Source organism: Streptomyces sp. NPDC087845 (assembly GCF_044742755.1).
Classification (GTDB): domain Bacteria; phylum Actinomycetota; class Actinomycetes; order Streptomycetales; family Streptomycetaceae; genus Streptomyces.
Genome location: NZ_JBIUVC010000007.1, coordinates 57,231 through 113,161, shown reverse-complemented (window position 1 = coordinate 113,161; position 55,931 = coordinate 57,231). Strand labels below are relative to the sequence as shown.

The following is a 55,931-nucleotide window of genomic DNA, read 5'->3' as shown; positions in this document are numbered from 1 at the left end:
CACCCACGCGGGCTGCCTGCTGGACAAGGTCGAGGAGAACGTGGGGAACTGCCCCTGCCACGGCAGCCGCTTCGACACGACGACCGGCAAGGCGATGCACGGCCCGGCGACCGCGCCGCTGCCCTCCGTCCCGGTCAGGGTCGAGGGCGGAAAGCTCGTCGCGGGCCCGGACGCCTGACCGTCCGGCGGCGACGGATCACTCCCAGTCCCAGTCGATGCCGACCAGGCCGGGCCGCACCCCCTGCTCCACCAGGTGAACGGTCCGGTGCCGGCCGGTGAGCGTGAGATCCGTACGGGTGCCGCGCGGCGCGCCCGCCGAAACCTGGGCGAAGCTCTGGCACCGTACCGGCAGCGCGGCCTCGTCGAAGCCCACCTGCAGCACGTACTGTCCGCCGCCGAAACTGAAGCCGCGCACGTACTCGCCGCACGGCCCTCCCGTGGCGTCGTCGAAGCCGTAGCCGAAGAGGTAGGTGTCGCCCGCCCTCAGCCGGGTGTCGAAGAGCAGCTCCGCGACGAGCACCCCCGTCTCCCGGTCGAAGCGGATCCGCCCCGTCCGGCAGTTCTCCCGGGCCGCCACTTCCACCCGCGCCGGATCGCAGCCCGGATCGCCCCGGTAGACGGCGAGATAGCGGTCGACATCGTCCCGGTGCGCGCGCACCACATGCTGCGACTCCCGCTGCCGCAGCTCCCGGCCGGGCCCGATCCGTATCCGCTCGTGATGCCCCACCGTGTGCAGCCCGCCGTCCACCGGCGAGCCCATCGTGGCGAGCAGCCGTTCCACAGCGCCGGACGCCTCCATCAGGGAGCGGTACGAACGCGCGGCCGGACGGTCGGCGTCCGCACGGCCGCTGCCGGCCCCCAGTAACCGGAGCAGTGAGTTCCCGGGCAGTTCCAGCACCTCCTCCAGCGCCTTCACGGCCCGCAGCGACTCGGCGCGCTGCGGACGCCTGGCCCCCTGCTGCCAGTAACTCAGGCTTGTCACCCCGACCTTGACCCCGCGGTGTGCGAGATGGTGCTGCACCCGCTGGAGCGGAAGCCCACGCACCGAGAGCGCGGTGCGCAGTGCCAGATGGAACGGGCCGGTGTGCAGCACCTGCGCCAGTTCGGCCTCCGTGTGCCGCATGAGGTCCTCCAGGTGAACGTTCACGACGCGGGGTGGGGAGACCGCATCGGCGGGAGCGGTGTCGCAGGTGGCCGGGGTAGATCCGTTCACGTATCCGCCACGCCGTTCACACCGCGATGTTCCCCCGCATTGAAGCGTGTTGACCCGTCCCCGACAACGGTCGATGCTCCTGGCACAGCGTCCGGACGCGCTCCTCCGATCACACACCCCCTTGCATTGGGAGGAACGCAATGCGCAACCGAAGAATCCGGCCGGGACGACTTCCGGTCATGGCCGCCCTCGCCGCCCTACTGCTCGCCGTACCCACGGCGACCGCCTCAGCGGCGCAGACCCCCACCGCGACCGCCTCGGCAGCACGGAGCACCACCGCCACCGCCACCGGCATCGCCGCCACCCAGCGCCTGAACATCACCATGCAGGCCCAGCAGAAGACCAACTGGTGCTGGGCGGCATCCGGCAACACCGTCGCCACCTGGTTCGGCCGCTCCTACTCGCAGAACCAGTTCTGCAACGCCGCCTTCGGTCGCGCCCAGGGCTACGAGTGCCCCAACTCGCAGGCCTCGCTCGGCAATGTCCAGAGCGGTCTCCAGTGGGCCGGCATCAACCCCGGCTCGTACGTCACCGGCTGGCTGCGCTACCCCACCGTCCAGGCCGAGATAGCCGCGGGACGCCCCGTCGAGACCCGCATCCAGTGGTCGTCGGGCGGCGGCCACATGCATGTCCTGTACGGGTACGACGACGCGAACAGCTGGGTCTACTGGGGCGATCCCTGGCCCTCCAGCAACCGCTACAACTGGGCCTCGCACGCCTGGTACGTGAACAACAACGAGTTCTCCTGGACCCACTCGCTCTACCGGATCGGGGCGTGACGCAGTGATCTCCAAGACCGCACGCACCGCACGCCCTGCATGGTCCGCAGGCACCGCACGTACCGCATGGTCCGCAGGCACCACACGTACCGCACAGTCCGCAGGCACCGCACGGACCGCACGCACCGCACGGCCCATCCGCACCGCGCGTGCCACGGCTGCCGCCCTGGCCGCCACCGGTGTTCTGGCGGGCGCCGCCCTGCTCACCGTCACGGCCCCGCAGGCGGCCGCCGCCACCGGCCCCGCAGCCGATCCGGCCGCTCTGACAGCGGCCCGTCGAGCGGCCACCGACCCCGCGACCCTGGAGACCCTGTCCCGGTTCTTCGCCCGGGAGGGCGCGATCACGAGGTCGGCGGCCGCGCCGCGGGTCGAGGGCGCCACCGTCCCCGTGCGCAGCCTCGCCCCGGACTTCGTCGCCGGGAAACCGGGGGCACCGGTCGCCAGGCTGGACTACCTCGCCACCACGGCCGTCTCCTCGGACGGCCAGAAGGCATCCCTGTGGACCCTTCCGAAGGAAGGGAAGGACGGGAGCTGGCAGGTGGTGAACATCGCCAGCGGCGACGACGAGACGCGGTACGCCGCCGCGGGCGCCCGCAAGCTCCCCGGCGGGACGGTCTTCCGCGAACCGCAGACGGACGCCTGGTACGTCCAGAAGGGCACCGAGGTGCTCCCACTGGACCGGGACGCCGTCCGCGCGGTCGGTGCCCGCGGCACCACACTGGCCGCCTACCGCGCCCGGGTGCGGAAGGCCTACGGCGACAAGCTCCCCGGCTCCGGTTACGCCCGCTCCGGCAAGGCGGGCGGCTACGGACCGTCCGCACCTTCCGGCACCGCTCCCGGCCCCCGGGAAGGCGCCGGCGGGCCCCGCCCGGTGACCGCCGCGGACGCGGCCTCCGGCACGGCCCCGACCGCCGCGTCCGCCGCCGCCGGAGCGGGCGCCCTCGCCGTGCTCGCCGTCGTCGGCGTCACTGCGGTGCGCAACCGCCGCCGCCACCGGGCGACCCCGTGACCGGCGGCGGCGCCCCCTGACCCGTGCTCCGGGGCGCGCTCCCTCAATCCGCGCCCCGGAGCACGGCACCACGGCCGGGCAGGCCGCGCTGTCACTGCCCGCAAGTAGGGTGGGGCACATGGCAGACCCCTCCAGCTACCGCCCCAAGCCGGGACAGATCCCCGACTCCCCGGGGGTCTACAAATTCCGCGACGAACACCGCCGGGTGATCTACGTCGGAAAGGCCAAGAACCTGCGCCAGCGCCTGGCCAACTACTTCCAGGACCTGGCCGCGCTCCACCCGCGTACGCGCACGATGGTCACCACGGCCGCCTCGGTCGAGTGGACCGTCGTCTCCACGGAGGTCGAGGCGCTCCAGCTGGAGTACTCCTGGATCAAGGAGTTCGACCCCCGGTTCAACGTCAAGTACCGCGACGACAAGAGCTATCCGTATCTCGCGGTCACGCTCAACGAGGAGTTCCCGCGCGTCCAGGTCATGCGCGGAGCCAAGAAGAAGGGTGTGCGCTACTTCGGTCCGTACGGGCACGCCTGGGCGATCCGGGAGACGGTCGACCTGATGCTCCGGGTCTTTCCGGTGCGCACCTGCTCCGCCGGAGTCTTCAAGAACTCCGCCAGGACCGGCCGCCCGTGCCTCCTCGGCTACATCGGCAAGTGCTCGGCCCCCTGTGTCGGCCGGGTCACCCCCGAGGAACACCGCGAACTGGCGGACGACTTCTGCGACTTCATGGCCGGCCGCACCGGCACGTACATCCGCCGCCTGGAGAAGGAGATGATGGCGGCGGCCGAAGAGATGGAGTACGAGCGGGCGGCCCGGCTCCGCGACGACGTGGAGGCCCTCAAGCGGGCCATGGAGAAGAGCGCCGTCGTCCTCGCCGACGCCACCGACGCCGACCTGATCGCGGTCGCCGAGGACGAGCTCGAAGCCGCCGTCCAGATCTTCCACGTGCGCGGCGGCCGGGTGCGCGGCCAGCGCGGCTGGGTCACCGACAAGGTCGAGAACGTCGACACCTCGGGCCTGGTCGAGCACGCCCTGCAACAGCTGTACGGCGAGGAGACGGGCGACTCCGTCCCCAAGGAGGTCCTCGTCCCGGCCCTCCCCGAACACCCCGACGCGGTCTCCCAGTGGCTCGCCGACCGCCGCGGCTCCCAGGTCAGCCTGCGCATCCCCCAGCGCGGCGACAAGAAGGACCTGATGGCGACGGTCCAGCGCAACGCCCAGCAGGCCCTGGGGCTGCACAAGACCAAGCGCGCCTCCGACCTGACGACCCGCTCCCGCGCCCTGGAGGAGATCGCCGAGGCGCTCGGCCTCGACACGGCTCCGCTGCGCATCGAGTGCTTCGACATCTCCCATCTCCAGGGCGACGACGTGGTCGCGTCCATGGTCGTCTTCGAGGACGGCCTGGCCCGCAAGAGCGAGTACCGCCGCTTCCAGATCAAGGGCTTCGAGGGCCAGGACGACGTCCGGTCGATGCACGAGGTGATCGGCCGTCGCTTCAAGCGGTACCTCCAGGAGAAGGAGCGGACGGGGGAGTGGGAGGAGACTCCCGCGCCGACCGGCCCCGTCCCGGCACCGCAGACCGCCCCGCCGGCCCCGACCGGCCCGGCCGTCGGCGAGGACACCCTGCCCGGCGCGGGCACCGCCTCCGACCCGAGCACCGCCTCCGTCCCGAGCACTGCCCCCGTCCCGAGCACTGCCCCCGTCCCGAGCAACGCCTCCGTCCCGAGCGCTGCTTCCCTCCCGAGCACCGCCTCCCTCCCGGAAAGCTCCCCCGATCCGGAGGCCGAGCCCCGTGAGGACGACGGCCGTCCCAAGCGGTTCGCCTATCCGCCGCAGCTCGTCGTGGTCGACGGCGGCCAGCCGCAGGTCGCCGCGGCCAAGCGCGCCCTCGACGAGCTCGGGATCGACGACATCGCCGTCTGCGGCCTCGCCAAGCGCCTCGAAGAGGTCTGGCTGCCCGATGACGACGACCCCGTCGTCCTGCCCCGCTCCAGCGAGGGCCTCTACCTCCTCCAGCGCGTCCGTGACGAGGCCCACCGCTTCGCGATCACCTACCAGCGTGCCAAGCGTGCCAAGCGCATCCGGTCCAGCCCCCTGGATGCCGTCGCCGGTCTCGGCGAGACCCGGAAACAGGCGTTGATCAAGCATTTCGGCTCCGTGAAGAAGCTGAAGCAGGCGACAATCGACGAGATCTGCGAAGTTCCGGGGATAGGCCGCAGAACGGCGGAATCAGTGGTTGTCGCCCTGGCCTCGGCCGCCCCGGCCGCGCCCGCCGTGAACACGGCGACAGGAGAGATCATTGAAGAGGACGACGGGGGCAGCACGACATGACTGAGCACGAACACGAACATGAAGTCGGGCACGGACACGAAGCCGGGCACGACAGCACCGACCGAGCAGACGGAGCGGGACACGTGAGTACGGGCACCACGATCGACACGGGCGACGGGAACGCGGCCATCCCCGAGCTGGTGATCATCTCGGGGATGTCGGGCGCCGGGCGCAGCACCGCGGCCAAGTGCCTGGAGGACCTGGGCTGGTTCGTCGTCGACAACCTGCCGCCCGCGCTGATCCCCACCATGGTCGAGCTCGGTGCCCGCTCGCAGGGCAACGTGGCCCGGATCGCCGTCGTCGTCGACGTACGCGGCCGCCGGTTCTTCGACAACCTCCGCGAGTCCCTCGCCGACCTGGAGGCCAAGCACGTCACCCGGCGGATCGTCTTCCTGGAGTCCTCCGACGACGCCCTGGTCCGCCGCTTCGAGTCGGTCCGCCGTCCGCACCCCCTCCAGGGCGACGGCCGGATCGTCGACGGCATCGCCGCCGAGCGCGACCTGCTGCGCGAACTGCGCGGCGACGCCGACCTGGTGATCGACACCTCCAGCCTCAACGTGCACGAACTGCGCGCCAAGATGGACGCCCAGTTCGCCGGCGACGAGGAGCCGGAGCTGCGCGCCACGGTGATGTCGTTCGGCTTCAAGTACGGCCTGCCGGTCGACGCCGACCTGGTGGTCGACTGCCGCTTCCTGCCCAACCCGCACTGGGTCCCCGAGCTGCGCCCGTTCACCGGGCTCAACGAAGAGGTCTCCGCCTACGTCTTCGACCAACCCGGCGCCAAGGAATTCCTCAACCAGTACACGGAACTGCTCCAGCTCATCGCCGCCGGCTACCGCCGCGAGGGCAAGCGCTACGTGACGATCGCCGTCGGCTGCACGGGCGGCAAGCACCGCTCGGTCGCCATGTCCGAGAAGCTCGCGGCCCGGCTCGCGACCGAAGGCATCGAGACCGTCCTCGTGCACCGGGACATGGGGCGCGAGTGACCAGCCGTAATCTGCGCCTGCGACGACTGCGCAGAGCCACCTCTGCCCTGTCCGCCCGCAAGCGCGGCGCGCAGCCCAAGGTCGTCGCTCTGGGCGGCGGCATGGGCCTGTCCGCGTCGCTGGCGGCGCTCCGCCGGATCACCGGCGACCTCACGGCCGTGGTCACCGTGGCCGACGACGGCGGCTCCAGCGGCCGGCTCCGGGAGGAGCTCGGCGTCCTGCCGCCCGGCGACCTCCGCAAGGCGCTCGCCGCACTGTGCGGTGACGACGACTGGGGCCAGACCTGGGCCCGGGTCATCCAGCACCGTTTCCAGTCCAAGGGCGACCTGCACGAGCACGCGGTCGGCAATCTGCTGATCGTCGCCCTGTGGGAGCAGCTCGGCGACCACGTCCAGGCCCTGGACCTGGTCGGCAGGCTCCTCGGCGCGCACGGCCGGGTGCTGCCCATGTCCGCCGTGCCGCTGGAGCTCCAGGCGCTCGTACGGGGACACGACCCGGCCCGCCCGGACGACGTGGACACGGTGCGCGGCCAGGCCACCGTGGCGCTCACCCCGGGCGAGGTGCAGTCCGTCCACGTCGTCCCGCACGACCCGCCGGCCGTACCCGAGGCCGTCGCCGCCGTCCTCGACGCCGACTGGGTGGTGCTCGGCCCGGGGTCCTGGTTCTCCTCCGTGATCCCGCATCTGCTCGTGCCGGAACTGCTCGACGCGCTCGTCGAGACCAAGGCCCGCAAGGTCCTCTCGCTCAACCTCGCACCGCAACCCGGTGAAACTGATGGCTTCTCTCCGCAGCGTCATTTGGAGGTTTTGGGACGACACGCCCCTAAACTCGCCATGGACGTGGTGCTGGCCGACGAAGCCGCCGTGCCCGATCGTGAGTCCCTCGCCGACGCCGCAAAGCGGCTCGGCGCCGCGGTCGAGCTGGCGCCGGTGGCCTCACCCGACGGCGTTCCGATCCATGATCCGGAGCTGTTGGCCGCCGCGTACGACCGTATTTTTCGGATGCATGGAAGGATCGGCCCATGGCGATGACGCCGGCGGTGAAGGACGAAGTCTCCCGGCTTCCCGTGACCCGGACCTGCTGCAGGAAGGCAGAGGTCTCGGCGATTCTTCGGTTCGCGGGTGGGTTGCACCTGGTGAGCGGTCGGATTGTGATCGAGGCGGAGCTGGACACCGCGATGGCGGCGCGCCGGCTGAAGCGGGACATCCTGGAGATCTTCGGGCACAGCTCGGAGCTGATCGTGATGGCTCCCGGCGGTCTGCGGCGCGGCTCGCGCTATGTCGTGCGGGTGGTGGCGGGCGGCGATCAGCTGGCCCGCCAGACCGGCCTGGTGGACGGCCGCGGCCGGCCCATCCGCGGCCTGCCCCCGCAGGTGGTCTCGGGGGCCACCTGCGATGCCGAGGCCGCCTGGCGCGGAGCCTTCCTGGCCCACGGCTCGCTCACCGAGCCGGGCCGCTCCTCCTCGCTGGAGGTGACCTGCCCGGGGCCTGAGGCGGCGCTCGCGCTGGTCGGGGCGGCCCGCAGGCTCTCCATCGCGGCGAAGGCCCGCGAGGTGCGCGGGGTCGACCGGGTCGTCGTCCGCGACGGCGACGCCATCGGCGCCCTGCTCACCCGGCTCGGCGCCCATGAGTCGGTGCTGGCCTGGGAGGAGCGGCGGATGCGCCGCGAGGTCCGCGCCACCGCCAACCGGCTCGCCAACTTCGACGACGCCAACCTGCGCCGTTCCGCGCGGGCCGCGGTCGCCGCGGGCGCCCGGGTGGGGCGTGCGCTGGAGATCCTGGGCGAGGAGGTGCCCGAGCACCTGGCGGCCGCGGGGCGGCTGCGCATGGAGCACAAGCAGGCGTCGCTGGAGGAGCTGGGCGCGCTCGCCGATCCGCCGCTGACCAAGGACGCGGTCGCCGGCCGGATCCGCCGGCTGCTGGCGATGGCCGACAAGCGGGCCCAGGACCTGGGCATTCCGGGCACGGAATCCACCCTCAGCGAGGAGCTCGCCGACGGTCTGGTGGGGTGACCCGCGAAGGCGATGAAATCGGCCGAATCCAGAACACGCGGCATTCCCGGGACTGTTGACTCTCCGTAGTCGTCGCCGCGTGTACGGCCGAGTGTTCGGAGGCCCGTACTCCTACCGAGGAGTACGGGCCTCGGTGGTTCCTACGGCCCCGCTCGATGTCACTCCGGGGCCCTCGGAGAGGTAGGGTCGGAGGCGGTCGGGGACATCTCATACAACTCGCCGGGGTGGAAACCCCGCGTACCTAACGAGGAGATCGGTTCGTGACGATCCGCGTAGGCATCAACGGCTTTGGCCGCATCGGTCGTAACTACTTCCGCGCGCTGCTGGAGCAGGGTGCGGACATCGAGATCGTGGCTGTCAACGACCTGGGTGACACCGCGACCACGGCACACCTTCTGAAGTACGACACGATCCTGGGCCGTCTCAAGGCCGAGGTCAGTCACACCGCCGACAGCATCACCGTCGACGGCCACACCATCAAGGTGCTCTCCGAGCGCAACCCGGCCGACATCCCCTGGGGTGAGCTGGGCGTCGACATCGTCATCGAGTCGACCGGCATCTTCACCAAGAAGGCCGACGCCGAGAAGCACATCGCGGGTGGCGCCAAGAAGGTCCTCATCTCGGCCCCGGCCAAGAACGAGGACATCACCATCGTGATGGGTGTCAACGAGGACAAGTACGACGCGGCCAACCACCACGTCATCTCCAACGCGTCCTGCACCACCAACTGTGTCGCGCCGATGGCCAAGGTCCTCGACGAGAACTTCGGCATCGTCAAGGGCCTCATGACGACGGTCCACGCGTACACGAACGACCAGCGCATCCTGGACTTCCCCCACTCCGACCTGCGCCGCGCCCGCGCCGCCGCGGAGAACATCATCCCGACCACGACGGGTGCCGCCAAGGCCACCGCCCTGGTGCTCCCGCAGCTCAAGGGCAAGCTCGACGGCATCGCGATGCGCGTCCCGGTCCCGACCGGTTCGGTCACCGACCTGGTCGTCACGCTGGACCGCGAGGTCACCCGCGACGAGGTCAACGCCGCTTTCCAGAAGGCCGCCGAAGAGGGCCCGCTCAAGGGCAAGCTGGCCTTCACCCAGGACCCGATCGTGTCCTCGGACATCGTCTCGGACCCGGCCTCCTGCACCTTCGACTCCCTGCTGACCATGGCAGAGGGCTCGCAGGTCAAGGTCATCGGCTGGTACGACAACGAGTGGGGCTACTCCAACCGCCTCGTCGACCTGACCGTCTTCGTCGGCAGCCAGCTCTGACCGTCGGACCGGCAGGAACTTCGAAGTGAGCACGGGGCTCGAACAGCGCAACGCGGCGCCGTTCGAGCCCCGTTGCATGCTCTCCCGCCCTCCCAAGGAGTCCAGCAAGATGAAGACGATCGACGAACTTCTCGCCGAAGGGGTCACCGGCAAGCGCGTATTCGTCCGCGCCGACCTCAACGTGCCGCTGAGCGGCACCACCATCACCGACGACGGCCGCATCCGCGCCGTCCAGCCGACCGTGGAGAAACTCGCCGCGGCCGGTGCGCGGGTCATCGTCGCCTCGCACCTGGGCCGCCCCAAGGGCGCCCCGGACCCCGCCTTCTCCCTGGCACCCGCCGCGGCCCGTCTGGGTGAACTCCTCGGCACCGACGTGGCCTTCGCGACCGACACCGTCGGCGAGTCCGCACGGGCCACGGTCGCCGCGCTCACCGACGGCAAGGTCGCCGTCATCGAGAACCTCCGCTTCAACCCCGGTGAGACGTCGAAGGACGACGCCGAGCGCGGCGCGTTCGCCGACCGGCTCGCCGAACTCGCCGACGTGTACGTGGGCGACGGCTTCGGAGCCGTACACCGCAAGCACGCCTCGGTCTTCGACCTCCCGGCCCGGCTGCCGCACGCCGCCGGCGACCTGATCGCCACCGAGGTCGGCGTCCTGAAGAAGCTCACCGAGAACGTCGAGCGCCCTTACGCCGTCGTGCTCGGCGGCTCGAAGGTCTCCGACAAGCTCGGCGTCATCGACCACCTGCTGGAGCGCGCCGACCGCATCCTCATCGGCGGCGGCATGGCCTACACCTTCCTCAAGGCCCAGGGCCACGAGGTCGGCAGCTCCCTCCTCCAGGAGGACCAGATCCCGGCGGTGCTGGAGTACCTCAAGCGCGCCGAGGAGAAGGGCGTGGAGTTCGTGCTCCCCGTCGACGTCGTGGTCTCCGAGCGGTTCCCGGACCTCGGGAGGAAGGCTCCGACCGAGCACCGCACCGTGCCCGCGGACGCCATCCCGGCCGGTTTCATGGGCCTGGACAACGGCCCGGAGACCAACAAGCTGTACGCCTCGAAGCTCGCCGACGCCGTCACCGTCTTCTGGAACGGCCCGATGGGCGTCTTCGAGCACCCCGACTACGCCGAGGGCACCCGGGCCGTCGCCCAGGCCCTCGTCGACTCCTCGGGCTTCAGTGTCGTCGGCGGTGGCGACTCCGCCGCGGCCGTCCGCATCCTGGGCTTCGACGAGAACGCATTCGGACACATCTCGACCGGTGGCGGTGCCAGCCTCGAATACCTCGAGGGCAAGACGCTTCCCGGCCTCGCCGCACTGGAGGACTGACCTTTCATGACCACCCGTACCCCGCTGATGGCGGGCAACTGGAAGATGAACCTCAACCACCTCGAGGCCATCGCGCACGTCCAGAAGCTCGCCTTCGCCCTGGCCGACAAGGACTACGACGCCGTAGAGGTCGCCGTCCTGCCGCCCTTCACCGACCTGCGCTCCGTGCAGACGCTGGTCGACGGCGACAAGCTGAAGATCAAGTACGGCGCCCAGGACATCTCGGCGCACGACTCCGGCGCGTACACCGGTGAGATCTCCGGCCCGATGCTCGCCAAGCTGAAGTGCACCTACGTCGCCGTCGGCCACAGCGAGCGCCGCCAGTACCACGGCGAGACCGACGAGATCTGCAACGCCAAGGTGAAGGCCGCCTTCAAGCACGGCCTGACCCCGATCCTCTGCGTCGGCGAGGAGCTGGAGGTCCGTGAGGCGGGCAACCACGTCACGCACACGCTCGCGCAGGTCGACGGCGGTCTCAAGGACGTGCCCGCCGAGCTGGCCGAGTCGATCGTGATCGCGTACGAGCCGGTCTGGGCGATCGGGACCGGCAAGGTCTGCGGCGCCGACGACGCCCAGGAGGTCTGCGGGGCGATCCGCAGCCGCCTCGCCGAGCTGTACTCGCAGGAGCTGGCCGACACGGTCCGCATCCAGTACGGCGGCTCCGTGAAGTCCGGGAACGTCGCCGAGATCATGTCGAAGCCCGATGTGGACGGCGCGCTGATCGGCGGTGCCGCACTGGACGCCGACGAGTTCGTCAAGATCGTCCGCTTCCGCGACCAGTGAGTATGCGGTAGCGCGGATCCGTCGTACCCTTGCGGGGGCCGAGGAGGGGCAGCCTCCCGGCCCCCGCTGTTCGCACATGCAGTCCAGAGAATTCCGGAAAGTAGGGACCAGCCGTGATTTTGGCGTTCGAGATCGCCCTGATCGTCTTCAGCCTGCTGCTGATGCTGCTGGTGCTGATGCACAAGGGAAAGGGCGGCGGCCTCTCCGACATGTTCGGTGGCGGGATGCAGTCGTCCGTGGGCGGCTCCTCGGTCGCCGAGCGGAACCTCGACCGGATCACGGTCTTCGTCGGCCTGGCCTGGTTCGCGTGCATTGTTGTGCTTGGTCTGCTGATCAAGCTGGACAACTGACCCGTCGTACGCGATTCCCGGTGAGGGTGTAACTCCTTTCACTGGACGCGCGTTGGGCCTTACGTAGACTGGGGCATCTTCGAGCACCATCACGCAGGGAGTTACGACCGTGGCAAGTGGCAACGCGATCCGGGGAAGCCGGGTCGGAGCGGGGCCGATGGGAGAGGCCGAGCGGGGCGAGTCCGCACCGCGCCTCCGCATCTCCTTCTGGTGCTCGAACGGGCACGAGACGCAGCCGAGCTTCGCCAGTGACGCGCAGGTACCGGAGACTTGGGACTGCCCGCGCTGTGGTTTCCCGGCCGGCCAGGACCGGGACAGCCCGCCGGACCCGCCGCGCACCGAACCGTACAAGACGCATCTCGCGTATGTGCGTGAGCGGCGCAGCGATGCGGACGGCGAGGCCATTCTCGCCGAGGCCCTGGCGAAACTCCGGGGCGAGATCTAGTCGTTGTTCACCGGCCGGCACCCACAAGGTGTCCGGCCGGACCGCTTTTGCCGTGCCGCAGCCCACCATCGCCTCGTCGGCCCTTCTGATCAATTAGGTTGGAAGGGCAGCGGGGCATCTGCAGGCACGAGAAGAAGTGGGCTGATATCCGGGATGAACACACCAAGCCGAACCAGGCTCAACCAGACGCCCGAGTGGACCGCTCTGGGCAAGCACCGCGAGCAGCTCGGGACGACGCATCTGCGGCAGCTCTTCGCGGACGACCCGGAGCGCGGCACCGGATACACCCTCCGGGTCGGCGATCTGTACGTCGACTACTCCAAGCACCTGGTCACCGACGAGACGCTCCGGCTGCTGCGCGAACTCGCCGCGGCCACCGGAGTGGCGGCGCTGCGGGACGCGATGTTCCGTGGCGAGAAGATCAACACCACCGAGGACCGCGCCGTCCTGCACACCGCGCTGCGTGCCCCGCGCGACGCGGTGATCGAGGTCGACGGCGAGAACGTGGTGCCGGCCGTGCACGCCGTGCTCGACAAGATGGCGGCCTTCTCCGACCGCGTCAGGTCGGGGGAGTGGACCGGTCACACCGGCAAGCGCATCAAGAACATCGTCAACATCGGCATCGGCGGCTCCGACCTCGGCCCCGCCATGGCGTACGAGGTGCTGCGCTCCTTCACGGACCGCTCGCTGACCGTCCGCTTCGTGTCGAACGTCGACGGCGCCGACCTTCACGAGGCCGTGCGCGATCTCGATCCGGCCGAGACGCTCTTCGTCATCGCGTCGAAGACCTTCACCACGATCGAGACGATCACCAACGCCACCTCCGCCCGCAACTGGCTCCTGACCGGCCTGAAGGCCGATCAGGACGCGGTCGCCAAGCACTTCGTGGCGCTGTCCACCAACGCCGAGAAGGTCGCGGACTTCGGCATCGACACCGCCAACATGTTCGAGTTCTGGGACTGGGTCGGCGGCCGCTACTCCTACGACTCCGCCATCGGTCTCTCGCTGATGATCGCCATCGGCCCCGACCGGTTCCGCGAGATGCTCGACGGTTTCCACCTCGTCGACGAACACTTCCGTACCGCCCCCGCCGAGGACAACGTCCCGCTGCTGCTCGGCCTGTTGGGCGTCTGGTACGGCGCGTTCTTCGACGCCCAGTCGCATGCCGTGCTGCCGTACAGCCACTACCTGTCCAAGTTCACCGCGTACTTGCAGCAGCTGGACATGGAGTCCAACGGCAAGTCCGTGGACCGGGACGGCCGTCCGGTCGACTGGCAGACCGGACCGGTCGTCTGGGGCACCCCCGGCACCAACGGGCAGCACGCCTATTACCAGCTGATCCACCAGGGCACCAAGGTCATCCCGGCCGACTTCATCGGCTTCGCCGAGCCGGTCGCCGACCTGCTGCCCGGTCTCGTCGCCCAGCACGATCTGCTGATGGCCAACTTCTTCGCCCAGACCCAGGCGCTGGCCTTCGGCAAGACGCCGGACGAGGTACGTGCCGAGGGCGTCCCCGAGGAGCTGGTGCCGCACAAGACCTTCAAGGGCAACCACCCGACGACGACGATCCTCGCCGACCGGCTGACGCCGTCCGTCCTCGGCCAGCTGATCGCGCTGTACGAGCACAAGGTCTTCGTCCAGGGCGCCATCTGGAACATCGACTCCTTCGACCAGTGGGGCGTCGAGCTCGGCAAGGTCCTCGCCAAGAAGATCGAGCCGGTGCTGACCCGGGGCACCGGTGGCGAGGCGCTGGACAGCTCGACCGCCGCGCTCGTCCGGGCGTACCGCGTCCGCAGGGGGCGCTGAGCCGATGGCCGCGGGGGAGCGGACGGTGCGGCTGAGGCCGCCGAACAACACACTGGACCCGAGGGCCGTCGGCTGGTGGCGGGCCCAGTGGCTGCTGCTGACCGCAGCGCCGGTGCTCGTCCTGGCCGTGCTGGGCGCGCTCATCGAGCCCGCCCGGTTCTGGCTGCTGCTGCCCGCCGCGGTCCTCGCGGTCCTCGGCATCGGCTGCGCCGTCCTCTTCCCCCGCTGGTGGTTCCGTACCCACCGCTGGGAGGTCACCGGCGAAGCGGTGTACGTCAGAACCGGCGTCCTGCGTCAGGAGTGGCGCATCGCCCCGATGTCCCGCATCCAGACCGTGGACACCGTGCGCGGCCCGCTCGAACAGTTCTTCCGGCTCGCCACGGTCACCGTGACCACCGCGTCGTCCAAGGGCGCGGTACGGATCGAGGGGCTGGGCCACGAGCTGGCGGCCGAACTGGCCGAGCGGCTGACCCGGATCACCCAGGACACCCCCGGGGACGCCACATGAGCGCCGGGACGACCGTCTCGCCGGACGCCGGGGGTGCCGACAGTGCCGACGGCCTCGGTCCGGCCACCGACTGGCGGCGGCTGGACCGGCGTACGGTCCTCGTCAGCGCACTCGTCACGGCCGGGGTGGCAGCCGGTGCGGCCGTTCCCACCACGCTCGGGCTCTCCGGCCGGTTCGGCCTCGGGCACGCGGTCGCCTGGGTACTGGCGGGCTCCCTCGCGCTGATCGGCTGCGCCGCGGCCGGCGACCACGTGCGGTGGCGCCGCACCCGGTACCGCATCGGCGCCGAACGGGTCGAGCTCCACACCGGGCTGCTCCTGGTCAAGAAGCGCTCACTGGCCCGTGAACGCATCCGCAGCGTCGACCTCACCGCCCATCTGCTGCAACGGGTCCTCGGCCTGGTCACCGTCCGCATCGGCACCGGCGAGCACGCGGGCGGCGAATCCACGCTGGAACTGGACCCGGTCCCCAAGGCCGAGGGCGAACGGCTCCGCCGCGAACTGCTGGAGCACACGGTCCCCGGCACCCCGGGCACCCATCGCGAGGGCGAGCTCGCGGCCCTCGACCCGCGCTGGATCCGCTACGCACCGGTCTCGTTCGTCGCCCCCACGCTCGGCGGCGCCGCAGCCGGTGCGGTGATGCAGGTCAGCGACTGGTTCGGGGCGCAGGGGCAGGTGATCGACTGGGTCGGCGACCGGTTCCGGGACACCTCACTGACGGCCATGATCGTGATCCTCGCCGTCGCGGCGGTGGCCGCCGGTGCCGTCGGCGCGCTCGGCGTGTGGATCGAGATGTGGTGGAGCTACCGGCTGGAGCGCGAACCCGGCGGCACCCTGCGGATCCGGCGCGGCCTTCTGACCTCCCGGTCCGTCTCCATCGAGGAGCGGCGGCTGCGCGGCGTGGACCTCGTCGAACCGCTCGGCGTCCGGCTGTTCGGCGCCGCCCGCGTCGATGCGATCACCACCGGACTGGCCAAGGACGACGAGGAGCAGCACGGCGACCACAACACCCTGCTGCCCGCCGCGCCCCGGTCCGTCGCCGACACGGTGGCCGCCGACGTCCTGCGCGAGACCACCTCCCCGACGGGTGCCCCGCTGACCGGGCATCCCCGCGCGGCCCGCGGCCGTCGGCTGCGCCGGGCGTTCTGGTCCGTCGCCGTCCCGGTGGCCGTCCTGGTCCCGCTGGGCGTGCTGCTGACACCCGTACTGCTCTGGACCGCGCTCGGCTGCGCGGTCGTCGGGCTGCCCGCCGGGGTGCTCCTCGCCCGGGACGCGTACCGCGGTCTGGGGCACACGATCAGCGGTGACTACCTGGTGGTCCGGTCGGGCACGGTGCGGCGCTCGACCGCCGCGCTGGAGCGGGCCGGTGTCATCGGCTGGACGGTCCGGCAGACGTACTTCCAGCGGCGGTCCGGGGTGCTGAGCCTCACCGCGACGACGGCCGCCGGAGCGGGCGCGTACACGGTGTACGACGCGGGCGTGAGCGAGGGCCTCGACTTCGCCTCGCAGGCCGTCCCCGGCCTGCTGGAGCCCTTCCTGGAGCACATCCCGCCGACCGGGTGACCCGCGGCGGCCGCCCGCCCGCAGTGGCGACGAGGCGGAATCCGGTGCCCCCGGTCTCCGCGGGCGCCACGCCGTCCGGGCCGTCCGGGTGCGGATCCGGCGCGCCCGGCACCATGCCCTTGCACGCCGCGGGCCCGGCCGCTCCGAAGAGCGGACCGGGCCCGGGCACCACGGTACTGACGGCCACTCAGGGAGAGGCCGGCGGATACAGCGCGCGCGGCAGCCGTGAGGCCGCCGCCGCGTCCAGCAGCCACAGGGTGCGGCTGCGGCCGTACGCACCGGCCGCCGGGGCCTGGATCTCCCCGGCGCCCGAGAGCGCGATCTCCGCGGCCTCCGCCTTGTCCTCACCGGCGGCGAGCAGCCACACCTCGCGGGCCGCCCGGATCGCGGGCAGCGTGAGCGAGACGCGGGTGGGCGGCGGCTTGGGAGCGCCGTGCACACCGACGACGGTGCGCTCGGTCTCCCGTACCGCGGGCAGCTCCGGAAAGAGCGACGCCACATGCGTGTCCGGGCCGACGCCCAGCATCAGCACATCGAACGTCGGCACCGGACCGTGGTCCTCCGGACCGGCCGCGGCGGCCAGTTCCTCGGCGTACGCGGCCGCTGCCGCGTCGGCGTCGCTGCCGCAGGGACCGTCCGACGCGGGCATCACGTGCACCCGGGACGGGGTCAGCGGCACCGAGTCCAGCAGGGCCTCGCGGGCCTGCGTGACATTGCGCTCCGGGTCGCCCTCCGGCAGGAACCGCTCGTCGCCCCACCACAGATCGAGCCGCGACCAGTCGATCGCGTCCCGGGCGGGCGCTTCGGCGAGGGCGGTCAGCAGGCCGTTGCCGTTGCGCCCGCCGGTGAGGACCACCGAGGCGTAGCCGCGCGCGGCCTGGGCGTCCACGATCCTGGTGATCAGCCGGGCTGCGGCGGCCTGCGCCATCAGCTCCTTGTCGCGGTGCACGACAAGCTGAGGGGCACTCACTTCGCCGCCGCCTTCTTGGCCGCCGTCTTCTTCGCGGCGGCCGGGGCGGCGGCGGGCTCGGCAGCCTTGGACTCGGCCGGCTTCGCCGGTCCGCCGAGCTTCTCCACGCCGAACTTCACCGTCGCCTCGTAGGTGTTGTCCGGGTCCAGCCGCCGCAGCTCCTCGGCGAGCAGCTCGGCGGTCTCCCGCCGCTTGAGCGCCACCGCGCGGTCCGGCTGGCCCTGCATCGAGAGCGTGGCCAGCGAACCGTCGGGCCGGTCCAGGACGATGACGCCCTTCTTGGTCTCCATCCGCACGGCCGTCAGACCGGGACCGCCGGACAGGGTGCGCTCCACCGGAACCTTGAGCCGGTCCGCGAGCCACATGGCGAGCAGCTCACAGCTCGGGTTCTCCGACTCGCCCTCGACCGTCGCCGAGACGACCTCGACGTGCTGCTGGTCGAGCGCGGCCGCCAGCATCGAGCGCCACGGCGTGATGCGGGTCCAGGCCAGATCCGTGTCGCCCGGGGCGTACGACCGGGCGCGCACCGCGAGTTCGTCACCCGGGTGCTCCGCTGAGTACGCGTCCGTGATCCGGCGCTGGGCGAGCGCGCCCAGCGGGTCCTTCGCCGGATCGTCGGGGGCGTCCTCGGGCCACCAGACCACGACCGGGGCGTCCGGCAGCAGCAGCGGCAGGACCACCGACTGGGCGTGGTTGGCCAGCTCGCCGTGGAGACGCAGGACGACGGTCTCGCCGGTGCCCGCGTCGGAGCCGACCCGCACCTCGGCGTCGAGCCGGGCGTCCCGGCGGCTGCGCGGCGAGCGGCTGACCCGCTTGATCACCGCGATGATCCGCGAGGGGTGCTCGCGCGAGGCGTCGCCGGCCGACTTGAGGGCGTCGTAGGCGTTTTCCTCGTCGGTGACGATGACCAGGGTCAGCACCATGCCGATGGCCGGGGTGCCGATGGCGCGGCGGGCCGACACCAACGCCTGGTTGATCTTGCTGGAAGTGGTCTCCGTGAGATCGATCTTCATGGCCGGCGCCAGCTCCGTCCGTCTCGTGCGAGCATCTCGTCCGCCTCGGCCGGGCCCCAGGTGCCCGCCGGGTACTGCGCGGGCTTGCCGTGCTTGTCCCAGTACTCCTCGATCGGGTCGAGGATGTTCCAGGAGAGTTCGACCTCCTGGTGCCGCGGGAAGAGGTTGGCGTCGCCGAGCAGCACATCGAGGATGAGCCGCTCGTACGCCTCCGGGCTGGACTCCGTGAAGGACTCGCCGTACGCGAAGTCCATCGTGACGTCCCGGACCTCCATCGAGGTGCCGGGCACCTTGGAGCCGAACCGCACCGTCACGCCCTCGTCCGGCTGGACCCGGATGACCAGGGCGTTGCCGCCCAGCTCCTCCGTCGCGCCGGACTCGAAGGGCAGATACGGGGCGCGCTTGAAGACGACCGCGATCTCCGTGACCCGGCGGCCGAGCCGCTTTCCGGTGCGGAGGTAGAACGGCACGCCCGCCCAGCGGCGGTTGTTGATCGTCAGCTTGATCGCGGCGAAGGTGTCGGTCGTCGACTTGGGGTCGATGCCGTCCTCCTCCAGATAGCCGGGGACCTCCTCGCCGCCCTGCCACGCGTGCGCGTACTGGCCGCGCACCGTGTGCTTGCCCAGGTCCTCCGGCAGCTCCACGGCCGTGAGCACCTTGAGCTTCTCGGCGACCAGGGCCTTCGGGTGGAAGGAGCCGGGCTCCTCCATGGCCGTCAGCGCCAGCAGCTGGAGCAGGTGGTTCTGGATGACGTCACGGGCGGCACCGATGCCGTCGTAGTAGCCGGCCCGGCCGCCGATGCCGATGTCCTCGGCCATCGTGATCTGCACGTGGTCGACGTACGACCTGTTCCAGATCGGCTCGAACATCGTGTTGGCGAACCGCAGCGCCAGGATGTTCTGGACCGTCTCCTTGCCCAGGTAGTGGTCGATCCGGAAGACCTCGTTGGGCGGGAACACATCGTGCACGAGCTGGTTGAGCTCCTGCGCGCTCTTCAGGTCGTGGCCGAAGGGCTTCTCGATGACGGCACGCCGCCAGGAGCCCTCCTTCTGGTCGGCGAGCCCGTGCTTCTTGAGCTGCTGGACGACCTTGGGGAAGAACTTCGGCGGCACGGACAGGTAGAAGGCGAAGTTGCCGCCCGTGCCCTGTGCCTTGTCGAGTTCCTGGATCGTGGCCTTCAGATGCTCGAAGGCCTCGTCGTCGTCGAAGTTGCCCTGGACGAAGCGCATCCCCTGGATGAGCTGCTGCCAGACCTCTTCGCGGAACGGGGTACGGGCGTGCTGCTTGACGGCGTCGTGGACCTCCTGTGCGAAGTCCTCGTCCTGCCATTCGCGGCGCGCGAAACCGATGAGGGAGAAGCCCGGCGGCAGCAGGCCGCGGTTGGCCAGGTCGTAGACGGCGGGCATCAGCTTTTTACGGGACAAATCGCCCGTGACGCCAAAGATCACCAGGCCCGACGGTCCCGCGATGCGCGGAAGCCGTCGGTCCTGGGGGTCACGAAGCGGGTTGGCTCCGGGAACACCAGACAAGGTGGTCAGCCCTCCGAAGGGGCGAGGCGCTTGAGTTCCGCCTCGGTCGAGTTGAGCAGGTCGATCCAGGACGCCTCGAACTTCTCGACGCCCTCGTCCTCGAGAAGCTGGACGACGTCGTCGTAGGAGATCCCGAGCTTCGCGACCGCGTCGAGCTCGGCACGGGCCTGCTCGTAGGTGCCGGCGATGGTGTTGCCCGTGACCTGCCCGTGGTCCGCCGTGGCGTCCAGGGTGGCCTCGGGCATGGTGTTCACCGTGCCGGGGGCGACCAGGTCGACGACGTACAGAGTGTCCTTGTACGCGGGGTCCTTGACACCGGTCGAGGCCCACAGCGGACGCTGCTTGTTGGCCTGCGCCTTGTCCAGGGCGGCCCAGCGCTCCGAGCCGAAGACCTCCTCGTACGCCTGGTAGGCGAGCCGGGCGTTGGCGAGAGCCGCCTTGCCCTTGAGCGCCTTGGCCTCGTCGGTGCCGACCGCGTCGAGCCGCTTGTCGATCTCGGTGTCCACACGGGACACGAAGAACGAAGCCACCGAGTGGATCTTGGACAGGTCCAGGCCCGCGGCCTTCGCCTTCTCCAGACCCGCCAGGTAGGCGTCCATGACCTCGCGGTAGCGCTCCAGGGAGAAGATCAGCGTGACGTTGACGCTGATGCCCCTGCCGATGACCTCGGTGATCGCCGGGAGACCGGCCTTCGTCGCCGGGATCTTGATGAGCGTGTTGGGCCGGTCCACCAGCCAGGCCAGCTGCTTGGCCTCGGCGACGGTGGCGTCGGTGTGGTGGGCCAGACGCGGGTCGACCTCGATGGAGACCCGGCCGTCCTGGCCGTCCGTGGCGTCGAAGACCGGACGCAGGATGTCCGCGGCGTCCCGCACATCGGCCGTCGTGATCATGCGGATGGCCTCGTCGACGGTGACCTTGCGGGTGGCGAGGTCGGTGAGCTGCTGCTCGTAACCGTCACCGTGCGAGATCGCCTTCTGGAAGATCGACGGGTTGGTGGTGACGCCCACGACGTGCTGCTGGTCGATCAGCTCGGCGAGGTTGCCCGAGGTGATCCGCTTGCGCGACAGGTCATCGAGCCAGATCGCCACGCCCTCGTCGGAGAGGCGCTTGAGTGCGTCTGTCATGAGAATTGCATCTCCTACTAGTCGTATAACGGCGTCAGCGCGTGGCTGCGGCGAGAGATTCCCGCGCGGCGGCGGCGACGTGCTCGCCGGTGAAGCCGAACTCACGGAAGAGGACCTTGGCGTCGGCCGAGGCACCGAAGTGTTCCAGCGAGACGATCCGGCCGGCGTCTCCGACATACCGGTGCCAGGTCAGACCGATACCGGCCTCGACCGCGACCCGGGCCTTCACGGACGGCGGCAGAACGCTGTCCTTGTATGCCTGGTCCTGCTCCTCGAACCACTCGACCGACGGCATCGAGACCACTCGGGTCGGGATGCCGGCCGCCTGCAGTTCCTCGCGGGCCTCGACGGCGAGGTGCACCTCGGAGCCCGTACCGATCAGGAGGACCTGGGGCGCCGCGTTCTGCCCTTCGGGCCCTTCGGCCTCGAAGAGCACGTAGCCGCCCTTGGCCGCGTCCTCGTTCGCCTCGTAGGTCGGCACGCCCTGGCGGGTCAGGGCCAGACCGTGCGGGGCTCCCTTGCCGAACACCTTGGTGTAGCGGCGCAGGATCTCGCGCCAGGCGATGGCGGTCTCGTTGGCGTCGGCCGGGCGGACGATGTTCAGGCCCGGGATGGCGCGCAGCGAGGCCAGGTGCTCCACCGGCTGGTGGGTCGGGCCGTCCTCGCCGAGACCGATCGAGTCGTGCGTCCACACGTACGTCACCGGGAGGTGCATCAGCGCGGACAGGCGCACGGCGTTGCGCATGTAGTCGGAGAACACCAGGAAGGTGCCGCCGTAGATGCGGGTGTTGCCGTGCAGCGCGATGCCGTTCATGGCCGCGGCCATGGCGTGCTCGCGGATGCCGAAATGGATCGTGCGGCCGTACGGGTCCGCGCCCGGCAGGGGGTTGCCCGTCGGGAGGAACGAGGACGTCTTGTCGATCGTCGTGTTGTTCGAGCCCGCCAGGTCGGCGGAGCCGCCCCACAGCTCGGGGACGGTCTCGCCGAGGGCCTGGAGCACCTTGCCGGAGGCGGCGCGGGTGGCGACGCTCTTGCCCGGCTCGAAGACCGGGAGCTTGTCCTCCCAGCCGGCGGGCAGCTCGCCCGCGGAGATCCGGTCGAACTCGGCGGCGCGCTCCGGGTTGGCGGTGCGCCACGCGGCGAGGGACTTCTCCCACTCGGCCTTGGCCTCGCGGCCGCGGTCCAGCGCCTCACGGGTGTGGGAGATGACCTCGTCGGAGACCTCGAAGGACTTCTCCGGGTCGAAGCCGAGGACCTTCTTCGTCGCGGCGACCTCTTCGTCACCGAGCGCCGAGCCGTGCGAGGCCTCGGTGTTCTGGGCGTGCGGGGCGGGCCAGGCGATGATCGAGCGGGCCGCGATGAACGAGGGGCGCCCGGTCTCGGCCTTGGCGGCCTGCAGCGCCTCGTACAGACCCGCCGGGTCCAGGTCGCCGCTGGGCAGCTGGTCGACGCGCTGGACGTGCCAGCCGTACGCCTCGTACCGCTTCAGGGTGTCCTCGGAGACCGCGGTCTCCGTGTCGCCCTCGATGGAGATGTGGTTGTCGTCCCACAGCAGGACCAGGTTGCCGAGCTTCTGGTGTCCGGCCAGCGAGGACGCCTCCGCGGAGATGCCCTCCTGGAGGCAGCCGTCGCCCGCGACGACCCAGACCATGTGGTCGAACGGGGAGGTGCCGGGGGCCGCCTCCGGGTCGAAGAGGCCGCGCTCGTAGCGGGCGGCCATCGCCATGCCCACCGCGTTCGCGACGCCCTGGCCCAGCGGGCCCGTGGTCGTCTCGACGCCGGTGGTGTGGCCGTACTCCGGGTGGCCCGGGGTCTTCGAGCCCCAGGTACGGAAAGCCTTGAGGTCATCGAGCTCCAGGCCGTACCCGGCCAGGTAGAGCTGGATGTAGAGGGTCAGGCTGCTGTGCCCCGCAGAGAGCACGAACCGGTCGCGACCGGTCCAGTCCGCGTCGGCGGGGTCGTGCCGCATCACCTTCTGGAAGAGGGTGTACGCGGCGGGAGCCAGGCTCATCGCCGTGCCCGGGTGGCCGTTTCCGACCTTCTGTACGGCGTCGGCGGCAAGGACGCGGACAGTGTCCACGGCCCGCTGGTCCAATTCGGTCCACTGGAGATCTGTGGTGGTCGGCTTGGTGCTCACCCTGAGTCAGGGCTCCTCTCCACTGTTGTAAACCGGTGACTGTGACCGCACCGGGCGTTGTCGAGCCTACCCTCGTCGGAACAAGCATTTTCCGGCTGCTTTCCAGGGTGCGGGCGGCTCGCGGAGTTCGCCTCCCGTATGAGCGCGACGGCTCACTTCTGGGCCCTCCGATGAGCGCGTCCCCTTACTTATGCGCCCTCCGATGAGCCTGTCTCCTTACTTATGCGCCGCTTCCGCGAACGCGCCACTCCGGGGGCGCGTTCACCTGTTCCCGGGTCACTCCGATGAGCCGGGCGCCGTGCTTCGGCGCCACTTCAACACGACCCCACCCCCGCGAAGGGCGGCCTGTCCCCCAACGTCTACAGTGGTCTGGTTCGCGCAAGTCTTTACTGGGCCTTCACGCCCGGAGCTTGCTGGGATTTCTCTGTCAGGGGTGTGCGTGACGGCCGTCGAGTCCCGACCCGCAGGGGTCGCCTTGACTCCCAGCCCAGGGGGCCATCGCCCGTTCGGGGCCCGTGTCAAGGCATTCGTGGCGCTGACCAAGCCTCGGATCATCGAGCTGTTGCTGATCACCACGGTTCCGGTGATGTTCCTGGCCGCTCAGGGTGTACCCGATCTGTGGCTCGTTCTCACTACCACCATCGGGGGATATCTCTCCGCGGGTGGTGCCAACGCGCTGAACATGTACATCGACCGCGACATCGACGCGCTGATGGACCGCACGTCGCAGCGTCCGCTGGTCACCGGCATGGTGAGCCCGCGTGAGTGCCTGGCCTTCGGCTTCGCCCTCACGGTGATCTCCACGGTGTGGTTCGGACTGCTCGTCAACTGGCTGTCGGCCGCGCTCGCGCTCGGCGCGCTGCTGTTCTACGTGGTCGGCTACACGATGCTGCTGAAGCGCCGCACCTCGCAGAACATCGTCTGGGGCGGCATCGCCGGCTGCATGCCGGTCCTCATCGGCTGGTCCGCCGTGACCAACTCGATGTCCTGGGCCGCGGTCGTCCTCTTCGCCGTGATGTTCTTCTGGACGCCGCCGCACTACTGGCCGCTGTCCATGAAGGTGAAGGACGACTACGCACGGGTCGGCGTCCCGATGCTGCCGGTCATCGCCTCCAACCGGGTGGTGGCCCGCCAGATCGTCATCTACAGCTGGGTGATGGTCGCCGTCTCGCTGCTGCTGACCCCGCTCGGCTACACGGGCTGGTTCTACACGGCGGTGGCCCTGCTGACCGGCGGGTTCTGGCTCTGGGAGGCACACGCCCTGCTCAACCGGGCCAAGGCCGGGGTGACCGGCGGGAAGCTCAAGGAGATGCGGCTGTTCCACTGGTCGATCACCTATGTCTCGCTGCTCTTCGTCGCGGTGGCGGTCGACCCCTTCCTGAGGTAGTCCCGCTCCATCGACTCCCGCCGACGGGCGGGGTACGTGGCCCACGCCACGTGCCCCGCCCGTCGCACGTTGATCTACCCGTCGGTAGCATCCTGGGCATGGCAGAGACGGCAGAGACCCAGGTGGAGAGCGGCAAGCAGGCGGCCCGCGCGGAGCGCAGGGCGGCGAAGCTCGCCAAGCAGATCGGTGCCTTCGCCAAGGCGCACGGCGGTGCGGAGGGACAGCTCGCCTACATCGGGCAGACGGGCACGCGCATCGTTCTCGTGGGCGAGGACGGCGGCTGGGGCGATCTGGTGGCCCCGTCGTACGCGGTCGCCGAGAACGCCACCCGGAAGGCCGGGATCACGATGCACGAGTCCTTCGACGGGGACTTCGCCGCGAAGGTCCGCACCGGCCCGTACGAATGGACGCGGATGGCCGGCATCCAGGTGGGCGGCCCGTCCGACAAGGCCTGACCAGAGGCTTCCTCGTACCGCGCATACGCCGATCGCCGGTCGGCCCCGAACTCGGGGCCGACCGGCGATCGGCGTATGCGCGGGAGCGGCCAGGGCGCCCGGGGTCCTTCCCGAGCCCGGCTCAGCTCGCCACGGCCGGCTCCGGCTGCTCGGCTGCGGGACCGGGCACCGCGGCGGCGGACACCGGGCGCTCCCGCAGCGACAGCAGCACCCGCACGACCGCGATCCACACCAGGCACGAGCCGAGCATGTGCAGGCCGACGAGGATCTCGGGGGTGTCCGTGAAGTACTGGACGTAACCGATCACGCCCTGCCCCATCAGCACCAGGAAGAGATCACGGGCCCGGTGGAGCGGGCCGATCGGCGCGTCCACGGCCTTCAGCACGAACCACAGAGCCACGGTCAGGGCCACGACGACCCACGCCAGATCGGCGTGCAGCTGCGTGATCATCTTCCAGTCGAGCGGAATACGGTGCACGTCGCTGGAGTCACCCGCGTGCCGTCCGGCGCCCGTGACCACCGTGCCGACCGCGATCAGCAGCCCCGCCGCCACCACGAGCAGCCAGGTCAGCTGGGACACCGCCTTGCCCACCAGCGGACGGGGAGCGCCGTCGCCCTCGCGGACCCGCTGCCAGGTCACCAGCGCGACGCTGAGCAGCGCCGTGGTGAGCAGGAAGTGCGCCGCGACGGTGTACGGGTTGAGGCCGACGAGCACCACGATGCCGCCGAGCACCGCATTGCCCATCACGACCCAGAACTGCACCCAGCCGAGCCGGGTGAGGCTGCGCCGCCAGGGCTTCGCGGACCGGGCGGCGATGATCGCCCATCCGACGGCCGCGCACAGGACGTACGTCAGCATCCGGTTGCCGAACTCTATGACGCCGTGGAAGCCCATCTCACTCGTCGTGGTGAGACTCTCGTCGGTGCACTTGGGCCAGGTCGGGCAGCCGAGGCCGGAACCGGTCAGGCGTACCGCCCCGCCGGTCATGACGATCACCACGGCCATCACGATGGCCGACATGGCGGCACGGCGCACCGTGCGAGGGGACGGAGTCCACCGCTCGGCGATGTAGGGAAGCGGGTTCCGCACGGCTTGAGCGACTTCGGCTCGGGTCAGCTTGGGCACGCGCACCATCGTAGGCCGCGGCTTGTGCAAGCTTTCACGAGGGGGACGGGTTGCCCGAAACGGCGACGGAGCGCGTCCTCGGGGTCACTCGCGGCGGAGGGAGCCTCACTCCCAGCGGAAGAACTTCGCCGCCGCGCCCAGCCCGAGCACCGCCCACACCGCGAGGATGCCGAGGTCGCCCCACGGCATCGACGCGCCGTGCTGGAGCACGTCCCGCAGCCCGTCCGAGAGCGCCGCGATCGGGAGCAGCCCCAGCACCGACTGCACCGCATCCGGGAACTTCTCCAGCGGCACGATGACCCCGCCGCCGACCAGCAGGAGCAGAAAGACCAGATTGGCCGCGGCGAGCGTCGCCTCCGCCTTCAGCGTGCCGGCCATCAGCAGCCCGAGGCCGGAGAAGGCCGCCGTGCCGAGCACGAGCAGCAGCAGGACGGCGAAGGGGTTGCCGTGCGGCGACCAGCCCAGCGCGAACGCGATCACCGTGAGGAGCACCACTTGCAGCACCTCGGTGACGAGCACGGCGAGGGTCTTGGCGGTCATCAGCGCCCAGCGGGGCAGCGGCGAGGCACCGAGCCGCTTGAGCACCCCGTACCGCCGCTCGAAGCCGGTGGCGATGGCCTGGCCCGTGAAGGCCGTGGACATCACGGCGAGCGCGAGGATGCCGGGCGTCAGGAAGTCCACGGACTCGCCGGCGCCGGTGTCCACGATGTCGACCGCACTGAAGAGCACCAGCAGCAGCGTCGGGATGATCACCGTCAGCAGCAGCTGCTCGCCGTTGCGCAGCAGCATCCGCGTCTCCAGCGCGGTCTGCGTGGTGATCATGCGGGACAGCGGGGCGGCGCCCGGCCGCGGGGTGTACGTACCGGCGTTCATGCGCGCAGCTCCTTGCCGGTCAGTTCCAGGAAGACGTCCTCCAGGGTGTGGCGCTCCACGGAGATGCCGGACGGCATCACTCCGTGCTGCGCGCACCAGGAGGTGACGGTGGCCAGCAGCTGTGGGTCGACGTCGCCGCTGATGCGGTACGTGCCCGGGGTGAGCTCGGCCGCCTCCGTGCCGTCGGGCAGCGCCTTCAGCAGGGAGCCCAGGTCGAGACCGGGGCGGCCGGTGAAGCGCAGGGTGTTCTCGGCGCCGCCGCGGCAGAGCGTCTCGGGGCTGCCCTGGGCGATCACCTTGCCCGCGTCGATGACGGCGACGTCGTCGGCGAGTTCCTCCGCCTCGTCCATGAAGTGCGTGGTGAGGACGATCGAAACGCCGTCGGCGCGCAGCTCCCGTACGAGATCCCAGGTGGAGCGGCGGGCCTGCGGGTCGAGGCCGGCGGTCGGCTCGTCCAGGAAGATCAGTTCGGGGCGGCCGACGACGGCCATCGCCAGGGCGAGCCGCTGCTGCTGGCCGCCGGAGAGCCGCCGGTAGGCCGTACGCCCGCAGCCGCCGAGGCCGAGGCGCTCGATCAGGGCGTCGACGTCGAGCGGGTGGGCGTGGAGCTTCGCCATGTGGCGGAGCATCTCGTCGGCGCGTGCCCCGGAGTAGACGCCACCCGACTGGAGCATCACGCCGATCCGGGGGCGGAGCTGCGCGGCGTCGGCGACCGGGTCGAGGCCGAGGACCCGTACCGTCCCGTCGTCCGGGCGGCGGTAGCCCTCGCAGGTTTCCACGGTGGTGGTCTTGCCGGCGCCGTTGGGACCGAGGACGGCGGTGACCGTGCCGGTGCGTACACACAGGTCGAGGCCGTCCACAGCGGTCTTGGGGCCGTACCGCTTCACCAGGTTCCTGACCTGTACGACGGACTCGCTCTTCATGGCCGGTAAGTCTAGGCAGGGGCGGGACGGGGCCGTGTCGCGGGGCCGAATTAGGTGACCCTAAGTGATGAAGGGCACCGTAGATCGTTTCGGACCGTGGTTGTCAGGGGGCGATGAATTACGCAACAATGGCGTTGTGAAATACGGCGAGGCCAAGCGGGAGTCACCCCAGGAGGAACTCGCGACCGGCGAGCGTTCGACACGCAACCGGGTCGCGCGCTCCATCCTGGACCACGGCCCGTCCACGGTCGCCGAGCTGGCCAAGCGCCTCGGCCTGACCCAGGCCGCGGTCCGCCGCCACCTCGACGCCCTCGCCTCCGACGGCGTCGTCGAGGCCCGCGAACAGCGGGTGTACGGGGCGCGTACCCGGGGCCGCCCGGCCAAGGCGTTCGCGCTCACCGACTACGGACGGGACGCCTTCGACCAGTCCTACGACAAGCTGGCCGCGGACGCGTTGCGCTGGATCGCCGAGACCTCGGGCGACGAGGCGGTCGTCGCTTTCGCACGGGCCAGGATCGCGGCCCAGTCCGAGGCGTACCGCGCGGCGGTCGAGGCCGCGGACCCGGAGGCGCGGACCGAGGCGTTGGCCAAGGCCTTGTCGGCCGACGGGTACGCTGCTACGGCGCGTAGCGCGCCCGGCCCGCAGCAGGGCGAGCAGTTGTGCCAGCACCACTGCCCGGTCGCCCATGTCGCCGAGCAGTACCCGCAGCTGTGCGAGGCGGAGACGGAATTCTTCTCCACCCTCCTCGGGACGCATGTGCAGCGTCTGGCCACCATCGCCCACGGCGACGGTGTGTGTACGACGTACATTCCGCGCAGCGGCCACGCACCACCACAGACCAACCATTCAGCATCTGCAAGCACGGCCGGGAGGAACCCCGCATGACGCTCCCCACGGAGACTGCCCACCCTGAGCTCGAGGGTCTGGGCACGTACGAATTCGGCTGGGCCGACTCCGACGCGGCAGGCGCCGCGGCCAAGCGCGGGCTCTCCGAGAATGTCGTCCGCGACATCTCGGCGAAGAAGAACGAGCCCGAATGGATGCTGAAGCTGCGGCTCAAGGGCCTCAGGCTCTTCGACAAGAAGCCCATGCCGAACTGGGGCTCCGACCTGTCGGGCATCGACTTCGACAACATCAAGTACTTCGTGCGGTCCACGGAGAAGCAGGCGGAGTCCTGGGAGGACCTGCCCGAGGACATCAAGAACACCTACGACAAGCTCGGCATCCCGGAGGCGGAGAAGCAGCGCCTGGTCGCCGGTGTCGCCGCGCAGTACGAGTCCGAGGTCGTCTACCACCAGATCCGCGAGGACCTGGAGGAGCAGGGCGTCATCTTCCTCGACACCGACACCGCGCTGAAGGAGCACCCGGAGCTCTTCAAGGAGTACTTCGGCACCGTCATCCCGGTCGGCGACAACAAGTTCGCCTCGCTGAACACGGCCGTGTGGTCCGGTGGCTCGTTCATCTACGTGCCCAAGGGCGTCCATGTCGACATCCCGCTGCAGGCCTACTTCCGTATCAACACGGAGAACATGGGCCAGTTCGAGCGGACGCTGATCATCGTCGACGAGGACGCCTACGTCCACTACGTCGAGGGCTGCACCGCGCCGATCTACTCCTCCGACTCGCTGCACTCCGCGGTCGTCGAGATCATCGTGAAGAAGGGCGGCCGCTGCCGCTACACGACGATCCAGAACTGGTCGAACAACGTCTACAACCTGGTCACCAAGCGCGCCGTGGCCTACGAGGGCGCGACCATGGAGTGGGTCGACGGCAACATCGGCTCCAAGGTCACCATGAAGTACCCGGCCGTCTACCTGATGGGCGAGCACGCCAAGGGCGAGACCCTGTCCATCGCCTTCGCGGGCGAGGGCCAGCACCAGGACGCCGGCGCCAAGATGGTCCACATGGCGCCGAACACCTCCTCGAACATCGTCTCCAAGTCGGTGGCGCGCGGCGGCGGCCGCACCTCCTACCGCGGTCTCATCGAGATCGGCGAGGGCGCGCCGGGCGCGAAGTCCAACGTGCTCTGTGACGCGCTGCTGGTCGACACGATCTCGCGCTCCGACACCTACCCGTACGTCGACGTCCGCGAGGACGACGTGTCGATGGGGCACGAGGCGACCGTCTCCAAGGTCTCCGAGGACCAGCTCTTCTACCTGATGAGCCGCGGTCTGACGGAGTTCGAGGCGATGGCGATGATCGTGCGCGGCTTCGTCGAGCCGATCGCGAAGGAGCTGCCGATGGAGTACGCCCTCGAGCTCAACCGGCTGATCGAGCTGCAGATGGAGGGTTCGGTCGGCTAGCGCAGCCTGACGACCGGATTCCCCGACCACTGACAGAGAAAGCGAGCACTACGACAGCCATGGCTGAGGCTCAGAACTCCCCCACTCTCGGCTCCGTTCGAGCGGGGGGACCCCCTCCGGCTGGTTCCACCACCACCGGGTCCATCGCGGTGGCCGCCGAGTCGACCGTCGCCACGCGCATGAGCGCGCCCCCGTCCTTCGACGTTGCGGACTTCCCGGTTCCGCACGGCCGCGAGGAGGAGTGGCGGTTCACGCCGCTGGAGCGGCTGCGCGGGCTGCACGACGGCACGGCCGTCGCCACCGGCGGCGCCGTGAAGGTCGCGATCGACGCGCCCGAGGGCGTCACGGTCGAGACCGTCGGTCGCGACGACTCCCGGCTCGGGAAGGCCGGCATCCCGGTGGACCGCGTCGCCGCCCAGGCGTACACGTCCTTCGAGCAGGCGTCCGTCGTCACGGTCGCCAAGGAGGCCGTGCTCACCGAGCCGATCCGCATCGCGGTGCACGGTGAGGGCGGTGTGGCCTACGGCCACCAGGTCGTCGAGCTGGGCGCCTTCGCCGAGGCCGTCGTCGTGATCGACCACACGGGCGACGCGGTGCTCGCCGCCAACGTCGACTACGTCCTCGGTGACGGCGCGAAGCTGACCGTCGTCTCCGTGCAGGACTGGGACGAGACCGCGGTCCACGTCGGACAGCACAACGCGCTGGTCGGCCGGGACGCCTCGTTCAAGTCGATCGTCGTCACCTTCGGCGGCGACCTCGTCCGCCTCCACCCGCGCGTCAGCTACGCGGGCACCGGCGGCGAGGCCGAGCTCTTCGGTCTGTACTTCACCGACAAGGGCCAGCACCAGGAGCACCGCCTCCTGGTCGACCACAACACCCCGCACTGCAAGTCCAACGCCGCCTACAAGGGCGCGCTCCAGGGCGACGGCGCACACGCGGTGTGGATCGGTGACGTCCTCATCCGGGCCCTGGCCGAGGGCACCGACACCTACGAGATGAACCGCAACCTCGTCCTCACGGACGGCGCGCGGGTCGACTCGGTGCCGAACCTGGAGATCGAGACCGGCGAGATCGTCGGCGCCGGCCACGCCTCCGCGACCGGCCGATTCGACGACGAGCAGCTCTTCTACCTGATGTCCCGCGGCATCCCGGCCGAGGAGGCCCGCCGGCTCGTCGTGCGCGGCTTCTTCGCCGAGCTCGTCCAGCAGATCGGTCTGCCGGACGTCGAGGCGCGGCTGCTCGACAAGATCGAGACCGAGCTGAAGGCTTCCGTCTGATGGCCTTCGTCAAAGCCTGCGCGCTGAGTGAGCTGGAGGACGACACCCCGAAGCGGGTGGAGCTCGACGGCGTCCCGGTGTCCGTCGTCCGTACCGAGGGCGAGGTGTTCGCGATCAACGACATCTGCTCGCACGCGAACGTCTCGCTGTCCGAAGGAGAGGTCGAGGACTGCATGATCGAGTGCTGGCTGCACGGCTCCAGCTTCGACCTCCGCACCGGCAAGCCGTCCGGCCTCCCCGCGACGCGCCCCGTCCCCGTATACCCCGTCAAGATCGAAGGGGACGATGTGCTCGTCTCCGTCACCCAGGAGTCCTGAGTCACCCATGGCAACGCTTGAAATCCGCGACCTGCACGTCTCCGTCGAGGCCGACAACGCCACGAAGGAGATCCTCAAGGGCGTCGACCTGACCGTGAAGCAGGGCGAGACCCACGCCATCATGGGCCCCAACGGGTCCGGCAAGTCCACCCTCGCGTACTCCCTCGCGGGTCACCCCAAGTACACGATCACCAGCGGTTCGGTGACCCTGGACGGCGAGGACGTCCTGGAGATGACCGTCGACGAGCGCGCCCGCGCCGGACTGTTCCTCGCGATGCAGTACCCGGTCGAGATCCCCGGTGTCTCGGTCTCCAACTTCCTGCGCACCTCCGCCACCGCCGTCCGCGGCGAGGCGCCCAAGCTGCGTACCTGGGTGAAGGAGGTCAAGGAGACGATGGGCCGGCTCCAGATGGACCCGGCGTTCGCCGAGCGCAACGTCAACGAGGGCTTCTCCGGCGGTGAGAAGAAGCGTCACGAGATCCTTCAGCTGGAGCTCCTCAAGCCGAAGGTCGCGATCCTCGACGAGACCGACTCCGGCCTGGACGTCGACGCCCTGCGCATCGTCTCCGAGGGCGTCAACCGGGTCCGCGAGACCGGCGAGGTCGGCACCCTGCTGATCACGCACTACACGCGGATCCTCCGTTACATCAAGCCCGACTTCGTGCACGTCTTCGCCAACGGCCGCATTGCCGAGTCCGGCGGCGCCGAGCTCGCCGACAAGCTGGAGAACGAGGGCTACGAGGCATACGTGAAGGGTGGCGCTTCCGCGTGACACAGCTGCCGGGCCTCCTCGACACCGAGGCGATCCGCAAGGACTTCCCCCTGCTGGATCGGACGGTCCACGACGGGAAGAAGATCGTCTACCTGGACAGTGCGGCGACCTCGCAGAAGCCGCGCCAGGTGCTCGACGCACTCAACGAGTACTACGAGCGGCACAACGCCAATGTGCACCGTGGCGTGTACACGATCGCGGAGGAGGCCACGGCGCTGTACGAAGGCGCCCGTGACAAGGTCGCCGCGTTCATCAACGCGCCCAGCCGCAACGAGGTGATCTTCACCAAGAACGCCTCCGAGTCGCTCAACCTCGTGGCCAACATGCTCGGCTGGGCCGATGAGCCCTACCGGGTGGACCACGACACCGAGATCGTCACCACGGAGATGGAGCACCACTCCAACATCGTGCCGTGGCAGCTGCTCTCGCAGCGCACGGGCGCGAAGCTGAAGTGGTTCGGCATCACCGACGACGGCCGGCTCGACCTGTCCAACATCGACGAGATCATCACGGAGAAGACGAAGATCGTCTCCTTCACCCTGGTCTCCAACATCATGGGCACGATCAACCCGGTCGAGAAGATCGTCCGCCGTGCCCAGCAGGTCGGCGCGCTGGTCTGCATCGACGCCTCGCAGGCCGCCCCGCACATGGTGCTCGACGTCCAGGCGCTGCAGGCCGACTTCGTGGCCTTCACCGGCCACAAGATGGTCGGCCCGACCGGCATCGGCGTGCTCTGGGGACGGCAGGAGCTCCTGGAGGACCTGCCGCCGTTCCTCGGTGGCGGCGAGATGATCGAGACCGTGTCGATGCACTCGTCGACGTACGCCCCCGCGCCCCACAAGTTCGAGGCCGGTACGCCCCCGATCGCCCAGGCCGTCGGCCTCGGCGCGGCCGTGGACTACCTCTCGGCGATCGGCATGGAGAAGATCTACCAGCACGAGCACGCGATCACCCAGTACGCGGTGAAGCGGCTCCTGGAGGTCCCGGACCTCAGGATCATCGGTCCCGCGACCGCCGAGGACCGCGGTGCCACGATCTCCTTCACACTCGGTGACATCCACCCGCACGACGTGGGCCAGGTGCTCGACGAGCAGGGCATCGCGGTCCGGGTCGGACACCACTGCGCACGGCCGGTCTGCCTGCGGTACGGAATTCCTGCGACGACGCGAGCGTCGTTCTATCTGTACTCCACGCCCGCCGAGGTCGACGCCCTGGTGGACGGACTGGAACACGTACGGAACTTTTTCGGTTAATACGTAGAGCGGCTGAGGGTTGACTGGTGAAGCTTGATTCCATGTACCAGGAAGTGATCCTGGACCACTACAAGCACCCCCACGGGCGCGGCCTGCGGGACGGCGACGCCGAGGTGCACCACGTCAACCCGACGTGCGGCGACGAGATCACTCTCCGGGTGAAGTACGACGGCGAGACCATCGCCGATGTGTCGTACGAGGGTCAGGGCTGTTCCATCAGCCAGGCCAGCGCATCCGTGCTGAACGATCTGCTGGTCGGCAAGGAGCTGGGCCAGGCGCAGAAGATCCAGGAGGCATTCCTGGAGCTGATGCAGTCGAAGGGCCAGCTGGAGCCGGACGACGCGATGGAGGAGGTACTGGAGGACGCGGTGGCGTTCGCCGGTGTCTCGAAGTACCCGGCCCGGGTCAAGTGCGCGCTGTTGAGCTGGATGGCGTGGAAGGACGCGACGGCGAAAGCGCTGTCCGAAGGGAAGACGGCATGAGCGACAACACGGTGGCATCCAACGAGGAGCTCACGACCAAGCCGGCCTCCGAGGAGGAGGTCCGCGAGGCCCTGTACGACGTCGTCGACCCCGAGCTGGGCATCGACGTCGTCAACCTGGGCCTGATCTACGGCATCCACATCGATGACGCGAACATCGCCACCCTCGACATGACCCTGACGTCCGCGGCCTGCCCGCTGACCGATGTCATCGAGGACCAGGCGAAGTCCGCGACCGACGGCATCGTCAACGAGCTGCGGATCAACTGGGTCTGGATGCCGCCGTGGGGCCCGGACAAGATCACGGACGACGGTCGCGAGCAGCTGCGCGCGCTGGGCTTCAACGTCTGAGCCGTCCGCACCGACGAACGGCCCCCGGCTTCTGCCGGGGGCCGTTTCGTGTTGCCGGCCGCGGCCGAGGCGTGTTGCCGGTCATGGCCGAGGCGTGGTGTCGGCCACGGGCGAGGCGTGTTGCCGGCCACGGCGGCCGCGGCTGAGGCCCCGGTGAAGAGCCGGATGTTCTTCCTGGGGACGCACGGGGTATGCGGGCAGTTGGTCCGGGAGGCGGACCGTGCTCCTCGACATCGCGCCGACGAGAGGTCCCCCTGTGTCCCGTCATCCTTCGCCGTACCGCCGCCGCACCGCCATCGCCGCGAGCGCCGTTCTCGGACTGACCGCCGTCGGGCTGAACGCCCCCGCGCACGCCGTGAGTTACGGAACGCCGACGATCGGGCTCTCGGTCTCCTACCTCTCCGGTGCCGTCGGCGCGAGCGGTGACCCCGTGGTGACCGTCACCGTGGCGCAGAGCGGCGCCGACGCCGGAGCGCTCGGTGTGGCGGCCTCCGCCAGTTCCAAGCCCTCGGTCGCCGGGACCGGGGACGTGACCGTGACCGGGAGCGGCGCCACCCGGCAGCTCGCGGTGGCCGCGCACGGGCGCGGCTACACGGACCTCACGATCAAGGTCACCGGGCTGGGCGGCAAGACCGCCACGAAGAAGCTGCACTACGCGGCGTCGGCCGCCGTGCAGAACGCGGCCGACACGCGGTACTTCACCGGATCCTCGGACGCCTCGGCAGCCGTCGACGCGGGTGACGGATACGTGGTCGTGGCCGACGACGAGTCCAACACGCTGCGCCTGTACGACCGTTCCGCATCCGGTGCGCCCGTGAAGAGCTGGGACATCGGTGCGGAGCTCGGGGTGTCGAAGGAGATCGACATCGAGGCCGCGGCCCGGGTGGGGAACACCGTCTACTGGACCGGATCGCTCGGCAACAACAAGGACGGCGAGTACAAGGCCGACCGCAACACCGTCTTCACCACGACGGTGACCGGGTCGGGTGCCGCCACCCGGCTGACGGTGGGCGGCTCGTACAAGAAGCTCCGTGACGACCTCGTGGCCTGGGACAAGGCGAACGGCAACCGGTTCGGCTTCGCCGCGGGAACGGCGGACGGTGAGGCGCCCAAGCAGATCGACGGGTTCAACATCGAGGGCCTGGAGTTCGCGCCCGGCTCGACGAGCACCGCGTACCTCGGCTTCCGCGCGCCCCTCGTGCCGCCGAAGGCCGGGGGCAAGGCCCTGATCGTGCCCGTCACCAACTTCGACAAGGTGGCCGGCAGCGGCGCCAAGGCGGTCGTCGGTGCGCCGATCGAGCTGGACCTCGGCGGGCTCAGCATCCGGGACATCCGCAAGAACGCCGCCGACCAGTATCTGATCGTCGCCGGTTCCTGGGCGGCCGACGGCAACTCCGATCCGTACGCCCTCTACACGTGGGACGGTGTCGCCGCGCACGCCCCCGTCAAGCGGGCCGATCTGCCGACCGCCGACCCGGGCGGCTGGGAGGCCGTCGTCGAGGTTCCGGACCTGGCGGTTCCGGGCGCCCGGGCGCAGCTGATCACCGACGCCGGATCGGCCGACCTGTACGGGGACGGCACGGAGGCGAAGGACCTCGACCACGCCGAATGGAAGAAGGCCAGGGCCGTCTGGTTCACCGTCGGCAGCTGACGGCGCGGGCGGGAGGGGCATCGAGCACGATGCCCCTCCGTTGTCGCGGGTCCGGTGACCCCTGCGGGGGCCCGGCCATGAGGTATCGTCAAACTCCTTGTCCACACCGCTACTTGGGGGAGTACGTCGATGGATCTGGGGAATCTGGGCCCCATCGCCATAGTGGTTGCCCTGTTGCTGGTCGTCGCCTATTTCGTACCGGCAGTGGTGGCGTTCAGCCGGGGCATGTCCAACCGGGGCACGGTGCTTGTGATCAACCTGTTTCTGGGGTGGACCGTGATCGGCTGGATCGTCGCACTCGCGATGGCCGCCGGGAGCAATCGGCCCGCCGCTCATTACTGAGGGCTGTTCTTCTTCTGCGTGCTCGCTCCGAAGAACCCGCTCGTCGACCGGGGCCGGGGCAGGCGCTACGGGCCGTACCGCGGCGGTACGGCCGCCGCCTCGGCGAGGACCGGGCCGAGGTTCTCCGTGCGCATGCGCCGGTCGACGTAGACGAGTCCGGTCACCAGTTGCGGGAACGTCGCCGAGATGAGCTGACCGATCAGCTGGCCCAGCGCCATGATCACCATGTAGCCGCTCATGGCGAAGACGATCGAGGCGGGGTTCGGGTCGTCGTTCAGGGTCGAGCCGCCGATGACACCGGAGAACATGCCGAGGAACGAGAACGGGATCTGGATGATGTAGTTCGCCACGGCGGCGATCAGGGAGGCCAGCAGGGTGATCCCGAAGACCCGCCACCAGTCGCCGCGCACCAGCTGCGAGGAGCGGCGCAGGCCCGCCACCGGGCGCTGCACCTCGAAGACCACGGCCGAGGGGGCCAGGCAGAACTTCACCCAGAGCCAGGCTGCGAGGGGCGCGGTGGCCAGGGCGCCCAGGAAGCCGAGCGAGGTCCACAGCGCGATGCCGGACCCGTGCGACATGCTGATGGCGCCGATCATCAACGCGAAGAAGCCGATCACCGCGAGTACCATCGGGATCATCGCGATCAGGACGGACAGGATCACCGTTCCGATCACCGCCGGCACGCGGGCCCAGGCCCGGCGCCAGATCACGGCGAAGGTGGTCGGCCTGCCCAGTACCGCCTCCTGGAGGATCGCCGGAACCGTGGCGTACATCATGGCCGTACTGACCATGAACGCGACCATCGCGACCAGCCAGACGGCGCCGAAGCCGGTCAGCAGCGGCACCAGGTCCGCCGACGTCGGATCCTCCTCGGCGCTGAGCGAGACGACGTGGCGCAGATGGTCGCCGGTCGCGGAGTACGCGATCAGGGCCGCCACTCCCACGAGCACCAGCGCGCCGCCGTACACGGCCGCGCCTATGCCGAACAGCTGCTTCCAGTAGCGCCCCATCGTGCTGAAGGCGCCGCCGAGTATCTCCCCGAGCTTCAGGGGCGCCAGCGGTATCACTCCCGGCTTCGGCGGTGGCATCCAGCCGCCCCATCCCGGTGGCCCTCCGTACGGTGCTCCACCGTACGGCGCACCGCCACCGCCCCACCCTGCGTCCTGCGTCACTGCTGCTCCGTTGTGTGGTCGTCCTGTGTGCTGGCCGGGACACCGTAGCGTCCCGGCCGGCACCGAGCGCCCCTGCCGTGGTGCGAGCGGCGATGCGTACACTCGTACACATGGGTTATGGACTGCTTGCCGCGGCGATCGCGGCCGAGGTGGCCGGTACGACGGCCATGAAATACAGCGAGGGATTCACCCGGCTCTGGCCCTCGCTGATCACCGTCGCGGGCTATCTCATCGCCTTCACCCTGCTCGCCCAGACGCTGAAGACGCTGTCGATGGGCACCGCCTATGCCATCTGGGCCGGGATCGGCACCGCCGCGGTCGCCGCCATCGGCATCCTCTTCATGGGGGAGTCCGGCAACCTGGTCAAGCTGGCGGGCATAGCGCTGGTCATCGCCGGAGTGGTGGTGCTGAACCTGGGAGGGGCCCACTGATGGCGCGCCGCTACGACCCCGAGCGGCGCGGACGCATCGTCGACGCCGCGATCAGGGTGGTGGGCGCCAAGGGCATCGCGGGGCTCAGCCATCGTTCCGTCGCGGCCGAGGCCGATGTGCCGCTCGGCTCGACGACGTATCACTTCGCCTCGCTGGACGAGCTGTTGATCGCGGCGCTGCGCCGGTCGAACGAGAACTTCGCCGAGGTCATCCGGGAGAGCGAGGCCCTGGCCGATCCGGCCGTCGACCTCGCCGGGGAACTGGCCGGGCTGCTGGGGGAGTACTTCCGTGGCGGGCGCGGACGGGCCGAGCTGGAGTACGAGCTGTATCTCGCCGCGCTCCGCAGGCCCGCGCTGCGGCCGGTCGCCGCCGAGTGGACCGACGGCACGGCCGAACTGCTGTCCCGGCGCACCGATCCGGCCACGGCGCGGGCGCTGATCGCGCTCATGGACGGGATCTGCCTGCAGGTGCTGCTCACCGGCGGGGAATACGACGAGGCGTACGCGAAGGAGATGCTGGGACGCCTCGTGCCCTGACGCCTCCGGCTCCTGACGCCTCCGGCTCCGGACGGCTCCGGCTCCCAACAGCTCCGGGTCCGGACGATTCCGGCTCCCGGCGATTTCGGCTCCGTGCGGCCTCGCCCCCGGCTCCGGACGGCTCCGGCTCCGGCTCCGGTCCCGGGCGTCCGGCGGGCTGCGTTTTCGGGCCGCCCCGGCCTCACTCGTCGGGCAGGTCCGCCCCTCGGACCGCCGTCAGGGCCGCCCGTACGCTCGCCTCGATGTCCGTGATCGGGTACAGCGCCTCGCGGACCGTCCGGTCCCGGTCCACCACCAGCGTCAGCCGCTTCAGCCGGCTCGTTCCCGCCGCGCGGAACGTCGGCAGCCGCAGGGCCGCCGCCAGCTCCAGCTCCGCGTCGGACAGCAGCGGGAAGCGCAGCCCCTCCGCGTCCGCGAACGCCCTCTGCTCGTCGGGGCGCTGGGTGGACACCCCGTGCACGGTCGCGCCCGCGGCCGTGAATTCGGCCAACTGGTCGCGGTACGTGCAGGATTCGAGGGTGCAGCCAGTCGCGCCCGGGATCTGCGCCCAGCCCGGCGGATAGGCGTCCCGGCGGGCGTAGGCGCCGGGGAAGCAGTACAGGACGGTGTACGGGGTGCCGGCGACCGGGTCGCGCGGGGCGCCGTCGTGGTCCAGCAGCCGCAGCTCGGGCAGGCGCGTGCCCACCAGGGCGTGCACCCGGGCCGCCTCCTTCGACGCCTCGGTCGCCGTCGCCGTCATCTCTCCGTCTCCCATCACCCAGGTGTCGCCCCAGTCCTGGAGCGCGATCAGTACGGGCAGCAGCGCGCGGCCACGCCCGGTGAGCCGGTACTCGTACCGGGGCGGCCGGTCCTGGTACGGCTCCCGGGACAGCACTCCCGCGTCGACCAGCAGGCGCAGCCGCTCGGTCAGCACCTTGCGGGACACGCCCAGTTCTTCCTGGAGGGCGTCGAAGCGGTGCACCCCGCGCGCCGTGTCCCGCACGATCAGCAGGGTCCACCAGTCGCCGACGACATCGAGCGCCTGGGCGATCGCGCAGGCGGCGTCGGCCAGGCTGGTGCGCTGGGGCATGGGCTTCTCCGTCGGTCGGCCGCGGCCGTCTCCATCTGATTGACCTCTGGCCAACCATGATGCCATAGTCCGTTCCCAAGAGGAACTTACCGGGGAGGGTGTTGCCGATGGGGTTCTTCGGGATCGTGCGGGACGTACCGCGCACAGTACGGCTGCTGGCCTTCGGCTCCTTCCTCAACGGGGTCGTCAGCTTCACCTTCGTCTACCTCTTCGTCTATCTGACCGGCCCGCGCGGGCTGACCGTCCCGCAGGCCGGAGTGATCGCGGGCGTCGGCGGCATCGGTCTCGTCGCGGGGAACTTCACCGGCGGCTGGTTCGGGGACCGCTACGGCCACCGCCGGATGCTCCTGACCGGCGCGCTGGTCAGCGGGACCGCACTCGCCGCCCTGCCGGTCCTGCCGGTCGTCGCGATGTACGGGGTGCTGCCGCTCGCGCAGTACGCGGCAGGCGTCGTGCGCGCCGCCAACTCGGCACTCGTCGCCGTCTCCGTTCCCGAGGGAGGGCGACGCCAGAGCTTCGCCCTCGTGCGGGCCGGGGGCAACGCCGCGTTCGCCGTCGGCCCGCCGCTCGGCGCGCTGATCGCCGCCCGCTTCTCGTACGACTGGCTGTTCGTCGCCGACGGCCTCGGGACGCTGCTCTTCGCCGGATACGCGGCGACGGTGCTCCCGGGGCACGGCAGCGCGCACGGCCGCCCGGTGCGCGATCCCGGCGCCCCCGGGCTCTGGCGGGAGCTGCGGGCCGGGCCCGCGGTGCTGGTCCTGCTCGCCGCGATCCTCTGCGTCGACCTCGTCTACCGGCAGCAGTACTCGACCCTGCCCGTCTTCCTGTCCGAGCACGGTCACAGCGCCCAGTTCTACGGCTGGCTGCTCTCCATCAACGGCGGCCTCATCCTCCTGCTGGAACTCCCCGCGGCGCACGCGCTGCGCCGACGCGCGCCGCTGGGCATCGTGGGCACCGGGCTGCTGCTCGTGGGGCTGGGCTACGCGGTGCTGATCCCGGGGGCCGGGGCGCTGTTCGCCGTCACGATGATGGCGTCGCTGACCGCGGGCGAGATCCTCTACAAGACCACTGCGACGGCGTACGTCGCCGACCGGGCCCCCGCCCATGCCCAGGGCCGCTTCCAGAGCCTGTACGCGGGCGCCTCCATCAGCGGTCAGGTACTCGCGCCACCGCTCGGCGGCGCCCTCTACGCCGCCGCGCCCGGACTGCTCTGGCCGGCCTGCGCCGTGCTGGCCGGCGGTGCGGGGGCGGCGGTGCTGGCGGCCCGGCGGCTGCCGGGAGCGGCAGCGGGGCGTGGGCCTGGGCCGCGTCCGGGGGCGGCGCGGGTGCCGGTGTGCGAGGAGGCCTCCGCACCGGCACCCGAACGGCAGACGCAGCCCGGCTGACCGGGTGGTCGCGGGCCGCCGGGGGCCGTGCCGCGACCACCCGGCGAGACCGGTTGGCTCCGACGGCGCCCCGCCGGTTAGGTTTCGTGTCATGACCGACACGACTCCTGCTCGCACCACCGGCGCCGTCGCCGCCGGCCTCGCCACCATCGCCGGCGACGGTTCCGTTCTCGACACCTGGTTCCCCGCCCCCGAGCTCACCGCCGAGCCGGGCCCGGCCGGAACCGAACGGCTCACCCCCGACCAGGCCGTGAACCTCCTCGGCGAGGGCGCCGCCAAGGCCGTCGGCGTGGACGCCCGCCGCGGTGTCGAGGTCGTCGCCGTGCGTACGGTCATCGCCTCGCTCGACGACAAGCCGCTCGACGCCCACGACGCGTACCTGCGCCTGCACCTCCTGTCGCACCGCCTCGTCCAGCCGCACGGACAGAACCTCGACGGCCTCTTCGGCCTCCTCGCCAACGTCGCCTGGACCTCGCTCGGCCCGGTCGCCGTGGACGACGTGGAGCGGGTGCGGCTGAACGCCCGCGCCGAGGGCCTGCACCTCCAGGTCACCTCGGTCGACAAGTTCCCCCGGATGACGGACTACGTCGCGCCGAAGGGCGTCCGGATCGCCGACGCCGACCGGGTCAGGCTCGGCGCGCACCTCGCCTCCGGTACCACGGTCATGCACGAGGGCTTCGTCAACTTCAACGCGGGCACCCTCGGCACGTCGATGGTCGAGGGCCGGATCTCCGCGGGTGTCGTCGTCGGCAACGGCTCCGACATCGGCGGCGGCGCCTCCACCATGGGCACCCTCTCCGGCGGCGGCAAGGAGCGCATCGTCATCGGCGAGCGCTGCCTGATCGGCGCCGAGGCCGGTGTCGGGATCGCGCTCGGCGACGAGTGCGTCGTCGAGGCGGGGCTGTACGTCACGGCCGGCACCCGCATCTCGCTGCCGGACGGCCAGATCGTCAAGGCCCGCGAGCTCTCCGGCGCCTCGAACATCCTCTTCCGCCGCAACTCGGTCACCGGCGCCGTCGAGGCCCGCCCGAACAACGCGGTCTGGGGCGGCCTCAACGACGTCCTGCACAGCCACAACTAGCGCGTGGCGGCGAGGAGTTCCTCGTACACCCTCCGCAGCCCGTCGGCCGCCTCGCGTCCGGCGGGCTGCAGCGGTTCACGGACCGGACCGGCGTCGAGCAGGGCCTTCGCCGTGACCGTGCCGGGCAGCCCGGACGCCATCATCGCCTCGGTGAGCGGGACGGTCAGCCGGTTGAGCCGGGCGGCCCCGGCGGTGTCCCCGGCGTCGAAGGCGTCCAGGACCGCCCGCAGCTGCCTGGGTGCCACATTGGCGACCGTGCTGACATAGCCCGCCGCGCCCACCGCGTACAGCGGCAGATTCAGCTCCTCGCAGCCCGAGTAGTACGCCAGCGGCGTCGCGCCCATCACCTTCGTCGAGCCGAGGAGGTCGTAGGCGCAGTCCTTCACGGCCACGATGCGCGGGTGCTCCGCGAGCCGCAGCAGGGTATCGGGCTCGATCCGGGTGCCGGTGCGGCCGGGGATGTCGTACAGCATCAGCGGAAGGCCGGTGGCGTCGGCGACGCGCCGGAAGTGTGCCTCGACGGCGGCCTGCGGCGGTCTGCTGTAGTACGGAGTCACCACCAGCAGGCCGTCCGCGCCCGCCTGTTCGGCCTGCCGGGCGAGGGTGGCGGTGTGCCGGGTGTCCGGGCTGCCGACCCCGGCGACGATCGGCACGCCGTCGCCGACCGCCGCCCGGACGGCCCGCAGCAGTGCGGTCTTCTCGGTGTCGGTGGTGGTCGGGGACTCGCCTGTGGTGCCGCTGAGCACCAGACCGTCGCAGCCGTCGGCGACCAGGGAGGCGGCAAGCTTCCCGGCGGCGTCCGGGTCCAGCGCTCCGGAGGCGGTGAACGGCGTGATCATGGCGCAGAGTGCGCGGCCGAAAGGGGCTACGGAAGCTGTCATTCCAGAAGTGTCGGTCGACCGGACCGTGAAGGTCCACTTAGTTCTGCTTCGGGTGAAGGCGAAGAAGAACTCAACAGTCGGGGAAGCGGGTCCGCGCTCTGGCATGATCGAACACCTATGCGGCAGGCCGACACGGGGGACGGGTGCATGACCGTACGGGAACGGGCAGCGGCGGGGAGCGGAACCGGGGCCGGGAGGCCGAGGCCGGTGGCGGCCGTGCTCATGGCCGGGGCGCTGGGACTGTCGCTCTCGGGTTGCGCCGGGTTCCTCGTGCCGGCGGGTGAGGGCGAGCCGGAGCCGGCACCGAGCGCGCCGTACCGGGTGCACGCCGACCCGCTGCCGTCATCGTTCCCGAGCGTCCCCGCGGCGCTCCCCGACCGGCCGCCGCCGTCGGCGCAGGGGCCGGGTCCCACGCCCACCGCGGTCGCCGACCGGACCGGCTGTCCGCCCTCCGGGGTCGTCGTCGACATGGGAGAGGTGCAGGCCGCACTGGGCCACCGGGCCGTCGGCCTCACCCTCACCAACTGCGGCCCAAAGCCGTACCGCGTCCACGGCTACCCGTCCGTCCGCGCCCTGGACGACGCCGGCCGTCCGCTGCCGGTCCCGGTGAATCCGGGCTCCTCGTACATGGGGACCGACCGGGGCCCCGAAGAGGTCGTGCTGAAGCCGGGGGAGACGGTGCGCTCGCTCCTGGCCTGGGTGTCCACCCCGACCGGCGGGGATCTCATCGAGGGCGACGCGCTGGAGATCGCACCGGCTCCCGGCCTGGAGGCGCGCACCTTCCCGCTGGAGGGCAGCGACGTACGGCTGCTCGACGAGCTGAACATGACCGCCTGGCGAACCGGACCGGCGTAGGGGCGCCGGTGGTGAGACGCGGATCGCCGGGGCCCGCCACGGAGAGCGGCCCCCGCCGTTCCCGCTGTCGCCCGGACGCGGCAAGCGGCTGTCCGGGGGCGGACGGCACGGGCGCTTCACGCTCCCGGGAGCCGGCGGACCGCTTCAGCGGCGCGCCATGTAGAGGGCGAAGGCCTTGTGGAGCACCTTGTTGATCGGGCGGTCCCACTCCCCGATGTACTCGGCGGCCCGGCCGCCCGTGCCGACCTTGAAGCGCAGCAGGCCCAGCAGATGGTTGCCCTCGTCCAGGGTGTCGGTGATGCCGCGCAGGTCGTAGACCGCCGCGCCCCTCTCGTGCGCGTCGCTCATCATGCGCCACTGGATGGCGTTGTTGGGCTGGACCTCGCGCTTGCGGCCGGTCGAGGCGCCGTAGGAGTACCAGACGTGGTTCCCCACGGTCAGCATCGTCGCCGCGGAGAGCGTCTCGCCGTCGTGGTGGGCGAGGTAGAGCCGCATCCGGTCGGGGTCCTCGGTCCGCAGCGCGGTCCACATGCGCTGGAAGTAGACGAGCGGGCGAGGGATGAAGCGGTCGCGCTCGGCCGTCTCGCGGTACAGCTCGTAGAAGGCCGGGAGGTCCTCGTAGCCGCCCTCGACGACCTTGACGCCCGCCTTCTCGGCCTTCTTGATGTTGCGCCGCCACTGCTGGTTCAGATCGCGCTGGATCTCCTCCAGCGACTGCCCGGCGAACGGCACCTGGAAGACGTAACGGGGCTGTCCGGCACTGAAGCCGTCCTCGCCGCCCTCCTCGCCCTGCCGCCAGCCCAGTCCGCGCAGCTGCTCCACCACGGCGGCGGCCTGCGGCTCGTCCGTGTCCGCCGGGACGTCGCGCAGCCGTCCGGCGGCCGGGTCGGCGATGGCGTCCTTGACCGTCCGGGCGTCCCAGCGGCGGGCGACCACCGGCGGGCCCATGCGCACCGAGAACGCGCCCCGCTCCTTCAGATGCGCCAGCATCGGATCCAGCCACCGGCTCAGAGAGGCGTCGTGCCAGTCGATGACGGGGCCCTCCGGCAGATAGGCCAGATAGCGCCTCACCCGGGGGATCGGCCGGTAGAGGACGAGCCCGGCCCCGACGATCCGTTCCGGACCGGTGCCGTCCCGGTCGAACCAGCCGATGCTCTCCGCACGCCAGTCGGGCTTCACATCGCCCCACGACGGAACCTGCATATGGCTCACGGCGGGCCGGCTCGCGACGAATGCCAGATGCTCCTCGCGGGTGATCGCCCTGAGACGCAGTTCCATGCGGTACTCCGTTCGTTGTCCCGTCGGTGGGCCTGACGACGCCGACGGGGGAGTCCCGTTGACCTCAAGCGCACTTGACGTACCAGTGTGGTCGGCAGCGGCGTACCACGCGGGTGCGCCGGTCAGGAGGACCCGTCATGAGCGTGCATTTCGAATCCCGCCCCGATCTTGCCCGCAACGACGCCGGACTGGTCAAGGCGAGCACCTGGGATGTCGGTACCCCCGAGCGGCAGCGGCGGACGATCGAGGCCGTCCGCACGGCGTGGAGCAGCCGGGAGTGGCCGCACCCGGGACTGCTCTCGTACACCGTCCATGCCGGTGAGGACGGGAAGACCTTGTTCCACTACAGCCAGTGGAGTGATGAGCAGGCGTACCAGGAGTTCTTCCGGAGCGGCCGGGACGAGCGGAACGCGGACATCGACGCCGCCGTTCCGGACATCCGGCGGCTCGGGCTGCACACCTTCGAGCTGTACCGCTCCGTGCCGCTGCGGGAGGGCGACGGGCGGGAGCCGGGGTGCGTCGTGATCGTCGACGTCGAGTTCGAGGGGCCGGACAAGGCGCGGCAGCGGGACTGGGTGGACACCGTGTTCGAGGCGCTGGGGACCGATCCGGCACCCGCCCCCGGAGGCATCTCCGGACACTTCCACGTGAGCACCGACGGCACCCGAGTGCTCAATTACGCCGAATGGGAGAGCGCGCGGGCCCATGCCGACGCGCTGGCCGCGCCCGGAGACGGGGTCGGGTCGAGGACTCCGCAGTGGGAGCGGGTGCAGGCGTACGCGGGCGTGACCGGCGGCGGCGTGCACCGGTACACGCCCGCGCTCAGCATCGGGCCGGGGACGGGCGTGTAACGGCGGCGGACGGCCGGGGCCTTTCGTCCGGTCCGGGTCCGGACCGGTCCGAGCCCGGCACGGCCCGGCCGAGAGGCGCTACGGGCGGAAGCGGAGCACCTGCGGGTCGTGGTCGCTGTTCTGCGCGGCGAACTCGGCGTTGATGTGGACGCTGTCGTAGTCGAAGTCGCCGATCGACGGGCTGGTCAGGATCTGATCGAGCACCTGGGTGTTGCCCTGGTAGACGTACGAGTAACGCTCCTGGCGCGGCAGGGACTTCACCGCCGGGTACAGGACACCGCCGGACGACAGCGCCTCGGCCGTGCCGGAGAACTCGAAGTCGTTGATGTCACCGACGACCAGGACGTCCGCGTTCTTCTGGACGCTCAGCAGCTTCTTCACGAAGGTGTTGACCACTCCGGCCTGCGCGTGCCGCTGCACCTCCGACGAGCGGGTCGGCGGCTGGTGCTGCGAGACGATGGACTCGTCGCCGCCCTTGGACGCGAAGTGGTTGGCGACGACGAAGACCGTACGGCCGCGGAAGCCGAACTCTCCGGCGAGCGGCTTGCGGCTGTCCTTCCAGGCCGCGTTCGCCGGGTCGATCCGGCCGGGGGAAAGAGTCAGGGCCGCCCGGCCCCGCTCCCGTACGACATCGGTCGCCGTCGTCGCGTCGCCGCCCGCGCGGTCGGTGAACGACACCCGCTCCGGGTTGAACAGGAACACCTGGCGGATGTTGCCGCCGGGCTCGCCGCCGTCCTTCTTGTCCTCCGGGTCGATGGAACGCCACTCGTACGCCGGGCCGCCCGCGGCCGCGATCGCGGCGGTGAACTTCTCGACCGTCCGGCCGGCGGCGACCGTGCCGTCGTCCGTCGCGCCGTTGTCGTCCTGGATCTCCTCCAGCGCCACGATGTCGGGCGAGGCGAGGTTGTCGACCACGGCGGCGGCGAGCGCGTCGAACTTCTCCTGCGGGTCGCCCGGGTCGAGGTTCTCGACGTTGTACGTCGCCACCGCCAGCTCGCCGCCGCGCTGCTTGCGGGTCGTCTCCCGGCGCAGGCCCTTGCCGGTGACCGTGCCCATCGTGCGGGCGGTCAGCGTGTAGCCGCCGTACTGGTTGAAGTCGAGCGGGCCCTCGGTCGCACCGGACAGCACATCGCCGACATCGGCGGTGGGGAAAGGCTGCTCGGCGAGCGGTACCAGCGACTGGATCTGGAGCCGGCCGGTGTTCTGCGCGGTGTACGAGCCGTAGACCGTGCCGCCGCGGCGGTTGGCGTGCTCGTGCGGCTTGACCGTCACCCACAGCTCGGCGTGCGGGTCGGTGGCGCCGACCACCCGCGAGGTGCCGATGCGGATGTTCATGCCCTCCAGGGACTCGTAGTAGTCCAGGGCGTAGCGGGACGGAGCGAGGGGCAGCGCGTCGATCGAGCCGCCCGCCGCGAGGTCGCCCGACGGGGTGTACCGGGAGGGGACCGAGCGCGCCGAGACCGTCACCGGTGCGGGCAGCGCGTTGCCGGAGGACACCACCGCGACCGTCGGCTTGGTGATCTGGGTGAGCGACTGGTTGCCGGAGGAGGCACCGCCCGGAACGTACTCGGCGACCGTGCCGGAGACCGTGACCGCGTCACCGACGGCGACGGCCGGCGCGGAGCCGGTGTAGACGAAGACGCCCTCGCTGGTGGCGGGGTCGGCGTCGGGGTTCGGGTCCTGGAACCAGAAGCCCTTCGAGCCGTACGTCCGCACACCCGTGACGATGCCCGCGACACCGCTGACCTGCCGGCCCGTGAGCGGGGATATCCGGGTGGCGCCCTGGATGTCGTGGATCCGGACCTGCCCGTCCGCGGACGGCTCGGCGGACGCGGAGGTGGTGGCCGCGCCGGTGAGCAGGCCCGCGGCGAGCGCGGCGGTGACTACGGCGGAGACGGCGGTCGTTCTGGACGATGCGGCGGGCATCACGGGCTCCGGGGGTATCGAGGGGGGCATGGAGGTCTACGCGCGTCAATCTGTTGTGTGGGCACGGTAGTTGTCAAGGACCTCCGGGAGGACCGACGCTGTCCGTTGCATGAACCGGGTGGCATGGGGCGAAATGCGTCTACGCTTGGGCCGCCCGGTCCCGTACGCCCCGAGGAGAACCATCTGATGTCCGCAGAGCGCCCCACCCTGCCGCCCGTAAGGCTGCGCACCGAGGCCGAGCTGGCACGGGACGCGCTCGCCGCGCCGCTGCTCGCCCGTGCCGTCCGGCTCGCCCGCTGGGCGGGCCCGGAGACCCGGGTGGGCGCCGGCGGCGAGCTCGTCGAAGCGCAGTTGCCGGCGGCGGCCGAGCACCTCGGCCTCACGGCGGACGAGGAGGGCGCGGCGGAGGCGAGCGAGGCATGGCGGCTCGCGGTCGACGCGGGGCTGGTGGACGTCGAGGACCCGGCGGAGGCCGAGGGGGCGGACGGGACCGCCGCCGCGGGTGAGAACCTGGCGCTGATCACCGGGGGATCGCCGCAGGACGTCCTGTCGATCTGGCTCGACGGCCTGGAGGCCGTCCACGCCGACGCCACCGCACCCGTCTTCGAGGACTTCGCCGGCCTCGTCGGTGAGGACGGTTCGGTGGACTTCGATTCCCTGGACTGGGATCCGGAGGTCGAGGCGGAATTCCTCGACGGGGTCCTCGGCAATCTGTACCTGCTCACCGTCGGCGACGGCGGCGCGGACGCGGCCCCCGTACCGCTGCCCGCGCTCGCCGCGTCGATGATCGTGCCGGACGACATGGGCGAGCCCACCGACGACATCCTTGAGCAGGTGTCCGAGGCGATGATGCGCCTCGACGACCAGTTCCGGGTTCTCGAACCCATCGGGATCGTCGAATACCGCCCGGTGGACGAGGCGTTGCTGGTCGAGGAGGGCGAGGACGCCGCCGCGGCCGACGACGAGGACGTCACCCGGTACGGGATGGTGAAGCTGACCCCCCTCGGCCTGTACGGCATCCGGGCCCGGATGCTGGAGGCGGGGGTGGACGCCCCGGCGCTCGGCGACCTCGCGGACAAGGGCGCCGACGTGCTCCTCGGCGGCATCGCGTACTACCCCGAGACGGCGGCCCGCGGCGAGATCGAGCTGTGGCTCACCCGGCGCGGCGCGGACGGTGCCGCGGCCGAACTCCTGGCGGCGGCCCGCGGAACGGACCGGCAGGCGCCGCTGCGCCGGCTCCACTGCCAGGAGGCGCTCGCCCTGGTCGGCGCGGAGGCGGAGCCCGCGGTGCGTGCGGTGCTGGACGACGCCGAGCTGGGCGGCCTCGCCCGGGTCTGGCTCGCGGAAACGGGCGCGGCGGACGTACCCGCGCCGCCCGAATCGATGATCTTCTGGCTCGCCATCGACACGATCGCGGCCCAGCTGGAGGCCGAGGGCGACCTGGAGGAGCTCCAGGACCTGGTCGAGGGCCTGGCGGGTCAGCACAGCGGCTTCTTCGGCGAGGCGTGGCGGGTGGAGCACCCGGCGACCGCGGAGGTCCTCGAAGCGATGGGGCGGCTGCACAGCGACAAGAAGAAGGCCAAGGAGGCCCGGAAGGCGGCGTTCAAGGCGCGGTCGCGTACGGGGGCCTGATGCGCGCAACCGGGCGCGACGACCGCTCGGGGCGACTGCAACCGGCCAACTGAGTCGCATCCGGCCAACTGCACAGGAAGGATGCCCTTCGGCGTCGCCCGCAGTTCAACTGGTGTTCGGACAGGGGCGCGACTGTGGGCGCGCCAACAACCCGCCCAGTCGCCCCAGGAGTACGTGATGCCCTTCACGCGCAGGGAATTCACCAGACAGTCCGCCCTCACCGGCGCCGGCATCGCCCTGACCGGTACCGTCGCAGCGCTGGCCACCGCACCCGGCGCCCTGGCCGCGTCGGAATCGAAGCACGGCCACGACCATGGCCATGACCACGGCCACGACCATGGCCACGGACACCACGGCGAGCCGGGCTACGGGCCGCTGATCGCCGACCCCAAGGGCCTCCTCGCGCTGCCCGCCGGATTCTCGTACAAGATCATCACCCACAGTGGTGTGACCAGGCTGGAGACCGGCGAGTACACCCCGTCCAACCACGACGGCACGGCCACCTTCGAGGGCCCCCGCGGCGTCACCCTGCTCGTCAACAACCACGAGCTGAGCGGCACCCGGGCCGACTGGGAGCACCCGGTGCCGCTCACCGAGGGCCTCGTCTACGACCGGGTCGCGGCCGGCGGCTGCACCGTCGTGGAGACCCGCCGCGACGGCCGCACCGCCGAGTGGGTCGGCATCGCCGGCACGTCCACCAACTGCGCCGGCGGCGCCTCCCCGTGGGGCACCTGGCTCACCTGCGAGGAGACCGAGGACAAGGCCGGCAAGAACGGCCTGCTCAAGGACCACGGCTACGTCTTCGAGGTCGACCCGTACGACAAGCGCGCCAACCGCGACCCGCGCCCCATCAAGGCGTTCGGCCGCTACGCCCACGAGGCCGTCGTCATCGACCCCAAGCAGGGCCACGCCTACCTGACCGAGGACGCCTCGGGCCCCAATGGCCTCCTCTACCGCTGGGTTCCGCCGCACGGCTTCCGGCACGGCCGCGGCAAGCTGCGCACGCTGGCCGACGACGCCGGTGTCCTCCAGGCCACCAAGTGCTTCGACCGCAACGGCAAGTTCGTCGACGACCTGTCCCGCGCCACGAAGATCGGCACGGTGTACGGCGTGGACTGGGTCGACGTACCCGACCGTGACGCGAAGACCGTCTCGGTGCGCAAGCAGTTCGCGGACGGCGAGGTCACCCGTGCCCGCAAGCTCGAAGGCATGTGGTGGGGCGACGGCGGTGCGTACATCGTCTCCTCGTTCGCCCGCGGTGAGAGCCCCGTCCAGCACGACGGCCAGGTCTGGTTCTACGACCCGAAGCGCCGCACGCTGACGCTGAAGGTGCTGCTCGGGGTGAACGCCGACCCGTCGAAGGACGGCGCCTTCGACGGCCCGGACAACATCACCGTCTCGCCGTACGGCGGTCTGGTCATCGCCGAGGACGGCGACGGCATCCAGCACCTCTTCGGGGCGACCGAGAGCGGCCGCACCTACCCGATCGCCCGCAACGAGCTGAACGCGGGCACCGAAGAGGATCCGGAGTACAGCGAGTTCACCGGTGTCACGTTCTCGCCCGACGGCAGGACGCTGTACGCCAACATCCAGACGCCGGGCATCATGCTCGCCATCACCGGTCCGTGGAAGCGTCAGCCGAACCGCCACTGACGGCCGGTACCACCGGCACGCGGGGGAGTCGCTCACGTGGGTGATTCCCCCGCGCCCCGTGGAGCCCGGGTGCCGCTCCCGTACGCCGCGGACGCCGCCGCGGCCGTGCCGTGCGGAGTGCCCGTCCGCACCGGGAACCCGGCCGGATTCCGGGTCGGGCACGCTCCACCGGGGGGCCGGAACCGTCATACCTTCGGGGGTCTTTCGGACGCGGCCTTCCGCACGGTGCCGCTGCTGGAGGCGGGCCCGGACGCGGACCGGCCCCGGAATCGCTGATTACGAATCCGGCATCAGTACGCCCCCAGGAGCGGACGGGCATGGCGTCGGGCCTTCCCAGGGCGCATACTCAAGGTAATGAAACAGTCAGCCGGATCCCGGCGCCACCTGCCCTCCAGTCCCTTCAACCGCCCGGCCCAGGCGGCCCCACCGGTCGAATTGTTCGATGTGGGCGACAGGGTGTCGCACGACCAGTTCGGACTCGGTCGCATCCTTGCCATCGAGGGCGACAACGACGCGGTGCTCATCGACTTCTCGGGGCGGCAGGGGAGGATCCTGAGCCCGTACTCCAAGCTGACCAAGCTCTGAGAGAGCCGGCGAGCACGCGCAGCGTCCGCGTCCGTCGCGCTCTACGGCTTCAGGGGCACCTGGCACTCGCAGGTGCCCCTGAAGCCGTACCGGAGAGTCTCGCCGGAGACTGTCGCGGCGTTACAGGGCCTGGGCGGCGGGCTTCACCATGCCGCGGACGGTGCGCGACTTCACGAAGTTGCCCATGGCCGTCATCTCCCACTCGCCGGAGAACTGCTTGATCAGCTTGGCCATCATCACGCCGGTCTGCGGCTCGGCGCCGGTCAGGTCGAAGCGGACCAGCTCCTCGCCGGTGGCGGCGTCGATCAGCCGGCAGTAGGCCTTGGCGACCTCGGTGAACTTCTGGCCGGTGAAGGAGTTGACCGTGAAGACCAGGCCGGTCGCCTCCGCCGGGATCCGGCCCAGGTCGACGACGATCACCTCGTCGTCGCCCGCGCCCTCGCCGGTGAGGTTGTCGCCGGAGTGCTTGATCGCGCCGTTCAGGATGGAGAGCTTGCCGAAGTAGCAGCTGTCCAGGTGGTTCCGGTTGGGGCCGTAGGCGATCACCGAGGCGTCGAGGTCGATGTCCTTGCCGCGGAACGCGGGCTCCCAGCCGAGGCCCATCTTGACCTGGGAGAGCAGCGGCCGGCCGCCCTTGACCAGGGAGACCGTCTGATTCTTCTGGAGGCTGACCCGGCCCTTGTCGAGGTTGACCTTGCCGGAGGCGGCGGGCGCGGCGGGCGCGGCGGGCGCGGCGGCCGGCGGGGCCGCGGGGGCCGGCGGCGCGGCGATCCGCGGGTCCACGGGCGGGGCGGCGGGCATCGGGGGTGCGACGGGGGCGGGCGCGGGTGCGGCGGCAGGAGCGGCGGCGGGCTCCTCCTCGACCGAGACGCCGAAGTCCGTGGCGATTCCGGCCAGTCCGTTCGCATAGCCCTGGCCGACCGCGCGGGCCTTCCAGGCGCCGTTGCGGAGGTAGACCTCGATGACCACGAGCGCCGTCTCGGCGCCCAGGCGGGGCGGCGTGAACGTGGCGAGCACGCTGCTGTCGTCGGCGTTGCGCACGGTCGCGGTGGGCTCGATGCCCTGGAAGGTCTGGCCCGCCGCGTCCGGGCTCGCCGTGACGACGATCTTCTCGATGCCCGGCGGGACCGCGCTGGTGTCCACCACGATCGCGTCCGGTGCGGTGCCGCCGCCGGAGCGGTAGGTCACCCCGGGGCCCGCGGGCTGGTTGTAGAAGATGAAGTCGTCGTCGGAGCGCACCTTGCCGTCGGCGGTGAGCAGCAGGCCCGAAACGTCGAGCCGCACCGGGGCGGAGACGTCCACTGCCACGCGGGCGGCGGAGAGAGGGATGTTCGAGCCGGGGGTCATAGCGGTCATGCACGGGGTAACGAACGACCGGGCTTTGCCGTTCCCTTACCTTCGCCCGCTTCGGCCGCTTTGGCGCACTCTTGACGCGGCGGGACGGGAGGGGCCGGGAGGAACGGCGGACCGGGGGAACGGCGGACCGGGGGCCGGCGGGTGTGGCGGGTGCGGCGACGGGGTGGGTGCGGCAGGACCGGGGTACCGGCGGGAGCCCGATGAGTCCTGGCTAGCGCGGCCAGATCGGCGGGTTGGTGCAGAAGTGGCCGCCGAGGTGGGCGTGGTCGGGGTTGTCCGGGTCCAGTTCGCCCTGGTCGGCGATGAGCCCGGCCGCGTAACGCTCCGAGTCGTCCCTGGGCTCGTATCCGAGCGAACGAGCCGTCGTGAGGTCCCACCACAGCCGGGTGTTGGCGGACGAGCCGTGGACGACGGTGTGCCGCACGTCCTCGGCGGTGAGCGCGGCGTGGAAGAGCCGGGCGCCGTCCTCGGGGCTCATCCAGACCGAGAGCATCCGTACGGATACCGGCTCCGGGAAGCAGGAGCCGATGCGCACGGAGACGGTCTCCATGCCGTGCCGGTCCCAGTACAGCTGGGCGAGGTCCTCGCCGAAGGACTTGGACAGGCCGTAGAAGGTGTCGGGACGGCGCGGGGCGCCGATGGGGATCAGCGGATCGCCGGGGAGCGGGCGGGGGGTGTAGCCGACGACGTGGTTGGAGGAGGCGAACACGACGCGCCGCACGCCCTCTTGGCGCGCGGCCTCGTAGAGGTTGTACGTCCCCTCGATGTTCGCCTTCAGGATTTTGTCGAAGGAGGCTTCCAGGGAGATGCCCGCGAGGTGGATGATCGCGTCGACACCCCGCACGGCCTCGCGCAGCGCCTCCTTGTCACCGAGGTCGGCCGTGATCGCGTCCGGCTCGCCCGCCACGGGGGCGATGTCGAAGAGGCGGAGCTCGTAGCCGTACGCGGGCAGAAGTCCGCGCATCAGGGTGCCGAGGCCGCCGGCGGCGCCGGTCAGCAGGACGGTGCGGGGAGCGGGCATACGCGGATCTCCTCGGTACATAGGCGCCGGCGCGCGAGCTGCGCGCCGGGCACGGGCCCTGCGGCACCCGTGGCGCGTGCACACGGGGCGTCAACTCCATGGACGGCATTCATATGCATGGACAAGCTAAGAAGTTCGGTCGCATCGCGTCAAGTGTCGGGGCCCTCTCTTGCGGAGCTGTCGATTCCTGCCTCCGGCATCTGTACGGCGTCGGAGGCTCCGCCGTCGGGCCCGGACGGGTTGCGGGCCACCGCCTTGACCTGCGCCGGGCGGCTGCTTTAGCGTGAAGGCGTTCATGAATATGGACACCGATCAGAATTGTGCACGCCTGAATCTGCTCAGGGAGCGCTCGTGACCTCAGCCCCTCTTGCCGCCCGACTCGGCCGTGTCGCCGGGCCGCTCTTCTTCCCCGTCACCGCGTACGGACCGGACGGCGCCGTCGACCTCGACGCCTTCCGCACGCATGTGCGGACCGGCATCGACGCAGGTGCGGCGGCCGTCTTCGCCTGCTGCGGCACCGGCGAGTTCCACGCGCTGACACCGGAGGAATTCCGCCTCGTCGTCGCCGCGGCCGTCGAGGAGACCGCCGGAGAGGTGCCCGTGGTCGCGGGCGCCGGATACGGCACGGCGCTCGCGATCCAGTACGCGAGGCTCGCGGAGGAGGCGGGCGCGGACGGGCTCCTGGCGATGCCCCCGTATCTCGTCGTCGCCGACCAGGCGGGACTGCTGGGCCACTACACGGCGCTCGCCGCGGCCACCGGCCTGGAGACGATCGTCTACCAGCGGGACAACGCCGTCTTCACCCCGGAGACCGTCGTCGCGCTGGCCGGGACGCCCGGTGTCATCGGCCTCAAGGACGGCTACGGCGACCTCGATCTGATGCAGCGCATCGTCAGCGCCGTCCGCACCGAACGGCCCGGCCGGGACTTCCTGTACTTCAACGGGCTGCCCACCGCCGAACTCACCGGCCTCGCCTACCGGGGCATCGGTGTCAGGCTCTACTCCTCCGCCGTCTTCGCCTTCGCACCCGACATCGCGCTCGCCTTCTACCGGGCGCTGGACTCCGGCGACGACGAACTGGTGGCCGGGCTCCTGGACCACTTCTACCGGCCGCTCGTCGAGCTGCGCGACCAGGGCCGCGGTTACGCGGTCTCGCTCGTCAAGGCGGCGGTCCGGCTGGGCGGTCTGGACGTGGGCGAGGTGCGGACCCCCCTCAGCGAGCCTCCCGCCGCCCACATCGAGGAGCTCACCGGGATCATCGCGCGCGGCCGCGCCCTGCTGGAGAAGTACGGGCAGGAGCGGCACGGATGAAGACCTCCGCCTTCCTCTACCCGTGGGACGTGGTCGGCGACCCGGACGCGGCCGCCCGCGTCGCGGACCTGGGCGTCCAGCAGGTGACGCTTGCCGCCGCCTACCACTCCACCCGGGCGCTGACCCCGCGCCACCCCGGCAGCCGCATCGTCACCGCCGAGCATGCCGCGGTGCTCTACCCGCCGGACGCCGCACGGTGGGCGGGGCGCGAGCTGCGTCCGTACGAACAGTCCTGGGTGGCCTCGGACGATCC

The 55,931-nt window shown here is 70.7% G+C and carries 54 protein-coding genes and 1 pseudogene (2 of these 55 cut by a window edge); 39 read left to right on the top strand and 16 right to left on the bottom strand.

Annotation, left to right across the window (positions count from 1 at the left end):
- Positions 1–178, top strand: partial view of a Rieske (2Fe-2S) protein gene (locus tag ACIOMQ_RS19515; RefSeq protein WP_362212060.1) — the 3' end only. The gene continues 251 nt to the left of window position 1, outside the view; the window shows 178 of its 429 coding nt (coding positions 252–429); its start codon lies off the left edge, out of view; its stop codon occupies positions 176–178.
- Positions 179–196: 18 nt separating this feature from the next.
- On the opposite strand, the gene ACIOMQ_RS19510 is transcribed toward ACIOMQ_RS19515, so the two are convergent.
- A complete protein-coding gene (locus tag ACIOMQ_RS19510; RefSeq protein WP_402189664.1) occupies positions 197–1,123 on the bottom strand; it encodes a hypothetical protein in 927 nt (308 codons plus the stop codon).
- Between the two features lie 230 nt (positions 1,124–1,353).
- Here ACIOMQ_RS19510 and ACIOMQ_RS19505 point away from each other — a divergent pair, with 230 nt between their 5' ends.
- From ACIOMQ_RS19505 to ACIOMQ_RS19440, 14 genes are all read left to right on the top strand, one after another.
- A complete protein-coding gene (locus ACIOMQ_RS19505; RefSeq protein ID WP_402189661.1) occupies positions 1,354–1,992 on the top strand; it encodes a papain-like cysteine protease family protein in 639 nt (212 codons plus the stop codon).
- A gap of 136 nt (positions 1,993–2,128) precedes the next feature.
- Positions 2,129–3,001 carry a hypothetical protein gene (locus ACIOMQ_RS19500; protein ID WP_401264873.1) on the top strand — a complete coding sequence of 291 codons (873 nt, stop codon included), beginning with the start codon at positions 2,129–2,131 and terminating at the stop codon, positions 2,999–3,001.
- 118 nt (positions 3,002–3,119) lie between these two features.
- Positions 3,120–5,330 carry an excinuclease ABC subunit UvrC gene (gene uvrC / locus ACIOMQ_RS19495; RefSeq protein WP_402189658.1) on the top strand — a complete coding sequence of 737 codons (2,211 nt, stop codon included), beginning with the start codon at positions 3,120–3,122 and terminating at the stop codon, positions 5,328–5,330.
- Entirely contained in the window at positions 5,327–6,316 is a 990-nt protein-coding gene (rapZ, locus tag ACIOMQ_RS19490; protein ID WP_362212047.1) for an RNase adapter RapZ, read from the top strand. Before uvrC ends, rapZ begins: the two co-directional genes overlap by 4 nt.
- The gene (yvcK, locus tag ACIOMQ_RS19485; RefSeq protein ID WP_362212044.1) at positions 6,313–7,347 is read left to right on the top strand and encodes a uridine diphosphate-N-acetylglucosamine-binding protein YvcK; all 1,035 of its coding nucleotides are present in this window, start codon (positions 6,313–6,315) and stop codon (positions 7,345–7,347) included. Before rapZ ends, yvcK begins: the two co-directional genes overlap by 4 nt.
- Positions 7,338–8,327, top strand: a complete 990-nt coding sequence (gene whiA, locus ACIOMQ_RS19480) for a DNA-binding protein WhiA (RefSeq protein ID WP_018104603.1) — start codon at positions 7,338–7,340, stop codon at positions 8,325–8,327. Before yvcK ends, whiA begins: the two co-directional genes overlap by 10 nt.
- A gap of 260 nt (positions 8,328–8,587) precedes the next feature.
- Entirely contained in the window at positions 8,588–9,595 is a 1,008-nt protein-coding gene (gene gap, locus ACIOMQ_RS19475; RefSeq protein WP_362212039.1) for a type I glyceraldehyde-3-phosphate dehydrogenase, read from the top strand.
- A gap of 109 nt (positions 9,596–9,704) precedes the next feature.
- The gene (locus ACIOMQ_RS19470) at positions 9,705–10,916 is read left to right on the top strand and encodes a phosphoglycerate kinase (RefSeq protein WP_402189791.1); all 1,212 of its coding nucleotides are present in this window, start codon (positions 9,705–9,707) and stop codon (positions 10,914–10,916) included.
- Positions 10,917–10,922: 6 nt separating this feature from the next.
- Positions 10,923–11,699 carry a triose-phosphate isomerase gene (gene tpiA, locus ACIOMQ_RS19465; protein ID WP_362212036.1) on the top strand — a complete coding sequence of 259 codons (777 nt, stop codon included), beginning with the start codon at positions 10,923–10,925 and terminating at the stop codon, positions 11,697–11,699.
- A 113-nt stretch (positions 11,700–11,812) separates the two neighbouring features.
- Entirely contained in the window at positions 11,813–12,049 is a 237-nt protein-coding gene (gene secG / locus ACIOMQ_RS19460) for a preprotein translocase subunit SecG (protein WP_266736497.1), read from the top strand.
- Positions 12,050–12,158: 109 nt separating this feature from the next.
- Positions 12,159–12,494: an RNA polymerase-binding protein RbpA gene (locus tag ACIOMQ_RS19455; RefSeq protein ID WP_072483070.1), complete on the top strand. Its 336-nt coding sequence runs from the start codon at positions 12,159–12,161 to the stop codon at positions 12,492–12,494.
- A 153-nt stretch (positions 12,495–12,647) separates the two neighbouring features.
- A complete protein-coding gene (pgi, locus tag ACIOMQ_RS19450; RefSeq protein ID WP_362212032.1) occupies positions 12,648–14,300 on the top strand; it encodes a glucose-6-phosphate isomerase in 1,653 nt (550 codons plus the stop codon).
- A gap of 4 nt (positions 14,301–14,304) precedes the next feature.
- A complete protein-coding gene (locus ACIOMQ_RS19445; RefSeq protein WP_362212030.1) occupies positions 14,305–14,808 on the top strand; it encodes a PH domain-containing protein in 504 nt (167 codons plus the stop codon).
- Positions 14,805–16,370, top strand: coding sequence for a PH domain-containing protein (locus tag ACIOMQ_RS19440; RefSeq protein WP_401756759.1), 1,566 nt, complete (start codon positions 14,805–14,807; stop codon positions 16,368–16,370). The genes ACIOMQ_RS19445 and ACIOMQ_RS19440 overlap by 4 nt, the downstream gene beginning before the upstream one ends.
- Before the next feature lie 187 nt (positions 16,371–16,557).
- Here the strand turns inward: ACIOMQ_RS19440 and pgl are convergent, their stop codons facing one another.
- The 5 genes from pgl to tkt are packed head-to-tail and all read right to left on the bottom strand — an operon-like array spanning position 16,558 to position 23,143.
- A complete protein-coding gene (gene pgl, locus ACIOMQ_RS19435) occupies positions 16,558–17,340 on the bottom strand; it encodes a 6-phosphogluconolactonase (protein ID WP_402127769.1) in 783 nt (260 codons plus the stop codon).
- The gene (gene opcA / locus ACIOMQ_RS19430; protein ID WP_362212021.1) at positions 17,337–18,353 is read right to left on the bottom strand and encodes a glucose-6-phosphate dehydrogenase assembly protein OpcA; all 1,017 of its coding nucleotides are present in this window, start codon (positions 18,351–18,353) and stop codon (positions 17,337–17,339) included. The genes pgl and opcA overlap by 4 nt, the downstream gene beginning before the upstream one ends.
- Positions 18,350–19,882 (bottom strand): glucose-6-phosphate dehydrogenase, encoded by a 1,533-nt coding sequence (zwf, locus tag ACIOMQ_RS19425; protein WP_362212018.1) that lies wholly within the window; start codon positions 19,880–19,882, stop codon positions 18,350–18,352. The genes opcA and zwf overlap by 4 nt, the downstream gene beginning before the upstream one ends.
- A gap of 5 nt (positions 19,883–19,887) precedes the next feature.
- A complete protein-coding gene (gene tal, locus ACIOMQ_RS19420) occupies positions 19,888–21,006 on the bottom strand; it encodes a transaldolase (RefSeq protein WP_362212015.1) in 1,119 nt (372 codons plus the stop codon).
- A 34-nt stretch (positions 21,007–21,040) separates the two neighbouring features.
- The gene (tkt, locus tag ACIOMQ_RS19415; protein WP_401264502.1) at positions 21,041–23,143 is read right to left on the bottom strand and encodes a transketolase; all 2,103 of its coding nucleotides are present in this window, start codon (positions 23,141–23,143) and stop codon (positions 21,041–21,043) included.
- A gap of 433 nt (positions 23,144–23,576) precedes the next feature.
- Between tkt and ACIOMQ_RS19410 the strand changes: the two genes are divergently transcribed.
- Both ACIOMQ_RS19410 and ACIOMQ_RS19405 read left to right on the top strand, forming a co-directional pair.
- Complete coding sequence (locus ACIOMQ_RS19410; RefSeq protein ID WP_362212010.1) at positions 23,577–24,530, top strand: heme o synthase; 954 nt, start codon at positions 23,577–23,579, stop codon at positions 24,528–24,530.
- A gap of 98 nt (positions 24,531–24,628) precedes the next feature.
- Complete coding sequence (locus tag ACIOMQ_RS19405; RefSeq protein ID WP_362212007.1) at positions 24,629–24,985, top strand: hypothetical protein; 357 nt, start codon at positions 24,629–24,631, stop codon at positions 24,983–24,985.
- Positions 24,986–25,106: 121 nt separating this feature from the next.
- Here ACIOMQ_RS19405 and ACIOMQ_RS19400 read toward each other — a convergent pair whose 3' ends face one another.
- The 3 genes from ACIOMQ_RS19400 to ACIOMQ_RS19390 form a co-directional block, all read right to left on the bottom strand.
- A complete protein-coding gene (locus ACIOMQ_RS19400; RefSeq protein ID WP_362206135.1) occupies positions 25,107–26,120 on the bottom strand; it encodes a COX15/CtaA family protein in 1,014 nt (337 codons plus the stop codon).
- Positions 26,121–26,216: 96 nt separating this feature from the next.
- On the bottom strand, positions 26,217–26,984 hold the full coding sequence (locus ACIOMQ_RS19395) for an ABC transporter permease (RefSeq protein WP_362206134.1): 768 nt from the start codon (positions 26,982–26,984) through the stop codon (positions 26,217–26,219).
- Positions 26,981–27,907, bottom strand: a complete 927-nt coding sequence (locus ACIOMQ_RS19390; RefSeq protein ID WP_362206133.1) for an ABC transporter ATP-binding protein — start codon at positions 27,905–27,907, stop codon at positions 26,981–26,983. Before ACIOMQ_RS19390 ends, ACIOMQ_RS19395 begins: the two co-directional genes overlap by 4 nt.
- Before the next feature lie 100 nt (positions 27,908–28,007).
- On the opposite strand from ACIOMQ_RS19390, the gene ACIOMQ_RS19385 reads away from it, so the two are divergent.
- The 10 genes from ACIOMQ_RS19385 to ACIOMQ_RS19340 all read left to right on the top strand — a co-directional run bounded on the left by ACIOMQ_RS19385 (position 28,008) and on the right by ACIOMQ_RS19340 (position 36,655).
- Positions 28,008–28,793 carry a helix-turn-helix transcriptional regulator gene (locus ACIOMQ_RS19385; RefSeq protein ID WP_401943178.1) on the top strand — a complete coding sequence of 262 codons (786 nt, stop codon included), beginning with the start codon at positions 28,008–28,010 and terminating at the stop codon, positions 28,791–28,793.
- Positions 28,790–30,211, top strand: coding sequence for a Fe-S cluster assembly protein SufB (gene sufB / locus ACIOMQ_RS19380; protein ID WP_362206132.1), 1,422 nt, complete (start codon positions 28,790–28,792; stop codon positions 30,209–30,211). Before ACIOMQ_RS19385 ends, sufB begins: the two co-directional genes overlap by 4 nt.
- 59 nt (positions 30,212–30,270) lie before the next feature.
- The gene (gene sufD, locus ACIOMQ_RS19375; RefSeq protein WP_362206131.1) at positions 30,271–31,488 is read left to right on the top strand and encodes a Fe-S cluster assembly protein SufD; all 1,218 of its coding nucleotides are present in this window, start codon (positions 30,271–30,273) and stop codon (positions 31,486–31,488) included.
- Positions 31,488–31,805: a bifunctional 3-phenylpropionate/cinnamic acid dioxygenase ferredoxin subunit gene (locus ACIOMQ_RS19370; protein ID WP_093539686.1), complete on the top strand. Its 318-nt coding sequence runs from the start codon at positions 31,488–31,490 to the stop codon at positions 31,803–31,805. The genes sufD and ACIOMQ_RS19370 overlap by 1 nt, the downstream gene beginning before the upstream one ends.
- Positions 31,806–31,812: 7 nt before the next feature.
- Complete coding sequence (sufC, locus tag ACIOMQ_RS19365) at positions 31,813–32,577, top strand: Fe-S cluster assembly ATPase SufC (protein ID WP_266736468.1); 765 nt, start codon at positions 31,813–31,815, stop codon at positions 32,575–32,577.
- Positions 32,574–33,830 (top strand): cysteine desulfurase, encoded by a 1,257-nt coding sequence (locus ACIOMQ_RS19360; RefSeq protein ID WP_362206128.1) that lies wholly within the window; start codon positions 32,574–32,576, stop codon positions 33,828–33,830. The genes sufC and ACIOMQ_RS19360 overlap by 4 nt, the downstream gene beginning before the upstream one ends.
- 26 nt (positions 33,831–33,856) lie before the next feature.
- The gene (gene sufU / locus ACIOMQ_RS19355) at positions 33,857–34,312 is read left to right on the top strand and encodes a Fe-S cluster assembly sulfur transfer protein SufU (protein WP_335935977.1); all 456 of its coding nucleotides are present in this window, start codon (positions 33,857–33,859) and stop codon (positions 34,310–34,312) included.
- A complete protein-coding gene (locus tag ACIOMQ_RS19350) occupies positions 34,309–34,662 on the top strand; it encodes a metal-sulfur cluster assembly factor (protein WP_401264493.1) in 354 nt (117 codons plus the stop codon). Before sufU ends, ACIOMQ_RS19350 begins: the two co-directional genes overlap by 4 nt.
- A gap of 256 nt (positions 34,663–34,918) precedes the next feature.
- Positions 34,919–36,313: a hypothetical protein gene (locus tag ACIOMQ_RS19345; protein WP_401943103.1), complete on the top strand. Its 1,395-nt coding sequence runs from the start codon at positions 34,919–34,921 to the stop codon at positions 36,311–36,313.
- A 129-nt stretch (positions 36,314–36,442) separates the two neighbouring features.
- Entirely contained in the window at positions 36,443–36,655 is a 213-nt protein-coding gene (locus ACIOMQ_RS19340) for a superinfection immunity protein (protein ID WP_362206124.1), read from the top strand.
- Positions 36,656–36,720: 65 nt separating this feature from the next.
- On the opposite strand, the gene ACIOMQ_RS19335 is transcribed toward ACIOMQ_RS19340, so the two are convergent.
- Positions 36,721–37,743: a hypothetical protein gene (locus tag ACIOMQ_RS19335; protein WP_362206122.1), complete on the bottom strand. Its 1,023-nt coding sequence runs from the start codon at positions 37,741–37,743 to the stop codon at positions 36,721–36,723.
- A gap of 194 nt (positions 37,744–37,937) precedes the next feature.
- Here ACIOMQ_RS19335 and ACIOMQ_RS19330 point away from each other — a divergent pair, with 194 nt between their 5' ends.
- Both ACIOMQ_RS19330 and ACIOMQ_RS19325 read left to right on the top strand, forming a co-directional pair.
- Positions 37,938–38,258, top strand: coding sequence for a multidrug efflux SMR transporter (locus ACIOMQ_RS19330; protein ID WP_351078852.1), 321 nt, complete (start codon positions 37,938–37,940; stop codon positions 38,256–38,258).
- Positions 38,258–38,794, top strand: coding sequence for a TetR/AcrR family transcriptional regulator (locus ACIOMQ_RS19325; protein WP_401756767.1), 537 nt, complete (start codon positions 38,258–38,260; stop codon positions 38,792–38,794). Before ACIOMQ_RS19330 ends, ACIOMQ_RS19325 begins: the two co-directional genes overlap by 1 nt.
- A gap of 181 nt (positions 38,795–38,975) precedes the next feature.
- On the opposite strand, the gene ACIOMQ_RS19320 is transcribed toward ACIOMQ_RS19325, so the two are convergent.
- Positions 38,976–39,863, bottom strand: a complete 888-nt coding sequence (locus tag ACIOMQ_RS19320; RefSeq protein ID WP_362206117.1) for a winged helix-turn-helix transcriptional regulator — start codon at positions 39,861–39,863, stop codon at positions 38,976–38,978.
- Between the two features lie 107 nt (positions 39,864–39,970).
- Between ACIOMQ_RS19320 and ACIOMQ_RS19315 the strand changes: the two genes are divergently transcribed.
- Complete coding sequence (locus tag ACIOMQ_RS19315) at positions 39,971–41,248, top strand: MFS transporter (protein WP_401756769.1); 1,278 nt, start codon at positions 39,971–39,973, stop codon at positions 41,246–41,248.
- 91 nt (positions 41,249–41,339) lie between these two features.
- Complete coding sequence (gene dapD / locus ACIOMQ_RS19310) at positions 41,340–42,329, top strand: 2,3,4,5-tetrahydropyridine-2,6-dicarboxylate N-succinyltransferase (RefSeq protein ID WP_362206113.1); 990 nt, start codon at positions 41,340–41,342, stop codon at positions 42,327–42,329.
- Here the strand turns inward: dapD and dapA are convergent.
- Positions 42,326–43,210, bottom strand: coding sequence for a 4-hydroxy-tetrahydrodipicolinate synthase (dapA, locus tag ACIOMQ_RS19305; protein ID WP_401264482.1), 885 nt, complete (start codon positions 43,208–43,210; stop codon positions 42,326–42,328). The genes dapD and dapA overlap by 4 nt on opposite strands.
- A gap of 216 nt (positions 43,211–43,426) precedes the next feature.
- Between dapA and ACIOMQ_RS19300 the strand changes: the two genes are divergently transcribed.
- Positions 43,427–44,065, top strand: a complete 639-nt coding sequence (locus ACIOMQ_RS19300; RefSeq protein WP_401943180.1) for a DUF4232 domain-containing protein — start codon at positions 43,427–43,429, stop codon at positions 44,063–44,065.
- Between the two features lie 144 nt (positions 44,066–44,209).
- Here ACIOMQ_RS19300 and ACIOMQ_RS19295 read toward each other — a convergent pair whose 3' ends face one another.
- Entirely contained in the window at positions 44,210–45,343 is a 1,134-nt protein-coding gene (locus ACIOMQ_RS19295; RefSeq protein WP_401756771.1) for a lipid II:glycine glycyltransferase FemX, read from the bottom strand.
- 137 nt (positions 45,344–45,480) lie between these two features.
- Between ACIOMQ_RS19295 and ACIOMQ_RS19290 the strand changes: the two genes are divergently transcribed.
- Positions 45,481–46,194: an antibiotic biosynthesis monooxygenase gene (locus tag ACIOMQ_RS19290; protein ID WP_401264476.1), complete on the top strand. Its 714-nt coding sequence runs from the start codon at positions 45,481–45,483 to the stop codon at positions 46,192–46,194.
- Positions 46,195–46,272: 78 nt separating this feature from the next.
- On the opposite strand, the gene ACIOMQ_RS19285 is transcribed toward ACIOMQ_RS19290, so the two are convergent.
- The gene (locus ACIOMQ_RS19285) at positions 46,273–48,120 is read right to left on the bottom strand and encodes an endonuclease/exonuclease/phosphatase family protein (RefSeq protein ID WP_401264474.1); all 1,848 of its coding nucleotides are present in this window, start codon (positions 48,118–48,120) and stop codon (positions 46,273–46,275) included.
- A gap of 186 nt (positions 48,121–48,306) precedes the next feature.
- On the opposite strand from ACIOMQ_RS19285, the gene ACIOMQ_RS19280 reads away from it, so the two are divergent.
- From ACIOMQ_RS19280 to ACIOMQ_RS19265, 4 genes and pseudogenes are all read left to right on the top strand, one after another.
- Positions 48,307–49,752: a hypothetical protein gene (locus ACIOMQ_RS19280; protein ID WP_402189653.1), complete on the top strand. Its 1,446-nt coding sequence runs from the start codon at positions 48,307–48,309 to the stop codon at positions 49,750–49,752.
- Between the two features lie 177 nt (positions 49,753–49,929).
- Positions 49,930–51,405, top strand: coding sequence for an alkaline phosphatase PhoX (locus ACIOMQ_RS19275; protein ID WP_362206097.1), 1,476 nt, complete (start codon positions 49,930–49,932; stop codon positions 51,403–51,405).
- A 90-nt stretch (positions 51,406–51,495) separates the two neighbouring features.
- A pseudogene (locus tag ACIOMQ_RS19270) lies at positions 51,496–51,681 on the top strand (TROVE domain-containing protein); the annotation flags it as partial.
- 78 nt (positions 51,682–51,759) lie between these two features.
- Positions 51,760–51,990 carry a hypothetical protein gene (locus ACIOMQ_RS19265; RefSeq protein ID WP_362206094.1) on the top strand — a complete coding sequence of 77 codons (231 nt, stop codon included), beginning with the start codon at positions 51,760–51,762 and terminating at the stop codon, positions 51,988–51,990.
- 120 nt (positions 51,991–52,110) lie between these two features.
- On the opposite strand, the gene ACIOMQ_RS19260 is transcribed toward ACIOMQ_RS19265, so the two are convergent.
- A complete protein-coding gene (locus ACIOMQ_RS19260; RefSeq protein ID WP_402189651.1) occupies positions 52,111–53,346 on the bottom strand; it encodes a TerD family protein in 1,236 nt (411 codons plus the stop codon).
- 211 nt (positions 53,347–53,557) lie between these two features.
- Positions 53,558–54,367: an NAD(P)-dependent oxidoreductase gene (locus tag ACIOMQ_RS19255; RefSeq protein WP_362206088.1), complete on the bottom strand. Its 810-nt coding sequence runs from the start codon at positions 54,365–54,367 to the stop codon at positions 53,558–53,560.
- Between the two features lie 351 nt (positions 54,368–54,718).
- Between ACIOMQ_RS19255 and ACIOMQ_RS19250 the strand changes: the two genes are divergently transcribed.
- Both ACIOMQ_RS19250 and ACIOMQ_RS19245 read left to right on the top strand, forming a co-directional pair.
- Positions 54,719–55,678 (top strand): 5-dehydro-4-deoxyglucarate dehydratase, encoded by a 960-nt coding sequence (locus tag ACIOMQ_RS19250; RefSeq protein ID WP_362206085.1) that lies wholly within the window; start codon positions 54,719–54,721, stop codon positions 55,676–55,678.
- A protein-coding gene (locus ACIOMQ_RS19245; RefSeq protein ID WP_401986895.1) for a hypothetical protein crosses the window boundary here: on the top strand, positions 55,675–55,931 show its beginning. The gene runs 922 nt beyond the window's last position; 257 of the gene's 1,179 nt are visible here — the first part of the coding sequence; it begins with the start codon at positions 55,675–55,677; its stop codon lies beyond the right edge, outside the window. Before ACIOMQ_RS19250 ends, ACIOMQ_RS19245 begins: the two co-directional genes overlap by 4 nt.

What these genes read in the sequence shown, in the direction of transcription:
- sufB (WP_362206132.1), top strand. Translation starts at nt 28,790, where the DNA reads ATGACGCTCCCCACGGAGACTGCCCACCCTGAGCTCGAGGGTCTGGGC.
- ACIOMQ_RS19330 (WP_351078852.1), top strand. Translation starts at nt 37,938, where the DNA reads ATGGGTTATGGACTGCTTGCCGCGGCGATCGCGGCCGAGGTGGCCGGT.
- ACIOMQ_RS19350 (WP_401264493.1), top strand. Translation starts at nt 34,309, where the DNA reads ATGAGCGACAACACGGTGGCATCCAACGAGGAGCTCACGACCAAGCCG.
- ACIOMQ_RS19400 (WP_362206135.1), bottom strand. Translation starts at nt 26,120, where the DNA reads ATGGTGCGCGTGCCCAAGCTGACCCGAGCCGAAGTCGCTCAAGCCGTG.
- ACIOMQ_RS19370 (WP_093539686.1), top strand. Translation starts at nt 31,488, where the DNA reads ATGGCCTTCGTCAAAGCCTGCGCGCTGAGTGAGCTGGAGGACGACACC.
- ACIOMQ_RS19295 (WP_401756771.1), bottom strand. Translation starts at nt 45,343, where the DNA reads ATGGAACTGCGTCTCAGGGCGATCACCCGCGAGGAGCATCTGGCATTC.
- ACIOMQ_RS19395 (WP_362206134.1), bottom strand. Translation starts at nt 26,984, where the DNA reads ATGAACGCCGGTACGTACACCCCGCGGCCGGGCGCCGCCCCGCTGTCC.
- ACIOMQ_RS19505 (WP_402189661.1), top strand. Translation starts at nt 1,354, where the DNA reads ATGCGCAACCGAAGAATCCGGCCGGGACGACTTCCGGTCATGGCCGCC.
- dapA (WP_401264482.1), bottom strand. Translation starts at nt 43,210, where the DNA reads ATGACAGCTTCCGTAGCCCCTTTCGGCCGCGCACTCTGCGCCATGATC.
- ACIOMQ_RS19510 (WP_402189664.1), bottom strand. Translation starts at nt 1,123, where the DNA reads ATGCGGCACACGGAGGCCGAACTGGCGCAGGTGCTGCACACCGGCCCG.
- ACIOMQ_RS19275 (WP_362206097.1), top strand. Translation starts at nt 49,930, where the DNA reads ATGCCCTTCACGCGCAGGGAATTCACCAGACAGTCCGCCCTCACCGGC.
- ACIOMQ_RS19470 (WP_402189791.1), top strand. Translation starts at nt 9,705, where the DNA reads ATGAAGACGATCGACGAACTTCTCGCCGAAGGGGTCACCGGCAAGCGC.
- ACIOMQ_RS19340 (WP_362206124.1), top strand. Translation starts at nt 36,443, where the DNA reads ATGGATCTGGGGAATCTGGGCCCCATCGCCATAGTGGTTGCCCTGTTG.
- sufC (WP_266736468.1), top strand. Translation starts at nt 31,813, where the DNA reads ATGGCAACGCTTGAAATCCGCGACCTGCACGTCTCCGTCGAGGCCGAC.
- ACIOMQ_RS19440 (WP_401756759.1), top strand. Translation starts at nt 14,805, where the DNA reads ATGAGCGCCGGGACGACCGTCTCGCCGGACGCCGGGGGTGCCGACAGT.
- tpiA (WP_362212036.1), top strand. Translation starts at nt 10,923, where the DNA reads ATGACCACCCGTACCCCGCTGATGGCGGGCAACTGGAAGATGAACCTC.
- ACIOMQ_RS19405 (WP_362212007.1), top strand. Translation starts at nt 24,629, where the DNA reads ATGGCAGAGACGGCAGAGACCCAGGTGGAGAGCGGCAAGCAGGCGGCC.
- whiA (WP_018104603.1), top strand. Translation starts at nt 7,338, where the DNA reads ATGGCGATGACGCCGGCGGTGAAGGACGAAGTCTCCCGGCTTCCCGTG.
- ACIOMQ_RS19325 (WP_401756767.1), top strand. Translation starts at nt 38,258, where the DNA reads ATGGCGCGCCGCTACGACCCCGAGCGGCGCGGACGCATCGTCGACGCC.
- ACIOMQ_RS19390 (WP_362206133.1), bottom strand. Translation starts at nt 27,907, where the DNA reads ATGAAGAGCGAGTCCGTCGTACAGGTCAGGAACCTGGTGAAGCGGTAC.
- ACIOMQ_RS19260 (WP_402189651.1), bottom strand. Translation starts at nt 53,346, where the DNA reads ATGACCGCTATGACCCCCGGCTCGAACATCCCTCTCTCCGCCGCCCGC.
- ACIOMQ_RS19255 (WP_362206088.1), bottom strand. Translation starts at nt 54,367, where the DNA reads ATGCCCGCTCCCCGCACCGTCCTGCTGACCGGCGCCGCCGGCGGCCTC.
- ACIOMQ_RS19265 (WP_362206094.1), top strand. Translation starts at nt 51,760, where the DNA reads ATGAAACAGTCAGCCGGATCCCGGCGCCACCTGCCCTCCAGTCCCTTC.
- ACIOMQ_RS19290 (WP_401264476.1), top strand. Translation starts at nt 45,481, where the DNA reads ATGAGCGTGCATTTCGAATCCCGCCCCGATCTTGCCCGCAACGACGCC.
- ACIOMQ_RS19315 (WP_401756769.1), top strand. Translation starts at nt 39,971, where the DNA reads ATGGGGTTCTTCGGGATCGTGCGGGACGTACCGCGCACAGTACGGCTG.
- sufD (WP_362206131.1), top strand. Translation starts at nt 30,271, where the DNA reads ATGGCTGAGGCTCAGAACTCCCCCACTCTCGGCTCCGTTCGAGCGGGG.
- opcA (WP_362212021.1), bottom strand. Translation starts at nt 18,353, where the DNA reads ATGAAGATCGATCTCACGGAGACCACTTCCAGCAAGATCAACCAGGCG.
- ACIOMQ_RS19320 (WP_362206117.1), bottom strand. Translation starts at nt 39,863, where the DNA reads ATGCCCCAGCGCACCAGCCTGGCCGACGCCGCCTGCGCGATCGCCCAG.
- ACIOMQ_RS19335 (WP_362206122.1), bottom strand. Translation starts at nt 37,743, where the DNA reads ATGCCACCGCCGAAGCCGGGAGTGATACCGCTGGCGCCCCTGAAGCTC.
- pgi (WP_362212032.1), top strand. Translation starts at nt 12,648, where the DNA reads ATGAACACACCAAGCCGAACCAGGCTCAACCAGACGCCCGAGTGGACC.
- ACIOMQ_RS19445 (WP_362212030.1), top strand. Translation starts at nt 14,305, where the DNA reads ATGGCCGCGGGGGAGCGGACGGTGCGGCTGAGGCCGCCGAACAACACA.
- uvrC (WP_402189658.1), top strand. Translation starts at nt 3,120, where the DNA reads ATGGCAGACCCCTCCAGCTACCGCCCCAAGCCGGGACAGATCCCCGAC.
- ACIOMQ_RS19285 (WP_401264474.1), bottom strand. Translation starts at nt 48,120, where the DNA reads ATGCCCGCCGCATCGTCCAGAACGACCGCCGTCTCCGCCGTAGTCACC.
- dapD (WP_362206113.1), top strand. Translation starts at nt 41,340, where the DNA reads ATGACCGACACGACTCCTGCTCGCACCACCGGCGCCGTCGCCGCCGGC.
- ACIOMQ_RS19280 (WP_402189653.1), top strand. Translation starts at nt 48,307, where the DNA reads ATGTCCGCAGAGCGCCCCACCCTGCCGCCCGTAAGGCTGCGCACCGAG.
- tal (WP_362212015.1), bottom strand. Translation starts at nt 21,006, where the DNA reads ATGACAGACGCACTCAAGCGCCTCTCCGACGAGGGCGTGGCGATCTGG.
- rapZ (WP_362212047.1), top strand. Translation starts at nt 5,327, where the DNA reads ATGACTGAGCACGAACACGAACATGAAGTCGGGCACGGACACGAAGCC.